The 56,953-nt window shown below is 57.6% G+C and carries 57 protein-coding genes (1 of these 57 cut by a window edge); 26 read left to right on the forward strand and 31 right to left on the reverse strand.

Going from position 1 to position 56,953, the window contains the following annotated elements; all coding sequences use genetic code 11:
• Window positions 1–649: 649 nt before the first annotated feature.
• From hycI to hycA, 9 genes are all read right to left on the reverse strand, one after another.
• On the reverse strand, window positions 650–1,105 hold the full coding sequence (gene hycI / locus BV390_RS08890; protein WP_032690992.1) for a hydrogenase maturation peptidase HycI: 456 nt from the start codon (window positions 1,103–1,105) through the stop codon (window positions 650–652).
• Window positions 1,098–1,508 carry a formate hydrogenlyase maturation HycH family protein gene (locus tag BV390_RS08895; protein ID WP_085396845.1) on the reverse strand — a complete coding sequence of 137 codons (411 nt, stop codon included), beginning with the start codon at window positions 1,506–1,508 and terminating at the stop codon, window positions 1,098–1,100. The genes hycI and BV390_RS08895 overlap by 8 nt, the downstream gene beginning before the upstream one ends.
• Window positions 1,505–2,272, reverse strand: coding sequence for an NADH-quinone oxidoreductase subunit B family protein (locus BV390_RS08900; protein ID WP_032690990.1), 768 nt, complete (start codon window positions 2,270–2,272; stop codon window positions 1,505–1,507). Before BV390_RS08900 ends, BV390_RS08895 begins: the two co-directional genes overlap by 4 nt.
• Entirely contained in the window at window positions 2,272–2,814 is a 543-nt protein-coding gene (locus BV390_RS08905; protein WP_004866880.1) for a formate hydrogenlyase complex iron-sulfur subunit, read from the reverse strand. The genes BV390_RS08900 and BV390_RS08905 overlap by 1 nt, the downstream gene beginning before the upstream one ends.
• A gap of 9 nt (window positions 2,815–2,823) precedes the next feature.
• Window positions 2,824–4,533: a formate hydrogenlyase subunit HycE gene (hycE, locus tag BV390_RS08910; protein WP_032690989.1), complete on the reverse strand. Its 1,710-nt coding sequence runs from the start codon at window positions 4,531–4,533 to the stop codon at window positions 2,824–2,826.
• A gap of 16 nt (window positions 4,534–4,549) precedes the next feature.
• Window positions 4,550–5,473: a respiratory chain complex I subunit 1 family protein gene (locus BV390_RS08915; RefSeq protein ID WP_032690988.1), complete on the reverse strand. Its 924-nt coding sequence runs from the start codon at window positions 5,471–5,473 to the stop codon at window positions 4,550–4,552.
• Window positions 5,474–5,475: 2 nt separating this feature from the next.
• Window positions 5,476–7,302, reverse strand: a complete 1,827-nt coding sequence (gene hycC / locus BV390_RS08920; RefSeq protein ID WP_064384400.1) for a formate hydrogenlyase subunit 3 — start codon at window positions 7,300–7,302, stop codon at window positions 5,476–5,478.
• A complete protein-coding gene (locus BV390_RS08925) occupies window positions 7,299–7,907 on the reverse strand; it encodes a 4Fe-4S dicluster domain-containing protein (protein ID WP_004866887.1) in 609 nt (202 codons plus the stop codon). The genes hycC and BV390_RS08925 overlap by 4 nt, the downstream gene beginning before the upstream one ends.
• Window positions 7,908–7,989: 82 nt before the next feature.
• On the reverse strand, window positions 7,990–8,439 hold the full coding sequence (gene hycA / locus BV390_RS08930) for a formate hydrogenlyase regulator HycA (RefSeq protein ID WP_032691080.1): 450 nt from the start codon (window positions 8,437–8,439) through the stop codon (window positions 7,990–7,992).
• A gap of 211 nt (window positions 8,440–8,650) precedes the next feature.
• Between hycA and hypA the strand changes: the two genes are divergently transcribed.
• From hypA to sitD, 11 genes are all read left to right on the forward strand, one after another.
• Entirely contained in the window at window positions 8,651–9,052 is a 402-nt protein-coding gene (gene hypA / locus BV390_RS08935) for a hydrogenase maturation nickel metallochaperone HypA (RefSeq protein WP_050496815.1), read from the forward strand.
• Window positions 9,053–9,081: 29 nt separating this feature from the next.
• A complete protein-coding gene (hypB, locus tag BV390_RS08940) occupies window positions 9,082–9,954 on the forward strand; it encodes a hydrogenase nickel incorporation protein HypB (RefSeq protein WP_047663412.1) in 873 nt (290 codons plus the stop codon).
• Entirely contained in the window at window positions 9,945–10,217 is a 273-nt protein-coding gene (locus BV390_RS08945; RefSeq protein WP_004866894.1) for a HypC/HybG/HupF family hydrogenase formation chaperone, read from the forward strand. Before hypB ends, BV390_RS08945 begins: the two co-directional genes overlap by 10 nt.
• Window positions 10,217–11,338 carry a hydrogenase formation protein HypD gene (hypD, locus tag BV390_RS08950; RefSeq protein WP_032696773.1) on the forward strand — a complete coding sequence of 374 codons (1,122 nt, stop codon included), beginning with the start codon at window positions 10,217–10,219 and terminating at the stop codon, window positions 11,336–11,338. The genes BV390_RS08945 and hypD overlap by 1 nt, the downstream gene beginning before the upstream one ends.
• Window positions 11,335–12,345, forward strand: a complete 1,011-nt coding sequence (hypE, locus tag BV390_RS08955; RefSeq protein ID WP_032698928.1) for a hydrogenase expression/formation protein HypE — start codon at window positions 11,335–11,337, stop codon at window positions 12,343–12,345. The genes hypD and hypE overlap by 4 nt, the downstream gene beginning before the upstream one ends.
• Window positions 12,346–12,581: 236 nt before the next feature.
• A complete protein-coding gene (flhA, locus tag BV390_RS08960; RefSeq protein ID WP_032690983.1) occupies window positions 12,582–14,654 on the forward strand; it encodes a formate hydrogenlyase transcriptional activator FlhA in 2,073 nt (690 codons plus the stop codon).
• A 38-nt stretch (window positions 14,655–14,692) separates the two neighbouring features.
• Window positions 14,693–15,121: a TOBE domain-containing protein gene (locus BV390_RS08965; RefSeq protein ID WP_032690982.1), complete on the forward strand. Its 429-nt coding sequence runs from the start codon at window positions 14,693–14,695 to the stop codon at window positions 15,119–15,121.
• Between the two features lie 196 nt (window positions 15,122–15,317).
• Complete coding sequence (locus tag BV390_RS08970; RefSeq protein WP_032690981.1) at window positions 15,318–16,235, forward strand: metal ABC transporter substrate-binding protein; 918 nt, start codon at window positions 15,318–15,320, stop codon at window positions 16,233–16,235.
• A complete protein-coding gene (locus BV390_RS08975) occupies window positions 16,232–17,053 on the forward strand; it encodes a manganese/iron ABC transporter ATP-binding protein (protein WP_032690980.1) in 822 nt (273 codons plus the stop codon). The genes BV390_RS08970 and BV390_RS08975 overlap by 4 nt, the downstream gene beginning before the upstream one ends.
• Window positions 17,050–17,901 (forward strand): iron/manganese ABC transporter permease subunit SitC, encoded by an 852-nt coding sequence (sitC, locus tag BV390_RS08980; protein WP_032690979.1) that lies wholly within the window; start codon window positions 17,050–17,052, stop codon window positions 17,899–17,901. The genes BV390_RS08975 and sitC overlap by 4 nt, the downstream gene beginning before the upstream one ends.
• Window positions 17,892–18,749, forward strand: coding sequence for an iron/manganese ABC transporter permease subunit SitD (gene sitD, locus BV390_RS08985; protein ID WP_162180070.1), 858 nt, complete (start codon window positions 17,892–17,894; stop codon window positions 18,747–18,749). Before sitC ends, sitD begins: the two co-directional genes overlap by 10 nt.
• A gap of 80 nt (window positions 18,750–18,829) precedes the next feature.
• Here the strand turns inward: sitD and BV390_RS08990 are convergent, their stop codons facing one another.
• Window positions 18,830–19,174 (reverse strand): nitrous oxide-stimulated promoter family protein, encoded by a 345-nt coding sequence (locus tag BV390_RS08990; RefSeq protein ID WP_032690978.1) that lies wholly within the window; start codon window positions 19,172–19,174, stop codon window positions 18,830–18,832.
• Between the two features lie 75 nt (window positions 19,175–19,249).
• Complete coding sequence (locus BV390_RS08995; protein WP_004866911.1) at window positions 19,250–19,543, reverse strand: Rdx family protein; 294 nt, start codon at window positions 19,541–19,543, stop codon at window positions 19,250–19,252.
• A 217-nt stretch (window positions 19,544–19,760) separates the two neighbouring features.
• Here BV390_RS08995 and BV390_RS09000 point away from each other — a divergent pair, with 217 nt between their 5' ends.
• The 6 genes from BV390_RS09000 (at window position 19,761) to BV390_RS31125 (ending at window position 26,123) form a co-directional block, all read left to right on the forward strand.
• Window positions 19,761–22,130, forward strand: a complete 2,370-nt coding sequence (locus BV390_RS09000; protein ID WP_032696770.1) for a TonB-dependent receptor domain-containing protein — start codon at window positions 19,761–19,763, stop codon at window positions 22,128–22,130.
• A gap of 184 nt (window positions 22,131–22,314) precedes the next feature.
• Window positions 22,315–23,346 carry a hemin-degrading factor gene (locus BV390_RS09005; RefSeq protein ID WP_049266436.1) on the forward strand — a complete coding sequence of 344 codons (1,032 nt, stop codon included), beginning with the start codon at window positions 22,315–22,317 and terminating at the stop codon, window positions 23,344–23,346.
• Window positions 23,343–24,161 (forward strand): heme/hemin ABC transporter substrate-binding protein, encoded by an 819-nt coding sequence (locus BV390_RS09010; RefSeq protein ID WP_032690975.1) that lies wholly within the window; start codon window positions 23,343–23,345, stop codon window positions 24,159–24,161. The genes BV390_RS09005 and BV390_RS09010 overlap by 4 nt, the downstream gene beginning before the upstream one ends.
• Window positions 24,161–25,156, forward strand: a complete 996-nt coding sequence (locus BV390_RS09015; RefSeq protein WP_032690974.1) for a FecCD family ABC transporter permease — start codon at window positions 24,161–24,163, stop codon at window positions 25,154–25,156. Before BV390_RS09010 ends, BV390_RS09015 begins: the two co-directional genes overlap by 1 nt.
• Window positions 25,149–25,937, forward strand: a complete 789-nt coding sequence (locus BV390_RS09020; protein ID WP_032696768.1) for a heme ABC transporter ATP-binding protein — start codon at window positions 25,149–25,151, stop codon at window positions 25,935–25,937. Before BV390_RS09015 ends, BV390_RS09020 begins: the two co-directional genes overlap by 8 nt.
• 15 nt (window positions 25,938–25,952) lie before the next feature.
• Complete coding sequence (locus BV390_RS31125; RefSeq protein ID WP_164673321.1) at window positions 25,953–26,123, forward strand: hypothetical protein; 171 nt, start codon at window positions 25,953–25,955, stop codon at window positions 26,121–26,123.
• Window positions 26,124–26,199: 76 nt separating this feature from the next.
• Here the strand turns inward: BV390_RS31125 and BV390_RS09025 are convergent, their stop codons facing one another.
• A complete protein-coding gene (locus BV390_RS09025) occupies window positions 26,200–27,453 on the reverse strand; it encodes an enolase C-terminal domain-like protein (protein ID WP_032696767.1) in 1,254 nt (417 codons plus the stop codon).
• Window positions 27,454–27,790: 337 nt separating this feature from the next.
• Here BV390_RS09025 and BV390_RS09030 point away from each other — a divergent pair, with 337 nt between their 5' ends.
• The 4 genes from BV390_RS09030 (at window position 27,791) to mutS (ending at window position 33,631) form a co-directional block, all read left to right on the forward strand.
• Window positions 27,791–28,558, forward strand: a complete 768-nt coding sequence (locus tag BV390_RS09030) for an SDR family oxidoreductase (RefSeq protein ID WP_032696766.1) — start codon at window positions 27,791–27,793, stop codon at window positions 28,556–28,558.
• Between the two features lie 54 nt (window positions 28,559–28,612).
• Entirely contained in the window at window positions 28,613–29,899 is a 1,287-nt protein-coding gene (locus tag BV390_RS09035; protein ID WP_077267058.1) for an MFS transporter, read from the forward strand.
• Between the two features lie 79 nt (window positions 29,900–29,978).
• On the forward strand, window positions 29,979–30,695 hold the full coding sequence (locus tag BV390_RS09040; RefSeq protein WP_032696765.1) for a FadR/GntR family transcriptional regulator: 717 nt from the start codon (window positions 29,979–29,981) through the stop codon (window positions 30,693–30,695).
• A gap of 374 nt (window positions 30,696–31,069) precedes the next feature.
• Entirely contained in the window at window positions 31,070–33,631 is a 2,562-nt protein-coding gene (mutS, locus tag BV390_RS09045; RefSeq protein WP_032696764.1) for a DNA mismatch repair protein MutS, read from the forward strand.
• A gap of 633 nt (window positions 33,632–34,264) precedes the next feature.
• On the opposite strand, the gene BV390_RS09055 is transcribed toward mutS, so the two are convergent.
• Complete coding sequence (locus BV390_RS09055) at window positions 34,265–35,122, reverse strand: LysR family transcriptional regulator (RefSeq protein WP_085396847.1); 858 nt, start codon at window positions 35,120–35,122, stop codon at window positions 34,265–34,267.
• 108 nt (window positions 35,123–35,230) lie between these two features.
• On the opposite strand from BV390_RS09055, the gene BV390_RS09060 reads away from it, so the two are divergent.
• Together BV390_RS09060 and BV390_RS09065 are read left to right on the forward strand one after the other, a co-directional pair.
• Complete coding sequence (locus tag BV390_RS09060; protein WP_046853515.1) at window positions 35,231–36,445, forward strand: MFS transporter; 1,215 nt, start codon at window positions 35,231–35,233, stop codon at window positions 36,443–36,445.
• Window positions 36,442–36,819, forward strand: a complete 378-nt coding sequence (locus BV390_RS09065; protein WP_032690969.1) for a DUF4440 domain-containing protein — start codon at window positions 36,442–36,444, stop codon at window positions 36,817–36,819. Before BV390_RS09060 ends, BV390_RS09065 begins: the two co-directional genes overlap by 4 nt.
• Window positions 36,820–36,874: 55 nt before the next feature.
• On the opposite strand, the gene rpoS is transcribed toward BV390_RS09065, so the two are convergent.
• From rpoS to cysG, 13 genes are all read right to left on the reverse strand, one after another.
• On the reverse strand, window positions 36,875–37,867 hold the full coding sequence (rpoS, locus tag BV390_RS09070) for an RNA polymerase sigma factor RpoS (protein WP_004866938.1): 993 nt from the start codon (window positions 37,865–37,867) through the stop codon (window positions 36,875–36,877).
• A 153-nt stretch (window positions 37,868–38,020) separates the two neighbouring features.
• A complete protein-coding gene (gene nlpD, locus BV390_RS09075) occupies window positions 38,021–39,145 on the reverse strand; it encodes a murein hydrolase activator NlpD (RefSeq protein WP_032690968.1) in 1,125 nt (374 codons plus the stop codon).
• A gap of 124 nt (window positions 39,146–39,269) precedes the next feature.
• Complete coding sequence (locus tag BV390_RS09080) at window positions 39,270–39,896, reverse strand: protein-L-isoaspartate(D-aspartate) O-methyltransferase (RefSeq protein WP_004866942.1); 627 nt, start codon at window positions 39,894–39,896, stop codon at window positions 39,270–39,272.
• Window positions 39,890–40,651 (reverse strand): 5'/3'-nucleotidase SurE, encoded by a 762-nt coding sequence (surE, locus tag BV390_RS09085; protein ID WP_032690967.1) that lies wholly within the window; start codon window positions 40,649–40,651, stop codon window positions 39,890–39,892. Before surE ends, BV390_RS09080 begins: the two co-directional genes overlap by 7 nt.
• Window positions 40,632–41,681 carry a tRNA pseudouridine(13) synthase TruD gene (truD, locus tag BV390_RS09090; protein ID WP_032690966.1) on the reverse strand — a complete coding sequence of 350 codons (1,050 nt, stop codon included), beginning with the start codon at window positions 41,679–41,681 and terminating at the stop codon, window positions 40,632–40,634. Before truD ends, surE begins: the two co-directional genes overlap by 20 nt.
• Entirely contained in the window at window positions 41,678–42,157 is a 480-nt protein-coding gene (gene ispF, locus BV390_RS09095) for a 2-C-methyl-D-erythritol 2,4-cyclodiphosphate synthase (RefSeq protein WP_032698907.1), read from the reverse strand. Before ispF ends, truD begins: the two co-directional genes overlap by 4 nt.
• Complete coding sequence (gene ispD / locus BV390_RS09100) at window positions 42,157–42,867, reverse strand: 2-C-methyl-D-erythritol 4-phosphate cytidylyltransferase (protein ID WP_032690964.1); 711 nt, start codon at window positions 42,865–42,867, stop codon at window positions 42,157–42,159. The genes ispF and ispD overlap by 1 nt, the downstream gene beginning before the upstream one ends.
• Window positions 42,868–42,886: 19 nt before the next feature.
• Window positions 42,887–43,198 (reverse strand): cell division protein FtsB, encoded by a 312-nt coding sequence (gene ftsB / locus BV390_RS09105; RefSeq protein WP_032690963.1) that lies wholly within the window; start codon window positions 43,196–43,198, stop codon window positions 42,887–42,889.
• A gap of 140 nt (window positions 43,199–43,338) precedes the next feature.
• Entirely contained in the window at window positions 43,339–43,665 is a 327-nt protein-coding gene (locus tag BV390_RS09110; RefSeq protein WP_032690962.1) for a DUF3561 family protein, read from the reverse strand.
• A 48-nt stretch (window positions 43,666–43,713) separates the two neighbouring features.
• Window positions 43,714–44,319 (reverse strand): adenylyl-sulfate kinase, encoded by a 606-nt coding sequence (cysC, locus tag BV390_RS09115; protein WP_032690961.1) that lies wholly within the window; start codon window positions 44,317–44,319, stop codon window positions 43,714–43,716.
• Window positions 44,319–45,746, reverse strand: coding sequence for a sulfate adenylyltransferase subunit CysN (gene cysN / locus BV390_RS09120; protein WP_032690960.1), 1,428 nt, complete (start codon window positions 45,744–45,746; stop codon window positions 44,319–44,321). Before cysN ends, cysC begins: the two co-directional genes overlap by 1 nt.
• Window positions 45,747–45,755: 9 nt before the next feature.
• Window positions 45,756–46,664 carry a sulfate adenylyltransferase subunit CysD gene (gene cysD / locus BV390_RS09125; RefSeq protein ID WP_004866959.1) on the reverse strand — a complete coding sequence of 303 codons (909 nt, stop codon included), beginning with the start codon at window positions 46,662–46,664 and terminating at the stop codon, window positions 45,756–45,758.
• A 9-nt stretch (window positions 46,665–46,673) separates the two neighbouring features.
• Window positions 46,674–48,080: a siroheme synthase CysG gene (cysG, locus tag BV390_RS09130; RefSeq protein ID WP_168185413.1), complete on the reverse strand. Its 1,407-nt coding sequence runs from the start codon at window positions 48,078–48,080 to the stop codon at window positions 46,674–46,676.
• 247 nt (window positions 48,081–48,327) lie between these two features.
• On the opposite strand from cysG, the gene BV390_RS09135 reads away from it, so the two are divergent.
• Window positions 48,328–49,371, forward strand: a complete 1,044-nt coding sequence (locus tag BV390_RS09135) for an aminopeptidase (RefSeq protein WP_032696759.1) — start codon at window positions 48,328–48,330, stop codon at window positions 49,369–49,371.
• A gap of 77 nt (window positions 49,372–49,448) precedes the next feature.
• Here BV390_RS09135 and cysH read toward each other — a convergent pair whose 3' ends face one another.
• From cysH to cysJ, 3 genes are all read right to left on the reverse strand, one after another.
• A complete protein-coding gene (gene cysH, locus BV390_RS09140; protein ID WP_032690957.1) occupies window positions 49,449–50,183 on the reverse strand; it encodes a phosphoadenosine phosphosulfate reductase in 735 nt (244 codons plus the stop codon).
• Between the two features lie 95 nt (window positions 50,184–50,278).
• Window positions 50,279–51,991, reverse strand: coding sequence for an assimilatory sulfite reductase (NADPH) hemoprotein subunit (gene cysI, locus BV390_RS09145; RefSeq protein WP_085396850.1), 1,713 nt, complete (start codon window positions 51,989–51,991; stop codon window positions 50,279–50,281).
• A complete protein-coding gene (gene cysJ, locus BV390_RS09150) occupies window positions 51,991–53,790 on the reverse strand; it encodes an NADPH-dependent assimilatory sulfite reductase flavoprotein subunit (protein ID WP_032690955.1) in 1,800 nt (599 codons plus the stop codon). Before cysJ ends, cysI begins: the two co-directional genes overlap by 1 nt.
• Window positions 53,791–54,109: 319 nt before the next feature.
• On the opposite strand from cysJ, the gene queD reads away from it, so the two are divergent.
• Window positions 54,110–54,472 carry a 6-carboxytetrahydropterin synthase QueD gene (queD, locus tag BV390_RS09160; RefSeq protein WP_004866969.1) on the forward strand — a complete coding sequence of 121 codons (363 nt, stop codon included), beginning with the start codon at window positions 54,110–54,112 and terminating at the stop codon, window positions 54,470–54,472.
• Between the two features lie 77 nt (window positions 54,473–54,549).
• Here queD and queE read toward each other — a convergent pair whose 3' ends face one another.
• A complete protein-coding gene (queE, locus tag BV390_RS09165) occupies window positions 54,550–55,221 on the reverse strand; it encodes a 7-carboxy-7-deazaguanine synthase QueE (RefSeq protein ID WP_032690954.1) in 672 nt (223 codons plus the stop codon).
• A gap of 512 nt (window positions 55,222–55,733) precedes the next feature.
• On the opposite strand from queE, the gene BV390_RS09170 reads away from it, so the two are divergent.
• Window positions 55,734–56,843 carry an SDR family oxidoreductase gene (locus BV390_RS09170; protein WP_032696756.1) on the forward strand — a complete coding sequence of 370 codons (1,110 nt, stop codon included), beginning with the start codon at window positions 55,734–55,736 and terminating at the stop codon, window positions 56,841–56,843.
• A gap of 81 nt (window positions 56,844–56,924) precedes the next feature.
• Here the strand turns inward: BV390_RS09170 and eno are convergent, their stop codons facing one another.
• Window positions 56,925–56,953, reverse strand: partial view of a phosphopyruvate hydratase gene (eno, locus tag BV390_RS09175; RefSeq protein ID WP_004124327.1) — the 3' portion only. Its footprint extends 1,270 nt past the window's final position; only the last 29 of its 1,299 coding nucleotides appear in the window; the start codon falls outside the window, past its right edge; its stop codon occupies window positions 56,925–56,927.

Here is a 56,953-nt window from a genome sequence, read left to right on the forward strand (position 1 = left end):
GCACGGCACCGCCTGCGGGAACTCGCCGGGCGGCGCTGCGCTTGCACCGGCCTACAAGACCGTAGGCCCGGTAAGCCAGTGCCCGGGCAGATGCGCGCCACCGCCTGCGGGAACTCGCCGGGCGGCGCTGCGCTTGCAGCGGCCTATAAGACCGTAGACCCGGTAAGCCAGGAGCCTGGACAGGTGCGCGGCACCGCCTGCGGAAATTCGCCGGGCGGCGCTGCGCTTGCAGCGGCCTACAAGACCGTAGGCCCGGTAAGCCAGGAGCCCGGACAGGTGTGCTGCACCGCCTGCGGAAATTCGCCGGGCGGCGCTGCGCTTGCTCCGGCCTACAAGACCGTAGGCCCGGTAAGCCAGGAGCCCGGACAGGTGCGCGGCACCACCTCCGGGAATTCGCCGGGCGGCGCTGCGCTTGCAGCGGCCTACAAGACCATAGGCCCGGTAAGCCAGTGCCCGGGCAGGTGCGCGGCACCGCCTGCGGAAATTCGCCGGGCGGCGCTGCGCTTGCACCGGCCTACAAGACCGTAGGCCCGGTAAGCCAGTGCCCGGGCAGGTGTGCTGCACCGTCTGCGGGAACTCGCCGGGGCGCTGCGCTTGCAGCAGCCTACAAGACCGTAGGCCCGGTAAGCGCAGCGCCACCGGGCATGGCTCAGAGCGCGGAAAATCCGCCGTCGCCAGCCCACCCATCCAGCCGCGCATACACCGTCGCTACCGCATCCTTAATGGGCTGGGTCATCGGGTAATAAAAGCCGACGATATCCGGCTGAATCCCAAGAAAAATCACCTCTCCCACGTCCTCTTGCAACTGATCAATCAGATAGTTAAGCGGCATATTGTGGGTGGTCATCATAAACATTTCGGCAATATCGTCCGGGTCAACGAGGCGGATTTCTCCGGGGTTGAGTCCCATATCGGTGGCATCGACGATCAGCAGGCGCTCGGGACGCAGTTCGCGAATGGCGACGATGTCGTTTTCCGGGGCGCTGCCGCCATCAATCACCACCCATTCACCGACCGGGTTGGCGGCGCACATCTCCGCCAACAGCGGGCCTGCGCCATCATCGCCCATCATGCTGTTGCCAACACAAAGTAAAACGTCAGTCACGGAGTCTCCTCACCATCAGATAGATGGCGCTTTCCTGGTGAATATCGTGCAGCATGCTGAGCATCGTTTTGCTCCACGCCTGCTGTTCGGGGGTCTGCCGGACCTGCGCTTTATCGAAGGCGTTGGCGAGCATCGTGACATGATTGCTGTCGATCACTATCTCGCCGTACTTCGGCACGCCCTCCATTTTACGCCGCGCGGTGCTGCCCTCTTCGAGAGTGGAAATCCACGCCAGATATGCCTGCCACGGGCAGCTTAGCGCCGCCTCCAGACAGTCGATGACGCCGAGGTGGTGGCCAATCGCCAGGCTGTAATAGACCACCTGCTGCGCCTGATCGGGCGTCGCGTCGTTCTCATCAATAAATTTACGGCTCAGCTGACTGAACACCACCGTCTCGCTCATCGGATACGCGCCCCCTCGACCACCTGGTTCAGATGGGTGACTATCTCGGTCAGACGCGGATCTTTTTCCGCCTCCAGCCAGCGCACCACCTGACTATCGCCCTGCGCCAGCAGGCGCATATAGTCATCGGCAATCTGGCGGCCATAGCGATAGCCCGCCAGGCGACGCGCTTCGCGGTCGATACGCACGCGCAGCGGCTGCACCATGCCGGGGTGGAGAATTTCCGCCGCTTTGTCATCCTGCTCGCCCGGTAGACGGGCATGAATTTTCTGTTCCAGCAGACCCAGCGCCATCGCAAAGCCGTATAGCGTGGCGGCAGGAGTCGGCGGACAGCCCGGAATATAGACGTCCACCGGAACAATTTTGTCGGTTCCGCCCCACACGCAGTAAAGGTCGTGGAAAATACCGCCGCTGTTGCCGCAGGCGCCGTAGGAGATGCAGATTTTCGGATCCGGCGCCGACTGCCAGGCACGCAGCGCCGGCGAACGCATGGCGCGAGTCACCGCGCCGGTAAACAGCAGAATATCGGCATGGCGCGGTGACGGCACCACTTTGATCCCGAAGCGTTCGGCATCAAACAGCGGTGACAGGGTGGCGAAAATCTCGATTTCGCAGCCGTTGCAGCCGCCGCAGTCCACGCGATAGACGTAGGCGGAACGCTTAATTTTCTTCAGCAGCGATGCCTTCATGCTGGCGATGGACTCCTCCACCGTCATCGGCAGCGGAATGCCGTTTTCATCGCGCGGGCCTAGTAAGTTGCTCATCAGCTGGCCTCTCTCATATGGCGAGTCAGTTCAATACGGTCGGACGGCACCAGGCACTTCTGGCGTTTACACTCCGGGCAGGTCTCGAAGCTTTCGCGATGCAGCTCGGCGCGGGTATCGCCGTTGTGCCCGAGCAGCGCAATGGCGTAGTCAATCTCTTTTTGTACGGCGAACGGGCGTTCGCACACCCGGCAATGGCAGATGGCAAAGCGCGACTGCTGCAGGAAATCCTCTTTCTTCCACACCGCCAGTTCATACTCCTGCGATAGCTTGATGGCCGCCGTCGGACACACCTCTTCGCAGCGACCGCAGAAGATGCAGCGCCCGAGGTTGAACTGCCAGGCAAGCTCGCGCGTCACCAGATCCGTTTCCACCGTCAGCGCGTTCGACGGGCAGGCGTTCACGCAGGCCGCGCAGCCGATACACTGCTGCGGCGTATGTTCCGGTTTGCCGCGAAAGTTTTTATCTACCGGCATCGGCTCCAGCGGATAAGCGTGCGTCGCGTTGCCGGTTTTGATCACTTTTTTGATAAAGGTAAACATGGCGATTCCTTATTTCAGCGGCGAGTTTTTACGCTCGATGCTGTAGCGCTCCAGCTCTTTGTACGGCACCACTTTGCTTTTTTTCTTCCGCACATCGACCACGGTCATGCGGTCGGTACAGGAGTAGCAAGGATCGAGGCTACCGATAATCAGCGGAGCGTCGGAGACGGTGTTGCCGCGCAGCATATAGCGCAGGGTCGGCCAGTTGGCGTAGGTAGCCGCCCGGCAGCGCCAGCGGTACAGTTTCTGGTTGTCGCCGGTCATGCTCCAGTGGATATCATCCCCGCGCGGCGCTTCCGAGAAGCCCAGCGCAAAACGGTGCGGGATATAGGTAAAGCCTTCCACCGCCAGCGGGCCGCCCGGCAGATTATCGAGGCCGAAGTCGATCATATTCAGCGCAGTGTAGACTTCGTTGATACGTACCTTCAGACGCGAAATCACGTCGCAGCCCTGTTCGCTGTGCACCTCCATCGGCAGCAGGCCGTAACCGACAAACGGGTGGTCGGCGCGGGTGTCGCGGGCGTGACCGCTGGCGCGCACCATCGGGCCGACGTTGCTGAAATCACGGGCGATTTGCGGGTCGAGGCGGCCAATCCCCACGGTACGCTGCTCCATATTCGGCGTGCTGAGCAGCATATCGACCAGCTCCTGCACGTCGCGGCGCATCTGCTGCGCCAGCGCTCTTGTCTGGATCATGTCCTCTTTCAGCAGGTCGCGGCGGATGCCACCAATCAGGTTCATCCCGTAGGTTTTACGCGCCCCGGTGAGAATCTCCGCCATCTTCATTGACGTCTCACGCACGCGGAAGAACTGCATAAACCCGGAGTCAAAACCGGTGAAGTGGCAGGCGAGGCCGAGGTTCAGCAGGTGCGAGTGCAGGCGTTCCACTTCCAGCAGGATGGCGCGGATCATCTGCGCACGTTCCGGGACGACGATCCCCATCGCATTCTCGACGGAGGTGGTATAGGCCGTACTGTGGGCAAAGCCGCAGATACCGCACACCCTGTCCGACAGGAAGGTCACTTCGTTATAACCCATGCGGGTTTCCGCCAGCTTTTCCATGCCCCGATGGACATAGAACAGGCGGTAATCGGCGTCGATAATATTCTCGCCGTCGACAAACAGGCGGAAATGGCCGGGTTCATCGGAGGTGACGTGCAGCGGGCCAATCGGCACCACGTTATTTTTCTTACTGCCCAGCTCGTTGATGAACTCGTAGGTTTCCGCATCGGTGGTCGGCGCCGGACGCTGACGATAATCCATGCTGTCTTTACGCAGCGGATAAAGTTCATCAGGCCAGTCGTCCGGCAGCACCAGCCGGCGCTCATCCGGCAGTCCCACCGGTATCAGACCGTACATATCGCGCACTTCGCGCTCGCCCCAGACGGCGGCAGGCACCCGCGGCGTCACCGACGGATATTCCGGCTTGTCGGCATCCACTTCGACGCGCACGGTGATCCAGCACCGGGTCCCCTGCTCCATCGACAGCACGTAATACACGGCATAGTGGCCGTTAAGCTTACGTTCGTCGTTACCGAACAGCACCGACAGCCAGCCGCCCTGCTGGTAGTAGAGGAACTCCACGACTTCCGGGAGATAGTTGACCTTCACCGTCACGGTGAGCTGATCTTTGGTCTGCCAGGCTTCGTCGAGCACCACGCCCGGGAAGGCCTGATGCAGCGCGGCGAGATAGTGTTGACCGATTTTTTCTTCAGACATGCTCAAACTCTCTTAATCACGCCGCCAGCAAGGAGACGAAAGCTAAAAACGCAAAGCCAAAACCGGCCCAGGTAACGCGGGAAGTGGCACAAAAACGCAGACGCGCCATGCTGTTTTCAAACAGCGCGATAACCAGCACGCCTGCCACCAGCTTGACGATGGCAGCAACCAGCGCCAGCAGCAGGCCGCCGAGGCTAAAACTGGTCATCGCTCCCCACGGAATAAAGACGCCGACAAACATCTGCAGCACGACCAGCTGTTTGAGGCTGATGCCCCATTTCAGTACCGCAAAGCCGCTGCCGCTGTATTCGGTCAGCGGCCCTTCCTGCAGCTCCTGCTCCGCTTCCGCCAGGTCGAACGGCAGCTTGCCCATTTCGATAAAGGTGGCGAACGCGCAGGCGCACAGCGCCAGGACCAGCGGTACCGAGTGGGCTGCGGGCCAGTGATAAATGGTGGCGGCGATCCGGCTGATGTGCGTGGAGCCGGCAACCTGCGCCGCAACCCATAGGCCCAGCAGCAGAATCGGCTCCACCAGCACGCCGAGCATCGCTTCGCGGCTGGCGCCGATCGCGGTAAACGGGCTACCGGTATCCAGACCGGCAATCGCAAAGAAGAAACGGGCAATCGCGAACAGGTAGATCAGCGTAATCAGATCGCCCAGTCCCGCCAGCGGCGACGAGACGGTCACCACCGGCAGCGCGCTGGCAATGGTCAACATCACGCCGACCATCACGAAGGGGGTCAGGCGAAAGACCCAGCCGGAAACATCCGGCCCGACGCTCTGGCGGCCCAGCAGCTTGAAGATATCCCGGTACTCCTGCAGCACGCCCGGACCGCGGCGATTATGCAAGCGAGCGCGGGCTACGCGGGTGATGCCGGACAGCAGAGGCGCGGCGGCAAACAGCAGCAGCGCCTGTAATAGTGCAATTAAAACGCTCATTCTCAGGCTCCTCGCGAAATGACAATGACCACCAGCGCCGCCAGCTCGACTAACGCCACGCCGCGGAACAGCGCGGGCGCCGAGGCGGACTGCCAGCCGGGAACCAGACGTACCGGATTCAGCCAGTGACGCAATTTCAGCAGCGGCGCGAAGGCCTCTTTAACCGGCATGGCAAAACCATGAGCGGTGATGACCATCGATTTTTCATGGTCGTAGCCGCAGACCCATGCCGCACCGCGGGAGCGCGCAGGCAGACGGTCGCCTTTAAAGAAGATCATCAGCAGGAACGGCAGCAGCGGACAGGCCAGCAGCAGAATGGCGATCAGCGGCTGCGACACCACGCTTGAGACCTGCGCCTGAACCGGTAGTACCCCGCCGACCAGCGTCAACAGCCACGGCGCGGCGACCCCGCCCGCCACGCAGCAGAGCGCGGCGAGTACCACGCTGACCGTCATCAGCAGCGGGGCGCGGGTGGCGTTCTCCGCTTCCGGAGTCCGCGGTGCGCCGAGGAAGGTCACGCCGTACACTTTCGCCATACACATCACCGCCAGCGCGCCGGTAATCGCCAGGCCAACGGCAAGCAGCGGCCCAAGCAGACGGCCGATAAAGGCGTCGCTGGTGCTCAGTTTGAAGAAGGACTGGTAGATAACCCACTCGCCGGCAAAGCCGTTCAGCGGCGGCAGCGCAGCCATCGCCATCAGGCCGACCAACATAGAGAGCGAAATCAGCGGCATTCTTTTGCCCATCCCGCCCAGTTTTTCGATATCGCGGTGGCCGGTACGGAACCACACGGCGCCGGCGCCAAGGAACAGCGTCGTTTTGAACACATTGTGGTTGATCAGGTGGTACATGCCGCCGATGAAACCCAGCACCATCAGGCTACTGCTGTTGAGCGCCAGACCGGTGACGAAGGCGCCAAGCCCCAGCAAAATAATGCCGATATTTTCGAGGGTGTGATATGCCAGCAGACGCTGAATATTGTGCTCCATCAGGGCATACAGTCCGCCGATAAACGCGGTTATCATCCCCACGACCAGCAGCAACACGCCCCACCACAGCGGCGGCGCGCTCCCGGCAAGCGAGACCGTTAAGATGCCGAACAGACCGACTTTCATCACCACTGTGGAGAACAGCGCGGCGGCCGGCGCGCTGGCCCCGGCGTGCGCCTGCGGCGCCCAGCCGTGCAGCGGGATAACGCCCGCCAGCAGCGCGAAACCGACGAGCGCCGGCAGCCACAGCAGCATATTTTGCGGGGCATGGGCGGCGAGCAGGCTAATCTGCCCCAGGTCGAGGGTGCCGTAGAACGACCACACCAGCCAGCAGCTCCACGCCATCAGCAGCGTTCCCAGACGTCCCAACGCAAACCACAGCTTTGCGGATTGCGCGCAGCCGGTCAGAAATGCCCCGCACAGGGCCATCATCTCCGCCATCACCACCAGCGTGCCGAAGTTGGTTGCCACCACGGCACAAGTTGCCGAAGCCAGCAGCAGATTGACCAACAGACCGTTGGCTTTCACCTGCGAATGACGGTGCCAGACGATATTAAACAGGGCGATGGGCAGTGCGCTGAGGCCAATGGCGAGCAGCCATAGCGCATTGATGCCGTTCACCCGAACCGGTAAAGAGAGCATCTGCAGCATGCCGTCGCTCACCTGCTCAGGGGTTATCAGCGTCGCGAGGGCGGCGACGATCAGCATCGCGCTGGCCACCGCGCCGCCGATCCCGGCAATCGCACCGCTTAACGGTTTTCTCAGGGTAAAGATAAATGCCAGCACGCCGCTGGCGGCATACCACAGCACCGCCTGATTCACTAAAGAGATCACGCTCATTTCACGCCCTCCTGTTGCGACTGAAACAGCGACAAATCGCCGAGGTCGGTATTAAAGGTCAGCTCACGCTTGCGCTTGCTGGCCTGGGCGATATCGCGGATATCCACCAGCAGCAGCGCTTTCGTCGGACAGGTACGCACACAGGCGGGTCCCTGCTCATCGAAATGGCACAGGTCGCATTTCACGGCGATAGCGCGCACGCCGGGCACCCAGTCGAGCAGCGAACTGACGCGGGCTGGCGCCGGCGGCGCAGCGGGCGCCATAGGGGTATTGGCGTTGGCCGGAATATCCAGCGGACGACTGCCGGAAAATTCAATCGCCCCGAACGGGCAGGCAATCGCGCACAGCTTGCAGCTTACGCACAGGCTTTCATTCAGCTGAACCGCGCCATCGACGCGATTGATAGCATTAACCGGACACACCGCGGCGCAGGGGGCGTCTTCGCAGTGGTGGCACATTTGCGGCGCCGATTCTTTTTCATTACGCATGACCTGTAGTCGCGGCATGGCCTGCAGGCCGTACTGGCGATGCGTCTCTGAGCAGGCGGCTTCGCAGGTGCGGCAGCCGATACAGACGGTGGAGTCAGCAATTACAAAACGGTTCACCGGGCAATCCTCGGGTGAAAGTCATTTTTGACGAAATCAGGGAGTTCAGATGTCATTTTCGACACGTGTCGACACCTTACGATTAATGGGCCAGCGCCAGATGGCTTAAATCCACCGGCTGGTCGTGTTCCATGGCGTCATACAGACGGTCATAGACGCTGGCAATAATGGCCAGGTAATGTTCCAGCACCTGTTCGCGCGAACGGTTGCTGATCCGGCCGTCAACGGTACCGTCGGATGCCAGCGTTGCCTGAGCAATCAAGCGCTTATCATCACCATTGCGCGTTTCGACGTAGTACTCGATGGTGTGGTTGTTGAACCCTTCCGCCAGCGCGACATACACCTGAAAATGTTCAAACAGGACGAAGCACAGCTCTTTGTCCGGCGCGCAGCTCATCGCATGATGCAAACGCGCTTTTGACAGGGTGATGCCCTGAACCAGCGAATTGCAGTACTGGCGCCACTGATCCTGATAGCGGCGGTGACGGTCGGCGATGTAGTCCGCCTTTTCACTTATTTCCCAAATAGTCATCTCGGTCTCCCCGGTTGCATGAGATGCACCGTACAAGCATTTTCCATGCCAAATTTTAATTTATTGATATTTAATGATTTTAATAAAAATACGGCGTGGTGCTGACATGTCGATGACATCCGTCAGCTGTCGTCATCGACAGTTGTTCCGACAGTAGCGATGACCTGGCATCGTTATTGCATATATGGCCCATCGCGATACGGAGGCGACCATGCACGAAATCACTCTTAGCCAGCGGGCGCTGGAAATTATTGAACAGCAGGCGCAGCAGGCCGGCGCGCATCGGGTTACCGGCGTGTGGCTGAAGGTCGGCGCATTTTCCTGCGTGGAAGCCAGCGCATTGACCTTCTGTTTTGAGCTGGTGTGCCGCGGCACGCTGGCGGAAGGCTGCGAACTGCATATTGCCGAACAACAGGCCGAATGCTGGTGCGAATCATGCCAGCAGTACGTGCAACTCATCTCGCAGCACGTGCGGCGCTGTCCGCAGTGCCACAGCGACACGCTGCAGATTGTGGCGGACGACGGCCTACAGATTCAGCGAATAGAAGTGATCCCCGTTAATTCGGATTATCTCGCGGCGGCCAGCGAGCCAGCCGGCAAAGAGACAACGTGAGGATAACGGGACAGACCAGGAGTAAAACTATGTGTACAACTTGCGGCTGTGGGGAAGGCAACCTTTATATCGAAGGTGATGAGCATAACCCCCACTCGGCGTTTCGCAGCGCCCCCTTCGCGCCAGCCCCGCGCCAGACCATGACGATTACCGGCGTCAAAAGCGATAGCTTCTCCCCCACCCGTTCAGAGAGCGGCGACCTGCACTACGGCCACGGCGAAGCGGGTACCCATGCACCGGGTCAAAGCCAGCGCCGGATGCTGGAAGTCGAAATCGACGTGCTGGATAAAAACAATCGTCTGGCGGCCCGCAACCGCGCGCGCTTTGCCGCACGCGGCCAGCTGGTGCTGAACCTGGTCTCCAGCCCGGGCTCCGGCAAAACCACGTTGCTCAGTGAAACCTTGCTGCGTCTGAAAGGAAAAATCGCCTGCGCGGTCATCGAAGGCGACCAGCAGACGGTCAATGATGCGGCACGCATTCGCGCTACCGGCACGCCGGCCATTCAGGTCAATACCGGAAAGGGCTGCCACCTTGATGCGCAGATGATTGCCGATGCCGCCCCACGTCTGCCGTTGGCGGATAACGGTATGCTGTTTATTGAAAACGTCGGCAACCTGGTATGCCCGGCGGGCTTCGACCTCGGCGAACGTCACAAGGTGGCGGTGCTGTCGGTCACAGAAGGCGAAGATAAGCCGCTGAAGTATCCGCATATGTTCGCCGCCGCCAGCCTGATGCTGCTGAATAAAATCGACCTGCTGCCGTACCTCAACTTTGATGTAGAGAAGTGCCTCGCCTGCGCGCGGGAGGTCAATCCCCATATTGAAATCATTATGCTGTCCGCCACCAGCGGCGAAGGCATGGATAAGTGGCTCAGCTGGCTGGAGGCGCAGACATGTGCATAGGCATTCCGGGGCAAATCTGCGCCATTGACGGTAACCTGGCGAAGGTCGAAGTGTGCGGCATCCAACGCGAAGTCGATCTGACGCTGGTAGGAAGCGTTGATGAACAGGGGCAGCCGCGACTCGGCCAGTGGGTTCTGGTCCACGTGGGCTTCGCCATGAGCATTATTAATGAAGCGGAAGCCCGCGATACCCTTGAGGCGCTGCAAAATATGTTTGAAGTCGAGCCTGACGTGGGCGCGCTGCTGTACGGCGAGGAGCGATAATGCGTTTTGTTGATGAATATCGCGCGCCGGAGCAGGTGATGCAGCTGGTTGAACATCTTCAGGCGCGCGCGCATCTGCTGCCTCATACCGCCGGGCATCCGCTGCGTATTATGGAAGTGTGCGGCGGCCATACGCACGCCATCTTTAAATTCGGTCTCGACCAGCTGCTGCCGGAGAATATCGAATTTATTCACGGCCCCGGCTGCCCGGTCTGCGTTCTGCCGATGGGGCGCATCGACACCTGTATCGATATCGCCAGCCGCCCGGGGGTGATGTTCTGCACCTTCGGCGATGCCATGCGCGTCCCCGGTAAAAACGGCTCCCTGCTGCAGGCGAAATCTCGCGGCGCCGATGTGCGTATCGTCTATTCACCGATGGATGCGCTGAAGCTGGCGCAGCAGAACCCGCAGCGGGAGGTGGTCTTCTTTGGCCTCGGTTTTGAAACCACCATGCCCGCTACCGCGCTGACGCTGCGTCAGGCTCGCGAGCGCAACGTGGATAACTTCTTCTTTTTTTGCCAGCACATCACCCTGCTCCCGACCCTGCGCAGTCTGCTCGACCAGCCTGATAACAGCATCGATGCCTTTCTTGCCCCGGGTCATGTCAGTATGGTCATCGGTACCGAAGCCTACGGATTTATCGCCAGCGACTACCGACGTCCTTTAGTGGTGGCTGGTTTCGAACCTCTTGATCTACTGCAAGGCGCGGTGATGCTGGTTGAGCAGACAATAGCGCAGTGCAGCCAGGTCGAAAATCAGTACCGCCGCGTGGTGCCTGATGAAGGCAACCCGCTGGCGCAAGCGGCGATTGCCGACGTTTTCTGCCTGTCCGGCGATAGCGAATGGCGCGGGCTGGGGGTCATCAACAACTCCGGCGTAGGCCTGACGCCCGCCTATCAGCGCTTTGACGCTGAAGCCCATTTTCAGCCGGCGCCGCAGCGCGTCTGCGACGATCCGCGCGCCCGCTGTGGCGATGTGCTGACCGGCCGCTGTAAGCCGCATCAGTGTCCGCTGTTCGGGCAAGTGTGTAACCCGCAAAGCGCGTTTGGCGCGCTGATGGTCTCATCAGAAGGCGCATGCGCCGCCTGGTATCAATATCGCAGTCAGGAAAATGAAGCATGAAAAGCGTCCAGTTAGCTCACGGTAGCGGGGGTCAGGCGATGCAGCAGCTGATCGCCTCCCTGTTTATGCAGGCGTTCGCCAACCCGTGGCTGGCAGAGCAGGAAGATCAGGCGCGTCTCGATCTGGCGCAGCTTACCGCTCAGGGCGATCGTCTCGCCTTTTCCACCGACAGCTACGTTATCGATCCGCTGTTTTTCCCCGGCGGCGACATCGGCAAGCTGGCAGTATGCGGCACCGCCAACGACGTGGCGGTCAGCGGTGCTCTGCCGCGCTATCTCTCCTGCGGATTTATTCTCGAAGAGGGGCTGGAGATGGCTACCCTGGAACGGGTGGTCAGCAGCATGGCCCGTACCGCGCAGGCCGCTGAGATTGCCATCGTCACCGGCGATACCAAAGTCGTCCCGCGCGGCGCGGCGGATAAACTGTTTATCAATACCGCCGGGATCGGCGCCATTCCGGCGGATATTCGCTGGGGGGCACAACAGATCGCTCCCGGCGACGTCCTGCTGGTCAGCGGCACGCTGGGCGACCACGGCGCCACCATTCTCAACCTCCGCGAACAGCTGGGTCTGGACGGCGCGCTGGCCAGCGACTGTGCGGTGCTGACGCCGCTTATTCAGACGCTGCGCGCTGTTCCCGGCATCAAAGCGCTACGCGATGCGACCCGCGGCGGAGTGAACGCGGTGGCTCATGAGTTCGCCGCCGCCAGCGGCTGCGGCATTGAGCTACATGAACAGAAGCTGCCGGTGAACGAGACCGTACGCGGGGTGTGCGAACTGTTAGGCCTGGAGGCGCTAAACTTCGCCAATGAAGGCAAGCTGGTGATAGCCGTCGCCCGGGAAGCGGCGGAGGCCGCGCTGGCGCAGCTGCAAAGCCACCCGCTTGGCCGCCACGCCGCGATTATCGGCGACGTGGTTGAGCGTACCGGCGTGCGCACGATCGGCCTGTATGGCGTGAAGCGGACGCTGGACCTTCCCCATGCCGAGCCGCTGCCGCGAATTTGTTAACGGAAAACGGCTCCCCGGATTGCGGCTAACGCCTTATCCGGGCTACCGGCTACGCACGGACCTGTAGCCCGGCTAAACGCAGCGCGAGCCGGGAAAAGCCAGCATCATTATCCGGCCCAAATCCGCGGGCGACCTCGGATGGGTTGGCGGCGGCAACAACCGCTTTATTAACATACTATTATTTGTGTCACCACTTTCTTACGTGCCGCTTTGCGGGTGCGTTTTGGACTTCAGTAATGTCGTATACACCATTGGGCGATTTCGGGCAGCAAGGGCTGTTCGATATCACCCGTATTTTATTACAGCAGCCTGACCTGGCGGCGCTGAGTGAAACGCTAACCCGTCTGGTTCAGCAATCCGCGCTGGCGGATCGTGCGGCGATTATTCTGTGGAACGCCGGAAACCATCGTGCGGCAAGGTACGGTTGTGACGAAGCGGGTCTGCCGGTCAGCTATGAAGATGAGACCGTACTGGCACACGGGCCGGTGCGTCGCCTGCTGTCGCGTCCCGATGCGCTGCACTGTGACAAGGCGACCTTTGTCGAGGCCTGGCCTCAGCTGGCCAGTAGCGGACTCTATCCACCGTTTGGCTATTACGGCCTGCTGCCGCTGGCGGCGGAAGGTCGCATCTTTGGCGGCTGCGAGTTTATCCGCGACGACGCCCGACCGTGGACCGAGAAAGAGTTCCAGCGGCTGCATACCTTTACCCAGCTGGTTGCGGTGGTGACCGAGCAGATCCAGAGCCGGGTCAGCAACAACGTCGATTACGATCTGTTGTGCCACGAGCGCGACAACTTTCGCATTCTGGTTGCTATCACTAACGCCGTGCTCTCCCGGCTGGATATCGATGAGCTGGTTAGCGAAGTCGCCAAAGAGATTCACCACTATTTCCGTATCGACGCTATCAGCGTGGTGCTACGCAGCAACCGCAAAGGCAAACTGAATATCTACTCGACCCATTATCTCGACGCCAGCCATCCGGTTCACGATCAGAGCGAGGTGAATGAAGCCGGTACGCTGACCGAACGGGTGTTCAAAAGCAAAGAGATGCTGCTGCTCAATTTACACGAGCACGACTCGCTGGCCCCGTACGAGAAAATGCTTTTTGAGATGTGGGGCAACCAGATTCAGACGCTGTGCCTGCTGCCGCTGATGTCTGGCAATACGCTGCTGGGCGTGCTGAAACTGGCGCAGTGCGATGAGAAGGTGTTCACCACCACCAACCTCAAGCTGCTGCGACAAATTGCCGAACGGGTGTCGATCGCCGTCGATAATGCCCTCGCCTATCGCGAAATTCAGCGGCTTAAGGAGCGGCTGGTGGATGAAAATCTGGCGCTCACCGAACAGCTGAATAATGTCGAGAGCGAGTTTGGCGAAATCATCGGCCGCAGCGAAGCGATGCACAGCGTACTCAAGCAGGTCGAAATGGTGGCGCAGAGCGACAGCACCGTGCTGATCCTCGGCGAAACCGGCACCGGCAAAGAGCTGATTGCCCGCGCCATTCATAATCTCAGCGGCCGCAACGCGCGGCGAATGGTCAAGATGAACTGTGCCGCGATGCCCGCCGGGCTGCTGGAAAGCGATCTCTTCGGCCATGAGCGCGGCGCGTTTACCGGCGCCAGCGCTCAGCGCATCGGCCGTTTCGAACTGGCGGATAAAAGCTCATTATTTCTCGATGAAGTGGGCGACATGCCGCTGGAGCTGCAGCCGAAGCTGCTGCGGGTTCTGCAGGAACAGGAGTTTGAACGTCTCGGCAGCAACAAGCTGATCCGCACCGATGTCCGGCTGATCGCCGCCACCAACCGCGATCTCAGGCAGATGGTCGCCGATCGCGAATTCCGCAGCGATCTCTACTATCGTCTGAACGTCTTTCCGATCCATCTGCCGCCGCTGCGCGAGCGTCCGGACGATATCCCGCTGCTGGTCAAGGCGTTTACCTTTAAAATCGCCCGCCGCCTCGGGCGTAACATCGACAGCATTCCGGCAGAAACCCTGCGTACGCTGAGCCACATGGAGTGGCCGGGTAACGTTCGTGAGCTGGAAAACGTGATTGAACGCGCGGTGCTGTTAACCCGCGGCAGCGTGCTGCAGCTGTCGCTGCCGGAGATGAATATCGAGGCGGAGACGATGACGGCCGAAGTGCTGCCGCAAGAGGGCGAGGATGAATATCAGCTGATCGTCCGCGTATTGAAAGAGAGCAACGGCGTGGTCGCCGGGCCGAAAGGAGCGGCGCAGCGGCTGGGATTAAAGCGTACAACGCTGCTTTCCCGCATGAAACGCCTGGGCATTAACAAAGATGAGCTAGTATAAGTCCTGTACTCACTTAATCAGCCACACAAGGAGATTTTATGGCGGTATCAGCACGTAACCAGTTGACCGGCACGGTCAGCGCAGTTGCCGCCGGCGCGGTCAACGATGAAGTGGAATTGACCCTCGCCGGCGGCGCAAAACTGGTGGCGATCGTCACCCACAGCAGCAAAGAGGCGCTGGGTCTGGTTGCCGGTAAAGAAGCCATCGCGCTGATTAAAGCGCCGTGGGTCACCCTGGCCACCGAGGATTGCGGCCTGAAGTTCTCCGCGCGTAATCAGTTTGCCGGGAGCGTCACCCGCATCACTGAAGGGGCGGTCAACGCGACGGTGCACATCAAAACCGACGCGGGCTTCGCTATCATCGCCGTCGTCACCAATGAAAGTCAGGAAGAGATGAAGCTGGTCGAGGGCAGCCGCGTGATTGCGCTAATCAAAGCCTCGGCCATTCTCCTCGCCACCCGCGCGTAATCCGCACTCCAACGCCGCTTCACACGAAACGGCGTTCTTTGATACGTCTTGCCATTTTCCCCGCGACAGCCGGTTTGTACGGCTTTCCTCTCAGCATTTAAATAATAATCATTTTCATTTATAAATAGCCTGTGCTATATAACATAGCAATGGCTATAACAGATGATTAATTAACCACAATGATGTGAGGGATCCTATGCTGCACCTGCCGCCTCTGAAGCACCTGATCTTTACCGCTCTGCTCGGCCTGTTGGCGATCGCCCCGGCTCAGGCCAGCGAAAAATTCAAAGTGATCACCACCTTTACGGTGATTGCCGATATGGCGCAAAACGTCGCCGGAGAGGCGGCCCAGGTCAGCTCGATTACCAAACCCGGCGCCGAGATCCATGAATACCAGCCGACGCCCGGCGATATTAAACGCGCCCAGGGGGCACAGCTGATCCTCACCAACGGTCTGAACCTCGAACTGTGGTTCGCCCGCTTTTATCAGCACCTGAAAGGGGTCCCGGAAGTGGTCGTCAGCGAGGGGATTCAGCCAATGGGGATCAGCGAAGGTCCCTATAACGGTAAGCCCAACCCCCATGCGTGGATGTCGGCGGATAACGCGCTGATCTACGTCGATAACATCCGTGATGCGCTGAGCAAATACGACCCTGCGAATGCGCAGACCTATCGTCAGAATGCCGCCATCTATAAAGAGAAAATCCGCCAGACTATGGCGCCGCTGAAGGCGGAGCTGGCGAAACTGCCGGTAGAGAAGCGTTGGCTGGTGACCAGCGAAGGCGCGTTCTCCTATCTGGCCCGCGACAACGGGCTGAAAGAGCGCTACCTGTGGCCAATCAATGCCGACCAGCAGGGCACGCCGCAGCAGGTGCGTAAAACCATCGACACCATGAAGAAAGAGCATATCCCGACCATCTTCAGCGAAAGCACTATTTCAGATAAACCGGCGCGCCAGGTGGCGCGGGAAGCCGGCGCCCATTATGGCGGCGTGCTTTATGTTGACTCCCTGAGCGCCGCCGATGGCCCGGTACCCACCTACCTGGATCTGCTGCGCGTTACGACGCAAACCATCGTCCAGGGCATCAACGATGGGATGAGGAAACAGCCATGACCGCCGATCTGCCTGGCCTCTCGGTCAACCGGGTCAGCGTAACCTATCGCAACGGCCACACCGCGCTGCGCGATGCCACCTTCAGCGTACCACGCGGCTCCATTGCCGCGCTGGTGGGCATCAACGGTTCGGGAAAATCGACGCTGTTTAAAGCGCTGATGGGCTTTGTTCGTCTGTCCCATGGCGAGATTGCCATACTTGGCCAGCCGGTTCATCGCGCGCTGCGCCAGAACCTGGTGGCCTATGTCCCGCAATCAGAGGACGTTGACTGGACCTTCCCGGTACTGGTGGAGGATGTCGTCATGATGGGCCGCTACGGACATATGGGCTGGCTGCGACGGGCCAAAGCCCATGACCGGGAAGTGGTTGATGCGGCGCTGGCCCGCGTCGGGATGAGCGACTATCGCCACCGGCAAATCGGCGAGCTGTCCGGCGGACAGAAAAAACGGGTGTTCCTTGCCCGCGCCATCGCTCAGCAGGGCAAGGTCATTCTGCTGGATGAGCCGTTTACCGGCGTTGACGTCCAGACCGAAACCCAGATCATCACCCTGCTGCGCGAGCTGCGCGACGACGGCTGTACCCTGCTGGTTTCGACCCACAATCTCGGTTCGGTCAGCGAGTTTTGCGATTACACGGTGATGGTCAAAGGCACCGTGTTGGCCAGCGGACCGACGGAAACAACCTTTACCGCTGCCAACCTCGAACTCGCTTTCAGCGGCGCGCTGCGCCACGTGGTGCTCAGCGGCGGAGAAGAGCAGATTATCACCGACGATGAACGGCCGTTTATCAGCCGTCGGACGACGGGAGGAGAAGGATGAACTGGCTAATCGAGCCCTTCGGCTATCAGTATATGCTGAATGCGATGTGGGTATCGGCGCTGGTGGGCGGCGTGTGCGCCTTTCTCTCCTGCTACCTGATGCTGAAAGGCTGGTCGCTGATTGGCGATGCCCTCTCCCACTCCATCGTACCGGGCGTGGCGGGAGCGTATATGCTCGGCCTGCCCTTCGCCGTCGGCGCTTTTCTCTCCGGAGGACTGGCGGCGGGCAGCATGCTGTTTCTCAACCAGCGTTCGAAGCTCAAAGAGGATGCCATTATCGGTCTGATTTTTTCGTCGTTCTTCGGTATCGGGCTGTTTATGGTGTCGCTCAACCCAACCTCGGTAAATATCCAGACCATTATTCTCGGCAATATCCTGGCGATCGCCCCGGAAGATATTATTCAGCTGGCGGCCATCGGCTCGATTTCAATGGTGATTCTGCTGCTGAAATGGAAAGACCTGATGGTGACCTTTTTCGATGAGAGCCACGCCCGATCCATTGGCCTGAACACCACCGGGCTCAAGCTGTTGTTCTTCACGCTGCTGGCCGCCTGTACCGTGGCGGCATTACAAACCGTGGGCGCCTTCCTGGTCATTTGCCTGGTAGTCACTCCGGGAGCGACCGCCTGGCTGCTGACCGACCGCTTTCCACGCCTGCTGGCGATTGCCGTCGCTATTGGCAGCCTGACCAGTTTTTTCGGCGCCTGGCTGAGCTACTATCTGGATGGCGCAACCGGCGGCATTATCGTCGTGGCCCAGACCTTGCTCTTTCTGGTGACCTTTGTCTTTGCTCCCAAACACGGCCTGCTGGCCAACCGCCGTCGCGCCAGGGAGGGATCATGCTGCTGACCACGCTTCTCGAACCGTTCCAGTTTTCGTTTATGGTCAACGCCATGCTGGTGGCAGCCATCGTCGCCATTCCCTGTGCGCTGCTGTCGGTTTTTCTGGTGCTGAAAGGCTGGGCGTTGATGGGGGATGCCATGAGCCATGCGGTCTTTCCCGGCGTGGTGGTGGCCTATATTGTCGGGATCCCGTTCGCCATTGGCGCCTTTGTTGCCGGGCTATTCTGCGCCATCGCGACCGGCTATCTCGACGATAACAGTCGCATCAAGCGCGATACCATTATGGGTATTGTCTTTTCCGGGATGTTTGGCGCCGGGCTGGTGCTGTATGTCGCTATTCAGTCCGAAGTCCATCTCGACCATATTCTGTTTGGCGATATGTTGGGGATTTCCGCCAGCGATATTGGGCAAACGTCGACGATTGCCCTGGTGATTGCGCTGATTATCGGGCTAAAGTGGCGCGACTTTCTGCTACACGCCTTCGATCCGCATCAGGCTAAAGCCAGCGGATTACGCTGCGGCCTGTTGCACTACGGACTGCTGTGCATGATTGCCCTGACCATCGTGGCGACGCTCAAAGCGGTGGGGATTATTTTGTCAATCTCGCTGCTGATTGCTCCCGGGGCCATTGCTCTGCTGCTGACCCGGCGTTTTATCAGCGCGCTGCTGCTGGCGGTGGCGATTGCCGTAAGCTGTTCGCTGGGCGGCGTGTGGCTATCGTTTTACCTTGACAGTGCCCCGGCGCCGACCATCGTGGTGTTGTTTACCGCGCTGTTTATTATCACCTTTGTCTGGACGTCGGTTCGCGACAATCAAACCCAGGCGACGTCCGCAGAGACCCCGGGTAGCGGCTGACGCCTTACCCGGGCGACCGAACCGCCAGACCGCACGCATTGTCGCCCGGCTAAGCGCTGCGCAAGCCGGGGAAGCCACCGCTACTTTTTAGGCCGGTATTTTTCCGGAAGCTCCGGCACGGGACGCCGGTCATCAATCAGGTGGCGAATCGTCAGAATCGGGTGACGCCAGAGCATTCGCGGCCCCGCCCAGCGCATGATCTGCTTCATTTCTTCGCGTTTTGCCGGCTGGTAGCAGTGGACCGGGCACTGCTTACAGGCCGGCTTCTCTTCGCCAAACACGCATTTATCCAGCCGCTTATCGGCATAGGCGTTCAGCGCCTGATAATGCTCCACGTCAGCCTGCGCGTCCGGGCAGCGGCGCTGATAGAGCGAAATCATGCTGCGGATAGTCTTTTTTTCCCGGTCGATGCGTTGACCCGCCATTGCGCTTCCCCATCAATAAAGATGCAAAAATAATACACCTTTATGACCTCTGGCGCAGCCGTTTTCCCCTCTCGCTTACGCCGGATCGGCAGACTTATCGAGGTGGCCCAGCGACTTCTCCGGGAAACAGACATCCCGTACCCGGCGCTTGAGTTCAGCCGCATCCGGGAAACCCTCATCCTGCTTGCGGTCCCAGATTTGTACGTCGTCGACGGTAATGGTGAAGATGCCGCCGGTGCCCGGGACCAGCGTGACCGAGCCGATATCGGTACTGAACGTATGCAGCAGCTCCTGAGCCATCCAGCTGGCGCGCAGCATCCAGTTGCATTGAGAGCAGTAGTTGATCGTAATCGCGGCTTTGTGACTCATGACTTTCTCGCTGTATCTAAAAGGGCTGATTGTAAACAAATTGCAGATTAAATGGGGAATACATGATTATTTTGTTGCAAACGATAATACCTATCATTACCATTCGCAATCAATAATCATGGAGAAACAGAGTCCGCTAACGGAAGCAACGGGACTCACCTGCAAATCTGGAAGTAACGCGTGAGCCGATACTAATAATTATCAAGGCGTGGCTACTATGTACAAATCCACTCAATCACCGGCCTGGTTTAAGAAAAGCCTGCTGGTGACTTCGTTGCTTGCAGCAATCTATCAGACGACCGCCGGGGCAGCTGATACCACCGCACACACCACCACCAGCGACACCTCATCGGATAGCTCCGAGCAGATGACCGTCACCGCACCCGCTCCCCTGCTCAAAGCCGGCAGCGAACATTCGGTCAGCGCGCAGGAGCTACAGGACAAAGGGGCCAAAGATTTTGGTTCCGTCATGCGTTACGAACCGCTGATCGGCGCGACCGGCGCCAGCGGCGGCTCGGGTAATGGTAAAAGCGGCTTCGACCGCGGCGGCTATACCGGTTATAACATTCGCGGGCTGGAAAGCAACCGCGTCGGGATTGATGTCGACGGCATCGCGCAGCCGGATGCGACCGGGCGCGGCTACGTCGGCCGTGCCGGCCTGAATACGTTTGGCATCGGTCGCGATTACATCGACCCGTATATGTACGGCAGCATCGATATTCAGTCCGGTGCCACCTCGACTGAAACCGCCAACACCTCTATCGGCGGCAACGTCTCCTTCCAGCCGAAATCTGCCGATGATTATCTGCGCCCGGGAAAAACCAGCGCCTTCGGCTACCGGAGCGGCTACGACTCTGCCGACCGCAGCTGGCATAACGGCGTGACGGTGGCCGGCGGAGATGAAACCCTACGCGGCATTTTCGTCTACAGCCGCCGCGACGGCCAGGAAACCCAAAATAACAGCGATAAGATTGACGCCTATCCGGCCAACTGGCACTCCGATGCCTTTATGGCCTCCGGCATCTGGCAGCCAAATGATGAACACAAGCTGACCAGCACGCTCGACTACTACCATAAAACCAACCACACCCACTTTGACAGCTGGGATAGCAGCGGCAACAGCATCATTGGCGATGCCAACCAGACCAGCCAGACTCGTCGCTGGGGCATCAGTCTGAAAGACGACTGGACGCCAATGAATGACTATCTCGACAGTATGTCGACCAAAGTCTACTACCAGCACACCGAGGCCCATGACTGGACCTGGATGCCGGACAGCACCACCGGATCGATGGAAACGGTCAACTCTGACTACGATACCGACACCTGGGGTATTCAGACCGCGCTGGCGAAATCCATTGGTCGCCACGACCTGAGCGCCGGGCTCAACGCCAGCACCACCAAAACCCAGCGCCCGTTCAGCCAGTCGCCGGTCCCGAGTATCTACAGCGAGATCATGCAGCCGGAAGCCGACAGCCGGGGCTACACCCTTGGCGGCTTCGTTCAGGATAAGATCAACTTCGATCTCGACAGCCACAACTTTGCGGTGATCCCGGGCGTGCGCGTGGTGCATCAATCCACCAAACCGGAGAATCTCGGCGATCTGACCACCAACAGCAGCGTGCTGACGGAGTCCTCCGTCGCCAGCCTGTACGGTAAAAACTCCGATACTCAGGTGCTGCCGTCCCTGACCTTCCAGTACGATATCACTCCGCGTACCATGACCTACCTGCAGTATAAACGCGGCGCCGAGTTCCCCAACGCCAGCCAGCTGTACGGCTCCTGGAACCTCGGCTCCAGCTACGCCGGACGAGCGCAGTATGCGCTGATTGGTAACACCGATCTGAACACGGAAACCAGCGACAATTTCGAATGGGGCTTAAAAGGCGAAGTGGTCGAAGGGATCACGATGCGTACCGCCCTGTTCTACAACAGCTATAAGAACTTCATCGCCTATAGCCGCTACACCCGTTCCGGCAATCCGGACCACTTCACCAACGTCCCGTCGAATATCTATACGATTTATCAGGCGGAAAACCGCGATAAAGCCTATATCTACGGCGGCGAAATCAGCGCCAAATTCAACTTTGGCACCTGGTTTGAAGAGGTTAACGGCCTGAGCGCGACGCTGGCCTACGGCTATAGTGAAGGGAAATCGAAATCCAGCTATCTCGGCGACAAATACATCGACCTCGACAGCGTGGCGCCGATGAAGGCTATCGTCGGCGTAGCCTGGGACGATCCGGCGAAACGCTACGGGACCGCGTTGACCGCCACCTTCGTGAAAGGTAAGCAGGCCAGCGCCACCAACCGCGAAAGCTATACCAACACGGGTTCCGCCATTACCGACTCCTCCAGCGAATACATGCGCGTGCCTGGCTACGGCATGCTGGACCTGACGGCCTGGTGGCAGGTGGCGAAAAACGTGCGTATTAACGGCGGCGTTTACAACATTACCGATCGACAATACTGGGATTACCTGAGCAGCCGCAATATTGAGACGTCGACGAATCAGGACGCCTACGATAAAGCGCTGGCGACAATGCCGGGCCGGACCTGGCAACTGGGCGTCAACGTCGATTTCTGATAGCCCGGAGAATAATAAACCCCATGGATTTCAGCATACCGACCGGCAACAGCAGCGTGGGTCGCGATACGCAGACTCAGGCCGGCAGTGCAACGTCCCGTTCGCAACATGCTGAAAGACAGTGGGGATGAACCTGCTCCCCGGCCACGGCCGGGGATATTCATCGTAGAGAAGGATGTGAATCATGCAACACAACGCAAACGAACTGTGGCAGCGCTATCAGGCCGCCAAAGCGCAGGCTTCCGTTAAATATGCCCGTGATATCGCCGCTGAAATGGGCATTAGCGAAGCGGAATTAACCGCCGCTCGCGTTGGCCACGATGCCGTTCGCCTGCAGGACGACATGCGGGCAATCATCGCTGGACTGGAAAGCGTCGGCGAGACCAAATGCATCTGCCGTAATGAATATGCGGTGCATGAGCAGGTGGGCCAGTTTACCCACCAGCACCTTAGCGGCCATGCCGGGCTGGTGCTGAACCCGCGCGCACTCGATCTGCGCCTGTTCCTCAGCCAGTGGGCCTGCGCCTTCCACCTGAGTGATAACGGCCGCCAGAGTATTCAGTTCTTCGACCATCACGGCGACGCGCTGTTGAAAGTCTATGCGACGGCTCAAACCGATATGACGGCGTGGGAAGCGCTGATTGCGGGGCAGACCCATGCCGCCCCGACACCGTTGGCTATCCGCCCCGTTGATGCCCCCCGCTATGCCGCTTCCGCCGACGGCGCGGCGCTGGAAAATGAATGGCGCGCCATGACCGACGTCCATCAGTTCTTCGGGCTGTTGCGAAAATATAACCTCTCTCGCCAGCAGGCTTTCCGTCTGGTCAGCGATGACCTGGCCTGCCGCATTGACCACGATGCCCTGCCGCACCTGCTGGAAACCATTCGCGAAGAGGGCAATGAGATCATGATTTTTGTTGGCAACCGCGGCTGCGTGCAAATCTTTACCGGCGCCCTGGAAAAGCTGGCCCCGATGCGCGGCTGGCTCAACATCTTCAATACCACCTTCACCCTGCACCTGCGCGAAGACAGTGTTGATGAAGTCTGGGTAACGCGTAAGCCAACCTCGGATGGCCACGTCACCAGCGTGGAGCTGTTTGCCCATGACGGTACGCAAATCGCCCAGCTATACGGCCAGCGTAGCGAAGGCCATCCGGAGCAGGCGACGTGGCGTAGCCAGGTTGACCGTCTGACGACGGAAGGGCAGAGCGCATGAAACGCTGGCTGATGTTATTTGCCGCTCTTCCCCTGTTTGCGCATGCCGCCGCAGAACGCATCATCTCTCTGGGCGGCGATGTCACAGAAATCGTCTATGCCCTGGATGCACAGCAGCAGTTGGTCGCTAAGGACAGTACCAGCACCTGGCCTGCCGCCGCGCGATCGCTGCCGGACGTCGGCTATATACGCCAGCTGAACGCCGAGGGGATCCTGTCGTTACGCCCGACGATCGTCCTGGCGAGCGCGCAGGCCCAGCCTTCGCTGGTCCTGCAAAAGGTAGAGGACAGTCGGGTAAGAGTGGTTAATATCCCGGGCGGTAACGATCTGTCGGCAATTGATAAAAAAATCGTCGCGGTTGCCGACGCGCTGGGTAAGCAGGCTGAAGGTGACGCCCTGCGCCACACCGTTGCCGCACAGATAGCGCAGATCCCCACGCAACCGGTCGGCAAACGGGTGCTGTTTATTCTCAGCCACGGCGGAATGAACACGATGGTCGCCGGGCAAAAGACTGCTGCCGATGGTGCTATTCAGGCCGCCGGGCTGCAGAACGCGATGCAGGGATTTGACCATTATCGCAGCATGTCTCAGGAAGGCGTGATCGCCAGCCTGCCGGACCTGGTGGTGATCTCCGCCGACGGGCTTAAAGGTATGGGCGGTGAAGCCGGCTTATGGAAACTGCCGGGGCTGGCGCAAACGCCTGCCGGTCGCCATAAACAGGTGCTGGTGATTGACGATATGGCCCTGCTCGGCTTTGGACCGCGGACGCCGCAGGCGGTCAGCGAGCTGAGGAAAAAAGCGGAGCAGCTCCCCTGATGCGCTCCACTCTCTCTCGCCATCTGTGGTTAATGACGCTGCTGCTGGTGAGCCTGACGCTGTTCGCGACTACCCTCGGCGCAATGCCTCTGCCGCTCGCCAGTCTGTGGCCGCCGGGGGATGAGGTGCTGCGCCATATCTGGCTCACCATTCGTCTGCCGCGCGTCCTGCTGGCGCTGCTGGTCGGCGCCGCGCTGGCGCTCTCCGGCTGCGTCATGCAAGGGCTGTTCCGCAACCCATTAGCCGATCCCGGCCTGCTGGGTGTCAGTAGCGGTGCAGCGCTGGCGGTGGCCTGCTGGCTGGTTCTGCCGCTGTCCGTTCCGGCGCTGGTGGCGCTGTATGCTCCCATGCTGGCGGCGTTTATCGGCAGTATCGCAGTCATGGTGGTCATTTTTATCCTCAGCCAGGCGAATGAGGGTTCGCTATCGCGCCTGCTGCTGGTCGGGATCGCCATCAACGCGCTGTGCGGCGCGCTGGTGGGGGTGCTGGCCTGGATAAGTAACGACACCCAGCTGCGCCAGCTGTCGCTGTGGGGGATGGGCAGTCTCGGCCAGGCAGAGTGGTCCACGCTGCTGGTCGCGGCCACCTTAATCTTTCCTGCTTCGCTGATCATCTGGCTAATGGCTTCCCGCCTCAACCTGCTACAGCTTGGCGATGAAGAAGCCCACTACCTGGGGATTAACGTCCGGGCCGTGCAGCGTCTGCTGCTACTGTGCAGCGCGCTGCTGGTGGCCTCTTCGGTGGCAATCAGCGGCGTGATTGGCTTTATTGGCCTTGTGGTACCGCACCTGATACGAATGTGGCTGGGGCCGGACCACCGCGCGCTGGTGCCAGGATCGCTGCTGGCCGGGGCGATCTTACTGCTGCTGGCCGATACCCTTGCCCGCACCGTCGCCGCACCAGCTGAAATGCCGGTGGGTCTGCTGACCAGCATGCTCGGCGCACCGTGGTTTTTGTGGTTAATTTTCCGCCAGCAAAGGACGACATATGGATAATCGTGATAGCACCTGGCGCGCCACCTCACTCTCTCTGCTGCTGGGCAAACGCCGGATCATCGATGATGTGTCGGTCCGGCTGTCCGGTGGAGAGATGACCGCGCTGATTGGCCCAAACGGCGCCGGTAAATCAACGCTGCTGCGGCTGTTGACCGGTTTCTTATCCCCAAACGACGGCGAACGTCATGTAGAAGGACGTTCGCTGGAACACTGGTCGTCGGAAGCGCTCTCTCGCCGCCGGGCGGTGATGTTGCAACGTACGCAGCTCCATGCCGACTGGCCGGTGGAAACGGTCATCGCCATGGGACGCTCGCCATGGGGTAAAAATCCAGACCCACAGATGATTCAGCAGGTGATGGCGGAAACCGGCTGCGACCACCTGGCGGGCAGGCGCTATCCTTCGCTTTCCGGCGGCGAACAGCAGCGGGTGCAATTGGCCCGTTGCCTCGCTCAGCTGTGGCATGACGACGCTCCACGGGGCTGGCTGTTTCTCGACGAACCGACCTCGGCGCTGGATCTTTACTATCAACAGCATCTGCTGCGTCTGCTAAAACGGCTGACCCGCAGCGGCCAGCTGCACGTCTGCGTCGTACTGCACGACCTCAATCTCGCCGCGCTTTGGGCAGACCGCATTCTGCTCCTCCATCAGGGAAAGCTGGTGGCCGAGGGAACCCCGCAGGAGGTCATTCGCCAGTCGGTTATCAGCCGCTGGTACGGGGCTGAAGTGCGAATGGCTGAGCATCCCGATATTGCCGTCCCGCAGGTATATCTGGCGCCGTGAGTTGATGACACTATTGTGCCTGTTTTCTGCCGGGCGGCGGCGAACGCCTGGCCCGGCCGACAAAAAACGGTCAATCGTCCGGCGCCAGCCAGCAACGCTTTCCCGGTTCGCGCTGCGCTTTGCCGGGCGGCAATGGTGCTGGTGGGTCAGGCAGAATACCCGGTATGTAGCCGGGTAAGCCGCTAGCCGCGACCCGGCGATGCCAGGGAGGGCGCACGTTGTCAGCCGGACATTGACGCCCTTTCCGTTGGTGATTAGCCTTTTACGGTCTTGAAGCCGTGCCATCCGGCGTCCGCGCCATCGTCCATGAAGGAATGCCGCCTTCGCACGGATACTTCGCCGCTTTGGCTTCATCAATATCAATTCCCAGACCTGGCTTGTCGTTCGGGTAGGCATAACCGTGATCTATCTCCGGGCATCCCGGGAAGACATCGCGTAGTGCATCATTCATCGGCGTGTACTCCTGAATACCAAAGTTAGGCGAGCTCAGATCAAGGTGCATGTTCGCGCAGACGCCGACCGGTGAGATATCGCCAGGCCCATGCCATGCAGTGCGCACACCGTTAAGCTCGCTATACACCGCCAGTTTCTTCGCCGGCGTAATACCGCCGATAGTGCTGACGTGGCAGCGAATATAATCGATCAGCTTATTGTCAATTAAGGGTTTCCACTCATTCACATTCACAAACAGTTCCCCCATGGAGATCGGTGTGGAGGACTGCTGGCGGAGCATTTTAAGCCAGTCGATATTTTCCGGAGCGACCGGATCTTCAAGGTAGAAGAGCTGATATTGTTCAAGCGTTTTGGCAAGATGAATCGCGGTCACCGGCGTCACGCGCTCATGCACGTCATGAATAAACTCAATACCAAATCCCAGCTTGTTGCGCAGATGGTCAAACAGGCGAGGAACACTTTTAGCGTAAGCGTCCGGGTCAAAATAGATTCCCGGCGTTTTGCTGCGCGGGGAACGCTTCGGTTGGATATTTTTCGCCCGCGCCAGCTGGGTCGCAATCAGCTTGAGATCGTCGGTACCCGCGCCGCCATACATGCCCATCTGACAGCGTACATACTGGTATCCCTCTTCCATTCTGGCGCGGATATTGTCTTCGACTTCCACTTCGTCACCGCCATCGGTATGGCAATACAGCGGAATGCCGTCGCGGCATTTACCGCCTAACAAATCATAAACCGGCATGCCCGCGAGCTTACCTTTGATATCCCACAGCGCCATATCCACGCCCGATAGCGCGTTGTTCATAATCGGTCCGTTGCGCCAGTAACCGCTGACCGCGCCAGACTGCCAGATATCTTCAATTCGCGTTGGATCTTTGCCAATGAGAAAAGGCGCCATGTACTCATCGATAGCGCTTTTCACGGCGAAGATTCGCTGGGTAAACGTCGCGCAACCCAGACCATACAGGCCTGGCTCGTTGGTTTCGACCTTCACAACCGCCAGATCAATGCCACCGGGTGCCGTCAGAATCGTTTTCACGTTAGTGATTTTCAGGTTACTCACTTTAACTCCTCAGTTCAGAGAATTAACTGCCTGTCATGCTGCAAGAGAATGCCATCGCTAAATATGTAGGTTGTCCTACAACTTTGCGTTGTTATAACACGCCAGCCAGGCGATCGTTCCCTGAACATTTAATTCTGTGATCGCGATCATGCCATAATCACAAATATAAATATAAATCAATTAGTTACGATAAATAATCGCAATAGAGATGATGGTTAATGCGAGGTGTTTGTGATCCATATTGCAAATTTATTTTTAGCGTATTGCTTTTGCCTCGCCAAAAAACCAATCTTAAATAAGACAGTCGTCATACAAGTAAATTCAACGAGGAAATAAAATGAGCGCATTATTCGATTTAACGGGAAAAACGGCTCTGGTCACCGGATCGGCGCGCGGTCTGGGGTTTGCCTATGCGGAAGGACTCGCCGCTGCGGGCGCCAGAGTGATACTGAACGATATTCGCGAAACGCTGCTGGCGGAGTCGGTCGATGCGCTGGCAAGTAAAGGTTACAGCGCGCACGGCGCGGCGTTCGACGTCACCAGCGAAGAAGCGATTGAGAAAGCGTTTGCCGAACTGGATGCGCAGGACATCCACGTGGATATTTTGATAAACAACGCCGGGATTCAATACCGCAAACCGATGGTAGAGCTGGAGCTGGAAAACTGGCAAAAAGTGATTGATACCAACCTGACCAGCGCTTTCCTGGTCTCGCGCACCGCGGCAAAACGAATGATCGCCCGTCGTTCCGGCGGGAAAATTGTCAATATTGGTTCGCTGACCAGCCAGGCTGCACGGCCCACCGTCGCGCCCTATACGGCCGCGAAAGGTGGGATCAAAATGCTGACCTGCTCCATGGCTGCAGAGTGGGCGCAATTCAATATACAGAGCAACGCCATTGGCCCAGGCTATATTTTGACCGATATGAATACCGCCCTTATCGAAGATAAGCAGTTCGACAACTGGGTGAAAGACAGTAACCCATCGCAGCGCTGGGGTCGCCCGGAAGAATTGATTGGGACTGCGGTCTTCCTGTCCTCAAAAGCCTCTGACTATATCAACGGACAGATTATTTACGTCGACGGCGGCTGGTTGGCGGTACTGTAATCATTTCGCCAATCATCAACCTCCGTGCGTAAATCCTATTTTGGAATAGAGATCATGATAGATAAAATACAAACAAAACTAGCTCCTTTACGTTGGAAAAAGCTAATACCGCTGGCATTTATCACTTATAGCCTGGCCTATCTGGATCGTGCTAACTATGGATTTGGTGCCGCATCCGGTTTAGCGGAAGACCTCAATATCACTCCCGGAATATCATCATTATTAGGTGCTTTATTCTTTCTTGGGTATTTTTTCTTTCAGGTTCCCGGGGGGATTTACGCTGAAAAACGTAGTGCTAAAAAACTGATATTCTGGAGCCTTATTCTGTGGGGAATCCTGGCAACCGCGACAGGTATGGTGCATGATGTAAAAGTCCTTGCGGTGATTCGCTTCCTTCTTGGCGTGGCTGAAAGTGTGGTGATGCCCGCAATGCTTGTTTTCTTAAGCCACTGGTTTACAAAGAAAGAGCGTTCAAAAGCCAATACTTTCCTTTTCCTTGGCAACCCTATTACCGTGCTGTGGATGTCCGTTCTTTCGGGCTATCTTGTTGATGCCTTTGGCTGGCGAGGAATGTTTATTATTGAAGGCGTCCCGGCAATTATTTGGGCGGCGATATGGTGGTTTATTTTTGTTGACCGTCCCGCGGATGCCAAATGGCTAACACAACAAGAAAAAAATGATATTGAAGCCGCGCTGGCCGCTGAGCAAACTAACATCAAAGAAATAAAAAACTACAGTGAAGCTTTTCGTTCAGGAAAAGTCCTTTCCCTTTCCTTCATTCATTTTTTCTGGAATATAGGAATGTATGGTTTCATTATGTGGCTTCCGTCTATACTGAAATCAGCATCAGGTTTGAGTATTGTCGCGACGGGTTGGTTATCGGCAGCCCCTTATCTGCTGGCCGTGCCTCTTATGCTAGCCGCCTCCTGGTATTCAGATAAATTTCTGAATCGCAAAATTATTGTTCTGCTCTTTTTAGGTCTGGGCGCGGTCTGCTTTATCGCTTCCTTCACCATCGGCGCCGCCAATTTTTGGTTATCCTATGTGCTGCTGATGATTGCGGGTGGGGCGATGTACACGCCATATGGTCCATTTTTTGCGGCAATACCTGACATGATCTCAAGGAATGTTATGGCTGGAGCGATGGCCTTCATCGTCAGTTTTGGGGCACTTGGCTCATTCGTTGGCTCATGGATTGTGGGCTATCTGAATGGTTTAACCGGTGGGCCAGGCGCTTCGTATATATTCATGGGGAGTTCGCTTGTCCTCGCCGTCTTACTGACTTCAATGACCGCTTTTACCAGTAAAGAGTCCAGCAGTACGAAAGTACAGACTTGTTAATATTCGGCGCCCTAACGGGCGCTTTGTTTTGAAAAATGATATATTACCCGACTGTTTATCACTCACACGGACAGCGATCTTGAGCATAAAATCCATTCAAAAACAGAATGTTGTAAATGAAATTTATGATCAGATAAGCGCAAAGCTGCTGGATGGTAGCTGGCCGCCGGGTAGCCGCCTCCCTTCTGAAGCGGAGCTTACCACTTCCTTTAACGTCAGCAGGGTCAGCGTGCGCAGCGCGGTCCAGCGCTTTCGCGATCTCGGCATCGTCGTCACTCGCCAGGGGAGCGGTAGCTTCGTGAGCGATCACTTTACGCCGCAGATGCTGAGCAACGATCCTCGTCCAATCATGCATCTCAGCCGCGAAGAGTTTCACGACATGATGATCTTCCGCCAGACCGTGGAGTTCAAATGCGTGGAGCTGGCCGTCACCCATGCCACCGAGGAAGATATTCTCCAGCTTGAGCAAGCGCTCAATAATATGCTGATCAACAAAGGCGACTACAAAAAGTATTCTGAGGCAGACTACGCTTTTCACCTGGCTATCGTCAGGGCTTCACACAACAGTGTCTTTTATAATGTGATGAATTCCATTAAAGACATCTATTATTACTACCTTGAAGAGCTTAATCGTGCGCTAGGTATCACCCTTGAGAGCGTTGAAGCCCATATCAAAGTCTATATGTCTATCAAAAATCGCGATGCCAGCACGGCGGTGAAAGTGCTTAACGAAGCCATGTCGGAAAACGTTACCGCGATCGATAAGATTAAGTCTTCGACGAACAGCAACGATTGAGTGACCGTCTTCCCCCCTTCCTGCATCATTTCGTTGCCGGTATGGTTACCGGCAACAGCGGATTTTTATTGCGTTAGAAAATTTCCCGATACCGCGATTTAATCTCTTCCAGCTTCGTGTCGCGCGGGTTGCCGCCGGTCGCAGCCTTCAGGTTGGCTGCCCCATTTCAGCATCGATGATCGTCACTGCCGGGATACTTACAGTCCCACCGCCTCCTTCTTGTTTTCCTGCTATAAAGACTCCGTTATCATGCTGTCTATATGTAAATGAGCAGAAATGCAGAATGTCACGGGAACCAATGAGCACAGTACGGCGTAACGAGAACAATAAACTCCGCTAACTCATTAAAACTTAAAAATGGACATCATAACCTGATGAGCACACTAGAGAATCTTGACGCCCATACCCCGATGATGCAGCAGTATCTGAAGCTGAAGGCTCAGCACCCGGAGATCCTGCTGTTCTATCGTATGGGGGACTTTTACGAGCTGTTTTATGACGATGCCAAACGGGCTTCACAGCTGCTCGATATCTCGCTAACCAAACGCGGCGCCTCGGCGGGCGAGCCCATTCCTATGGCCGGGATCCCGCACCATGCGGTGGAAAACTACCTCGCCAAACTGGTCAACCAGGGTGAATCGGTAGCCATTTGCGAACAGATTGGCGACCCGGCCACCACCAAAGGTCCGGTCGAACGCAAAGTGGTGCGTATCGTCACGCCTGGCACCATCAGCGATGAAGCGCTGCTGCAGGAGCGTCAGGATAACCTGCTGGCCGCTATCTGGCAGGACAGCAAAGGCTTTGGCTATGCGACGCTGGATATCAGCTCCGGTCGTTTTCGCCTGAGCGAACCCGCCGACCGCGAAACCATGGCCGCCGAGCTGCAGCGTACCAACCCGGCGGAACTGCTGTATGCCGAAGATTTTGCCGAATCGGCGTTGATTGAAGGCCGCCGCGGCCTGCGCCGTCGTCCGCTGTGGGAATTTGAAATCGACACCGCACGCCAGCAGCTGAATTTACAGTTTGGCACCCGCGACCTGGTCGGTTTCGGCGTCGAAAATGCGCCGCGCGGTCTCTGTGCCGCAGGCTGCCTGTTGCAATATGTCAAAGATACCCAGCGCACCTCCCTGCCGCATATTCGCTCCATCACCATGGAGCGCCAGCAGGACAGTATTATTATGGACGCGGCAACCCGCCGTAACCTGGAGATTACCCAGAACCTGGCCGGTGGTTTCGACAATACGCTGGCGTCGGTGCTCGACTGCACCGTGACGCCGATGGGCAGCCGGATGCTCAAACGCTGGCTGCATATGCCGGTGCGCGACACGGCGGTGCTGGTCGAACGTCAGCAAACCATAGGCGCGCTGCAGGAGCGTTATACCGAACTGCAGCCGGTGCTGCGTCAGGTGGGCGATCTGGAACGTATTCTGGCGCGACTGGCGCTGCGCACCGCGCGTCCGCGCGACCTCGCCCGTATGCGTCATGCGTTCCAGCAGCTGCCGATCCTGCGCGAAATGCTGGCCGACGTCAGCTGCGCGCCGGTCCAGCAGCTGCGCGATAAAATGGGCGAGTTCAGCGAACTGCGTGAACTGCTCGAACGCGCAATTATCGACGCACCGCCGGTACTGGTGCGCGACGGCGGCGTTATTGCCCCGGGTTACCATGAGGAGCTCGATGAATGGCGCGCGCTGGCGGATGGTGCCACCGACTATCTCGATAAGCTGGAGATTCGCGAACGCGAACGCCTGGGGCTGGACACGCTGAAAGTCGGTTACAATGCCGTGCACGGTTACTACATTCAGATCAGCCGCGGCCAGAGCCAACATGCCCCGATTCACTACGTCCGCCGCCAGACGCTGAAAAACGCCGAACGCTACATTATTCCGGAACTGAAGGAGTATGAGGATAAGGTACTGACGTCGAAAGGGAAAGCGCTGGCGCTGGAGAAACAGCTCTACGAGCAGCTGTTCGATATGCTGCTGCCGCACCTTGCCGACCTTCAGCAAAGCGCCAGCGCGCTGGCGGAGCTGGATGTGTTGGTTAACCTCGCCGAACGCGCGGAAACCCTGAACTACTGCTGCCCGACCTTCAGCGACAAACCGGGTATTCGCATCAGCGAAGGCCGTCACCCGGTGGTCGAACAGGTGCTGAAGGAGCCGTTCATCGCCAACCCGTTGAGCCTGGCGCCGCAGCGCCGGATGCTGATTATTACCGGCCCGAATATGGGCGGTAAAAGTACCTATATGCGGCAGACAGCGCTGATTGCCCTGCTGGCCTATATCGGCAGCTACGTCCCGGCAGAGAAGGTTGAAATCGGCCCTGTCGATCGCATCTTTACCCGCGTCGGCGCGGCAGATGACCTGGCAAGCGGCCGTTCCACCTTCATGGTAGAAATGACCGAAACCGCCAATATTCTGCATAATGCCACCGAACACAGCCTGGTGCTGATGGATGAAATCGGCCGCGGGACCTCCACCTACGACGGTCTGTCGCTGGCGTGGGCCTGTGCGGAAAGTCTGGCCAATAAGATTAAGGCGCTGACCCTTTTTGCCACCCACTACTTCGAACTGACCCAGTTGCCGGAGAAAATGGAAGGCGTGGCGAACGTCCATCTTGATGCGCTGGAGCATGGCGATACCATCGCCTTCATGCACAGCGTCCAGGATGGCGCCGCCAGCAAAAGCTACGGTCTGGCGGTTGCCGCACTGGCGGGCGTGCCTAAAGAGGTGATTAAGCGCGCGCGGCAGAAATTGCGCGAACTGGAGAGTATTGCCCCAGGCGTTGCCGCCACGCAGGTCGACGGTACGCAGATGTCACTGCTCTCCGCCCCGGAAGAGACCTCGCCAGCGGTAGAAGCGCTGGAAAATCTCGATCCGGATTCTCTGACCCCGCGTCAGGCGCTGGAGTGGATTTACCGGCTGAAAAGCCTGGTGTAACGCCTGCTTGTTCAGCTGAAGTGACAAAAGGGCAGCCCGTTAAGCGCTGCCCTTTTAGCAAAATAAATGGCTGCGAGAAGCCGTGACCTGACAAGCCATACGCGGGGTTCTCCCCGCGCCGTTGCTTCTTGTGCGATTGGTAAGCGAGAACAGCGTTCAACCCCATACTACGCGCGTTGATATTCAGCACGCATAATGAGCCGCCTGCCATTAGCATAAATCCCGGCAGCGTAGTCCACGGTATAATGATTGCCGCAGGGGCATATCTTGCCTCCCTGCAAAGAACAGACTGGCATCTGAATTGTTCAGATTCATACGCCTGCCTCAGTGGATAGACATCTCTCCTGGGACTTTCGCCTGTCCGGGCCCTGTCAATGCTCAAAGCCAGCCTCAAGCACCCGCCGCTATGCTCTCCCCACCGGCTGGCAAAAATTATCAGACGGAAATAAAACGGGATGGTTTTATTAGCGATTGCGAGAAGGCTCGCAAATACTCAGATGCTATTAATCCTTCCCGTCATGTTAATGAAGAAATAGTTTTCATTGATGAGAAAATATAAAAACAGTCCGGTTGTGCGATAAAAAGCGCCATCCGCGTTCCCCCTTCATCCACAAGCTCATGATGCAAAAAAAGTTAGCCCTGGCGCTCGCGTAGAAAATCAATAAAGGCCCGGACCCGGGTCGGGATATGCTGCGCATCGGGATAAACCGCATACACGCCCTGCGGGGGAAAGGTAAACCCGGGCATCACCTGAATCAGTCTATGCTCCGCCAGTGCCGGCGCCACCAGCCACTCGGGCAACAGCGCGACCCCGCAGCCCGCCAGCGCGAACGCCAGCAGCGCGCTGGCGCTATCCGCCGACAGTCGCGGCACCGCTTTAATGTCAAAAGCCACGCTCTCGTCGCGCGGTCCTGTGAGCTGCCAATGGCGTGGCGCGGACAACCGTTCATGAATAATCCATGCCGCCCGGGCCAAATCTTCAAGCGTCTCCAGAGGATGTTCCGCCAGCCATGACGGCGCGGCAACCGGGACAATCGCAAAACGGGAGATCAGCGCCGCGCGGTAGCGCGAATCCGCCAGCGTTCCGAGGCGGATCGCCACATCAAAACGCTCAGAGATTAAGTCCGCATGGTGCGAGGAGGAGACGTGACGCACCCGCAGCGCCGGAATAATCACCTGGGTGCCGTACTCCGGTGTGGTGGTGATACGGAGTTCGCCGCTCAATCCGCTATGGCTGGCCCGCACTTCATCCTGCAGGTTTTCCGCCGTTTTCAGTAACGCCAGGCCGCGATGATAGAACAGCGAACCGGCCTCAGTAAGCGTGAGTCGTCGCGTGGATCGTAACAACAGCGTGACGCCAAGTTCACTCTCCAGCTGGCGCACGTTAAAACTGACCACCGCCTTGGTTTGCCCCAGGGCCGCCGCAGCCGCGGTAAAACTCCCGCTTTCCACCACCGCGACAAACATGGTCATACGTTGCAGATTCAGCATATTCACTTCACTTATTGTCAAAAACTTTCAGACAGTATATCCCCGGATGTCCTGTTTATCCGCCTGTCCCGGCGGCTTAGAGTAGCGGCCTTCTGATGAGGAATAAAAATGACAGTACGCAGCAAGGTCGCCACCGTTTTTTTACTGGGTTTCTTTCTCGATTTAATCAATATGTTTATCGCCAGCGTCGCCTTCCCCGGCATGAGCCGGGCGCTCAACGCCTCCGTCAGTGAACTGGCCTGGGTGAGTAACGGCTATATCGCCGGCCTGACGCTGGTCGTGCCATTCAGCGCCTGGTTGACGCAGCGCTGCGGGGCTCGCCGGCTCTTTATGCTTTCGCTCACGCTATTCAGTGCGGCAGCGCTGGCCTGCGGACTGAGCGACTCGCTGGGCAGCCTGATTTTCTGGCGCGCCCTGCAAGGGATGGGCGGGGGATTGCTTATCCCCGTCGGACAGTCTCTGACCTGGCAGCTTTTCCAGCCGCACGAGCGGGCGAAACTGTCGGCCGCCGTGATGCTGGTCGGTCTGCTGGCCCCCGCCTGTTCTCCAGCAGCAGGTGGACTGCTGGTTGAAACATTCAGCTGGCGCGGGGTCTTCTTTGCCAGCCTGCCCGTAGCGCTGATCACTCTGGCGTTAGCCGGCGTATGGCTAAAAAATGACGACGGCCCGGCACGGCCTTCCCGTTTCTTACATCTGCCGCTGCTGGCCGATCCGCTGTTGCGTTTCGCCATGTTGATTTATCTCTGCGTACCCGGGGTCTTTATTGGAATTAACGTGGTTGGCCTATTTTACCTGCAGACAATAACCGGCATGTCGCCTTCGGCAACGGGCGCTCTGATGCTTCCCTGGTCGCTGGCGTCATTTGTGGCTATCTCTCTGAGCGGCCGTTTTTTCAATCGCCTCGGCCCTCGCCCCTTTATTCTCTCCGGCTGCCTGCTTCAGGCCGCCGGGATCCTGCTGCTGACCGGCGTCACGCCGCAAAGCTCAATGGCGTCGCTGGTTTTCGCCTTTATCCTGATGGGCGCCGGCGGCAGCCTGTGCAGCAGCACCGCCCAAAGCTGTGCATTTCTCAACATCGCCAATGGCGACATGCCGGATGCCAGCGCACTGTGGAACATCAACCGTCAGCTCAGCTTTTTGGCCGGAGCCGCATTGCTGTCCGCATTGCTGGCGGTCCTGCAGGTTTATTATCCGGCAACACAGGCCTGGCACGGGGTGTTTATCATCGCCGCGTGCCTGACGCTTATCCCGCTTCTGGGCTGCCTGTACCTTAATAACCAGGCGATAGTCACGCGCCTGCATCAAAAAATGGAGATCCCATGAACCCGTATATTCAGGAAACGATCGACGCCCATGTGGCTATTGAACACTGGCTGAGTCACAAACAAGGTGCGGTAGAGGCCTTAATGGCACGCTTTTCCCCTGATTTTTCAATGGTTGGTATCGGTGGAAACGTCATGGACCACCGGGCGCTCAGCGCTTTCTTTACGACCGCGGGCGGCAGTCGTCCAGGCTTGAGCATCATCATTGATAGCACGACCACGCTCGCCGAATGGCACGATGGCGCGGTGATATGCTATCGGGAAAGGCAGCGTGTACCCGAACAGAGCGAGACTTTCCGCTGGTCAACGGTCCTGTTCAGGAAAAGTGGAGGGCGCATTTTGTGGCGTCATTTACATGAGACCCGACAGGCCTAGCATGCAAAGAAAAAGGCCCGATCGTCCGATCGGGCCTTTTTGAGAGGAAAATTGCTTATTCGCGGAATAGCGCTTCGATGTTCAGCCCTTGTCCTTGCAGGATTTCCCGCAGGCGGCGCAGGCCTTCGACCTGGATCTGACGTACGCGTTCGCGGGTCAGACCAATTTCACGGCCAACATCTTCAAGCGTAGCGGCTTCGTAGCCCAACAGGCCAAAACGACGCGCCAGGACTTCACGCTGCTTGGCGTTCAGTTCGAACAGCCATTTAACGATGCTTTGTTTCATATCATCGTCCTGCGTGGTGTCTTCCGGACCGTTGTCTTTCTCATCGGCCAGAATATCCAGCAGCGCTTTTTCCGAGTCGCCGCCCAGCGGCGTGTCCACTGAGGTAATGCGCTCATTGAGACGCAGCATACGGCTCACGTCATCAACCGGCTTATCCAGCTGCTCGGCAATCTCTTCCGCACTCGGCTCGTGGTCCAGCTTATGGGACAACTCACGTGCGGTACGCAGATAGACGTTCAGCTCTTTGACAATATGGATAGGTAAACGGATGGTACGGGTTTGGTTCATGATCGCCCGTTCAATCGTTTGACGAATCCACCAGGTGGCATAAGTCGAAAAACGGAACCCACGTTCCGGGTCAAACTTCTCAACCGCGCGGATCAGCCCCAGATTGCCCTCTTCAATCAGATCCAGCAGCGCCAGACCACGATTGCTATAACGACGAGCAATTTTCACCACCAGACGCAGGTTACTTTCAATCATCCGGCGGCGTGAAGCCACATCACCACGCAATGCGCGACGGGCGAAATAGACCTCTTCTTCGGCCGTCAGCAGTGGGGAATAACCAATCTCTCCCAGGTAGAGTTGCGTCGCATCAAGCACACGTTGTGTTGCGCCTTGCGACAGAAGATCTTCCTCGGCCAGATCGCTATCACTGGGTTCCTCTTCTACTAAGGCTTTCTCATCGAAAACCTCGACTCCGTTCTCATCAAATTCCGCGTCTTCATTTAAATCATGAACTTTCAGCGTATTCTGACTCATAAAGATGGCTCCTACCCGTGATCCCTGAGCAAAGCACCTTCGCTATACATCATTCAACGACGCCGGACGGAGACTTTTTGCCCCGGTTAAGGGGCTGTTGCGACCGGCCTGGCGTCTGCTAACTGATGTGACGCTTATCCGTACTTCGCCAAATTATCGCTGCGGTAAATACTGCAGCGGGTTGACGGATTTCCCCTTGTAACGAATTTCAAAATGCAATCTTGTAGAGCTGGTGCCGGTGCTACCCATGGTAGCGATTTTCTGCCCCGCTTTGACTTCCTGTTGCTCCCGGACCAGCATTGTATCGTTATGAGCGTAGGCACTCAGGTAATCATCGTTGTGTTTGATGATAATAAGATTACCGTAACCGCGCAGCGCGTTACCGGCATAGACGACGCGTCCGTCAGCGGTCGCGACAATAGCCTGTCCCTTACTGCCTGCAATATCAATACCTTTATTGCCGCCTTCTGCGCCACTAAAGTTCTCAATAACCTTGCCATCAGTCGGCCAGCGCCATGTGGAGATAGGCGAACTGGTTGACGTACTGCTTGCAGTCGGTTGGTTTGTGCTAACAGCGGGAGCCGTCACTGGCGCGACGGTAGTCGTCGTCGCTGGCTTATTGTTCGGCAACATCTTATTAGCATTCTGTTCACCTGAGGATTCAGAATACGTAATAGTTGGTTGTGACGCAACCACTGCGGTCGATTTTTGTGCAGTATTTGAGGCCGCCGTCGCACCTCCGCTTGCCCGTACGCTTGCCGCAGCAACGGCGTTATCACCGGTGATTGGCTGGCCAGCAGAGTTGCCAACCTGCAGCGTCTGACCAACGTTCAGACCGTATGGCGCAGGGATGTTGTTGCGTTGCGCGAGGTCACGGAAATCGTTACCCGTTACCCATGCAATATAGAACAGCGTATCGCCGCGTTTCACGGTATAGGTGCTGCCACCCGTATAGCTGCCTTTCGGAATATCGCCATATTTACGGTTATAGACTATCTTGCCGTTCACGGTCTGCACCGGCTGTTGAGCCATCGGCTGAATCTGCGTCGCAGGGGTCTGAACCGGCTGTACCTGAGGTGTATGCGGAACAATGGCGGATCCTGTTGTCGACGGCGGAGTGATCAGCATCCCGGAATTCGTACCCGAGGATGAGGCTCCACCCGCCGAGCTAACCGGCGCAGGCGGATTATTGGTATTGGTACAACCTGCCAGCCAGAGTGAAACCAGTGATAACGCCGCAATACGGCTTAAGGTAAATTTTGGGCTTCCCGCGCTCATTTATCCCCCAGGAATATGTTAACTGCCAATATCTTGCTTACCGGACAACACCCGGCCAGGACACTGAAAATGTGTCCACCCTACGCCTAAAGTCAGGCAAAAAAAACCTGGATAAATCCGGGTCTCACGCCAGCTCCCCTTGCACCAAGGGAACAAAGCGCACGGCTTCGACGGTATCCATCACAAACTCATTACCGCGACGACGGATCCGTTTCAGAAACTGATGCTCCTCGCCCACCGGTAATACCAGCACACCTCCCTCATCCAGCTGCGCCAGCAGCGCTGGCGGCACTTCCGGCGGCGCGGCGGTGACGATAATCGCATCAAAGGGAGCGCGTGCCTTCCAACCCTGCCATCCATCGCCATGACGGGTTGAAACATTATGTAAATCAAGTTGTTTCAGGCGACGACGCGCCTGCCACTGTAAACTCTTAATCCGTTCGACCGAACACACATGATGAACGAGGTGCGCCAGTATCGCCGTCTGGTAGCCTGAGCCGGTGCCAATCTCCAGCACCCGCGATTCCGGCGTCAGCGTCAGCAGCTCCGTCATCCGCGCCACCATGTAGGGTTGCGAGATGGTTTGCCCCTGGCCGATAGGGAGTGCGGTGTTCTCCCACGCCTTGTGTTCGAAGGCTTCATCAACGAATTTCTCACGCGGTACCAGGGTTATCGCCTCGAGCACGCGCTCGTCAACAATGCCCTGAGTACGCAGCTGATTCAGCAGGCTTTCAACACGTTTGCTTACCATTGTGTTTCCACTCCGACGCGATCCAGCCAGTCGGCCACCATCCCGTGAGCCTGGTGGGCGGTTAAATCAACGTGCAGCGGCGTCACGGAGACATAGCCTTCATCGACGGCCGCAAAATCGGTATCCGGCCCGGCATCGTGCTTCTCTCCCGGCGGGCCAATCCAGTACAGCGTATTGCCGCGCGGATCTTTTTGCGGAATAACCTGATCGGCGGGATGTCTGCTGCCGCAGCGGGTCACGCGAATGCCTTTAATCTGCTCAAGAGGCAGATCGGGCACATTGATATTGAGGATGCGACCGGTACGCAGCGGCTCGCGGCCTAAAGCACGCAGGATAGAGCAGGTAATTGCCGCCGCGGTGTCGTAGTGTTGATGACCATTCAAGGAGACGGCCAGGGCCGGAAAGCCGAGATGACGGCCTTCCATTGCGGCAGCGACGGTGCCGGAGTAGATGACGTCATCGCCGAGATTGGGGCCGGCGTTAATGCCGGAAACCACGATATCCGGACGGGGACGCATCAGGGCGTTGACGCCGAGATAGACACAGTCCGTTGGCGTCCCCATCTGGACGGCAATATCGCCGTTATCGAAAGTGAAAGTGCGTAGCGAAGACTCAAGAGTCAGGGAGTTCGATGCGCCGCTGCGGTTACGATCGGGTGCAACTACCTGGACCTCAGCAAACTCCCGTAAGGCCTTCGCCAGGGTCTGAATACCCGGCGCATGAATCCCGTCATCGTTACTCAGCAATATTCGCATAGTCACCCGTTGTATTGATAAGTTCCCTTACCACGCTGGTGGCGAAGCTGCCCGCCGGCAGCCAGAAACGCAGTTCAACGGTTACGTCATCCCACCAGTTCCAGCTCATCTGCTGCGGATAGAGCAGCATCGCCCGGCGCGCCGCTTCCACTTTTTCCCGCACCAGCAGAGCCTGGAGCTGCGTCTCTTCTGCAACGGCCGCCTGCTCGGCGGCCAGCGCCTCGCGTTGGCTGCCCCACTCGCCGCTTCCCGGTAACGCCGCCGTAATCATCAGTTCACGGTTATCAACCCGCTCCTGCAGCTGCGCACGTTCCTCAGGCGTGGCGACAAACCAGCTCCCGCGCCCCGCTAATTGTAGCGCATCGCCATCAACAACCTGATTAAATTCCGGTTTTTTTAATCTAATACTGACCTGTTGATTAAACAAGCCGCTACGCGCCGCCGACAGCCAAAAACTGCGTTTATTGCGATCGCGAACCGGTGCGCCGCTCTCCGCCCAGCGCAGCGCGCCCAGCAGATTGCTGCCGCCGATACCAAAGCGCTGGGCGCCGAAATAGTTCGGCACACCCTGCGCGGCAATGGCCTGCAGACGCCGCTCGACATCCTCGCGATCGCTAATTTCCCGCAGGATCAGGGTAAACTGGTTGCCCTTCAGCGCGCCGAGGCGCAGCTTGCGTTTATGCCGCGCGTACTCCAGCACCTGGCAACCTTCCAGCTGAAACTGACTCAGATCGGGCATCTCTTTGCCCGGAAGCCGGGCACACAGCCACTGCTCGGTCACGGCATGTTTATCTTTCTGCCCGGCAAAACTCACTTCACGCGCATGGATTTTAAGGAACTTAGCCAGCGCATCAGCCACAAACCGCGTATTGCAGTCCGTTTTCAGAATCCGTACCAGCAGATGCTCGCCTTCGCCATCCGGCGCAAAGCCAAGATCTTCGACCACCACGAAATCTTCCGGGTTGGCTTTCAGTATCCCCTGCCCCTGCGGTTTACCGTGCAGCCAGGTGAGGTCATTGAAAGCGATCATGGCTGCACCTTATGCAGCAGCGCTACCGCTTCGCAGGCGATACCTTCACCGCGGCCGGTGAAACCCAGCTTCTCGGTAGTGGTGGCTTTCACGTTGACGTCATCCATATGGCAGCCGAGGTCTTCGGCGATAAAGACACGCATCTGCGGAATATGCGGCAACATTTTCGGCGCCTGAGCGATGATGGTGACATCCACGTTTCCGAGGGCATAGCCTTTGGCCTGGATCCGCCGCCAGGCTTCGCGCAGCAGCTCACGGCTGTCGGCTCCCTTGAAGGCCGGGTCGGTATCCGGGAACAGCTTGCCGATATCCCCCAGCGCCGCCGCCCCAAGCAGGGCATCGGTCAGCGCATGCAGCGCCACATCGCCGTCGGAGTGGGCCAGCAGCCCTTTTTCATAGGGAACGCGTACCCCGCCAATGATGATTGGGCCTTCACCGCCAAAAGCGTGTACGTCAAAACCGTGTCCAATTCGCATTAAGCCTTCTCCTGGTGTCGGGAACGGGTAAGGTAAAATTCTGCCAGCGCCAGGTCTTCCGGGCGCGTCACTTTAATATTATCAGCTCGGCCAGCGACCAGTTCGGGATGGAAGCCACAGTACTCCAGCGCCGAGGCTTCATCGGTAATGATCGCGCTTTCATTGAGCGCGCGCGTCAGGCAGTCGAGGAGGAGCTCACGAGGGAAAAATTGCGGCGTCAGCGCATGCCACAGATCGTTACGGTCGACCGTGTGCGCAATGGCTACCTTGCCGGGTTCCGCACGTTTCATCGTGTCGCGTACCGGCGCGGCGAGAATGCCCCCCACGCGACTGGTTTCGCGCAGCGCCAACAGGCGCTGAAGGTCGTCCTGGTGCAGGCACGGGCGCGCGGCATCGTGCACCAGCACCCATTCAGCTTCAGGCAGCGCCTGTAGACCAGCCAGTACGGAGTCAGCGCGCTCGGCCCCGCCGTCGACGACGGTAATCTGCGGATGAGTGGCCAGCGGCAGCTGGCTAAAGCGGATATCGCCGGGACTGACGGCAATCACCACGCGCTGCACGCACGCGTTCGCCAACAGCGCGGCGACCGCGTGTTCGAGAATCGTTTTGTTACCGATTGAGAGATATTGTTTCGGGCATTCCGTTTGCATGCGGCGGCCAAAACCGGCTGCCGGTACCACGGCGCAAACACCCGGAAAAGTGGCTGCCATGTCGTAATCCTGGGCTTGTTTATCGATTGTTCTGCGCCGACCCCTGGTTGCGCTTAGACGCATCCGGGACCAGACGATAAAATGTTTCGCCCGGGCGGGTCATGCTTAGTTCATTGCGTGCGCGCTCTTCGATCGCTTCCTGACCGCCGTTAAGGTCATCGATTTCCGCAAAGAGTTGATCGTTGCGCGCCTTTAATTTGCTGTTAGTGGCTTGCTGCGCGGTGACGTCGTCATTCACCCGGCTATAGTCATGCAGACCATTTTTACCGAACCACAGCGAGTACTGTAGCCAGACCAGCAAAGCCAATAGTAGCAGCGTTAATTTACCCATTCTGCCCCCTGAAAAACGGCATCATCATCCCATAACTCGCCCGAGTATTTCACTCCGACGCGCGGACGACGCCGCGTAACGCGGGGACTGTAACACATTTCTGTCGCCGATACCCAGGCTTGATTCATACGCAGAAAGGACTATCCCAACAACCAGAGGAACAGCAGACCAAACATCAGCCCCACGGTCAAAATCGTCGCGCAGACGCTGTACAGGAGCTTACCGTTCAACAGCGAGTGCAGCGCAATCCCAACAACCACGGCAACCGGCATTAAGGCGAGAAAAAAGGGCCAGGTATAGAGGAGGAAAAAAAGCGTATTACTGCCATACATGAGGAAGGGAATACCCAGCGCCAGCAGCCATGAAATAAAGCCCACGGCAGCGCCTGACAAAGACCATGTGGTCTCGTCATGGGCCACCGGTGGTGGTTCTGAACGAATAATACTGATGTTCTGGGTATTGCGCATATCGAATCCTGTTGACCGGGCGACCGGCATCTCAATGCCGCCGCCGTTTCAGGATCTGATAATATCGCTCTGTCTGAGGAGGTCTAATAGTTGGTGCACCAAATTTGTTACCAATTGTTCACCATCCAGATGAATTTCCGCCTTTTCCGGCGATTCATACACTGAATCAATCCCGGTAAAATTACGCAATTCACCTGCACGCGCCTTCTTGTATAACCCCTTTGGATCCCGCGCCTCACAGATAGCCAGCGGCGTATCGACAAACACTTCGATAAAGCGCCCTTCGCCTAAGCGCTCGCGCACCATCTGCCGTTCGGCACGGTGCGGAGAGATAAACGCCGTCAATACCACCAGCCCGGCATCCACCATCAGTTTCGCCACTTCCCCGACGCGACGAATATTCTCTTTACGATCGCTATCGCTAAAACCGAGATCGCTACACAGACCGTGCCGCACGTTATCGCCATCCAGCAGATAGGTGCTGACGCCCAGCTGATGCAGCGCCTCTTCCAGCGCGCCGGCAACGGTGGATTTACCGGAGCCGGAGAGCCCGGTAAACCACAGCACCACGCCGCGATGGCCGTGGTGCTGTTCGCGCTGCTGCTGGGTAACCGGATGGGCGTGCCAGACGACGTTTTCGTCATGCAGGGCCATTACTTGCCTCCCAGCAGGTCACGCGCGTCCCAGTGCGGGAAGTGTTTACGGATCAGCTGATTCAGCTCCAGCTCAAACGCGCTGAACGCTGATGCTGACGCCTGGCGCTGTTCCAGCGGTTCGCGCACCATACCGGCGCCTACCGTGACGTTGGTCAGCCGGTCGATGAAGATCAACCCGCCGGTTACCGGGTTATGCTGATATTTGTCCAGCACCAGCGGCTCGTCGAAGGTCAAATCGACAAGGCCAATCCCGTTCAGCGGCAGCGACTCGACTTCACGCTGGGTCAAATTGTTGATATCAACCTGATAGCGAATGCCGTCGACGCGAGCGCGGGTTTTCTTGCCGGCAATTTTAATGTCATAGCTCTGGCCCGGGGCTAACGCCTGTTCGGCCATCCAGACCACGTCCACGCTGGCGCTCTGTACCGCAGGCAGCGTCACCTGAGCATCCACCAGCAGATCGCCGCGGCTGATATCAATTTCGTCTTTCAGTACGATGGTAATCGCTTCACCGGCGCCAGCTTCCTGCAGGTCGCCGTCAAAGGTCACGATCCGCGCCACGCTGGATTCCACGCCCGACGGCAGCACCTTCAGACGCTGTCCGACCTTGACGCTACCAGAGGCCACGGTCCCGGAGAAACCGCGGAAGTCGAGGTTGGGCCGGTTAACGAACTGGACCGGGAAGCGCAGCGGCTGATTTTCCACCACGCGACGAATTTCAACAGTTTCCAGCACTTCCAGCAGCGTCGGGCCGCTGTACCACGGCATGCTGGCACTCTGGGTCGCGACGTTGTCCCCCTCGAGGGCAGAAAGCGGAACAAAGCGAATATCGACATCGCCCGGCAGCTGCTCAGCAAACGAGAGATACTCTTCGCGAATGCGATTAAACGTCTCTTCGCTAAAATCCACCAGGTCCATTTTGTTCACCGCCACCACCAGGTTTTTAATCCCCAGCAGCGTCGAGATAAAGCTGTGACGACGGGTCTGATCGAGCACGCCTTTGCGCGCATCCATCAGCAGAATCGCCAGATCGCAGGTGGAAGCGCCGGTGGCCATATTGCGGGTGTACTGCTCGTGCCCCGGGGTGTCGGCGATAATAAATTTGCGTTTCTCGGTAGAGAAATAGCGATAGGCGACATCGATGGTGATGCCCTGCTCGCGCTCAGCCTGCAGGCCATCCACCAGCAGCGCCAGATCCAGTTTTTCACCCTGCGTACCGTGACGCTTACTGTCGTTATGCAGCGATGAGAGCTGATCTTCGTAAATCTGCCGGGTATCGTGCAGCAGGCGGCCAATCAGGGTACTTTTCCCGTCATCGACGCTGCCGCAGGTCAGGAAGCGCAGCAGGCTTTTGTGCTGTTGCGCGTGCAGATAAGCTTCTACGCCGCCTTCATTAGCAATTTGTTGGGCAATGGTCGTGTTCATGGCGGCTCCTTAGAAATACCCCTGACGTTTCTTCAGCTCCATGGAGCCGGCCTGGTCGCGGTCAATCATACGACCCTGACGCTCGCTGGTGGTGGAAACCAGCATCTCTTCAATAATCTCCGGCAGCGTTTGCGCATTGGATTCCACCGCGCCGGTCAGCGGCCAGCAGCCTAAAGTACGGAAGCGCACCATCTGCTTTTTGATCATCTCGCCCGGCTGCAGATCGATACGATCGTCATCAATCATCATCAGCATACCGTCGCGCTCAAGCACCGGACGTTCGGCCGCCAGATACAGCGGAACGATTTCGATATTTTCCAGATAGATATACTGCCAGATATCCAGCTCGGTCCAGTTGGAGAGCGGGAAGACGCGGATGCTTTCGCCCTTGTTAATCTGGCCGTTGTAGTTGTGCCACAGCTCCGGACGCTGGTTTTTCGGATCCCAGCGGTGGAAACGGTCGCGGAAAGAGTAGATACGCTCTTTGGCGCGGGATTTTTCTTCGTCGCGACGGGCGCCGCCAAACGCAGCATCAAAGCCGTATTTGTCCAGCGCCTGCTTCAGACCCTCGGTCTTCATGATGTCGGTGTGCTTGGCGCTGCCGTGAACAAACGGGTTAATCCCCATCGCCACCCCTTCCGGGTTTTTGTGCACCAGCAGCTCGCAGCCGTAGGCTTTGGCAGTACGGTCGCGGAATTCATACATCTCGCGGAATTTCCAGCCGGTATCAACGTGCAGCAGCGGAAAAGGCAGGGTTCCCGGATAAAACGCTTTACGCGCCAGATGCAGCATGACGCTGGAATCTTTACCGATGGAGTACATCATCACCGGGTTAGAGAATTCGGCGGCCACCTCGCGAATAATGTGGATGCTTTCAGCCTCCAGTTGCCGCAGGTGAGTGAGTCGTTTTTGGTCCATAACCGTTCCTTAAGCCAGATTCACCACAGAGGCGTTAAACGCATCTGCTTGAGTTGTTTGTTGAAACCAGGCGAGCTGATGGTGTAATTGCACCACTTCGCCCACGACCAGCAGAGCGGGCATCGGGGCATCTTTCGCCAGCTCTTCGAGCTGCTGTAATGTGCCCGTTATCGTTTGCTGATCGGCGCGGGTACCGCGAGAAATCACCGCCACCGGCGTATTACTATCGCGACCGTGGGCGATCAGCTGTGCGCTGATTTCCACCGCTTTCATCGTGCCCATGTAGATAGCCAGCGTCTGACGGCTTTGCGCCAGCAGCGACCAGTCGTGCGCGGCGCTGTCGGCCTTGTAATGACCGGTGACGAAGGTGACGCTCTGGGCGTAATCGCGATGGGTCAGCGGAATGCCGGCATAGGCCGTCGCCCCGGCAGCAGCCGTTACGCCCGGAACCACCTGAAATGGAATTCCTGCGGCCGCCGCCGCCTGTAGCTCTTCGCCGCCGCGTCCGAAAATAAACGGATCGCCGCCTTTCAGGCGCACCACCGTTTTGCCTTCTCGCGCCGCTTCGACCAGCATCTGGTTCGTTTCATGCTGCGGCACCGAGTGTTCGCCCGCGCGCTTACCCACGCAGATCATCTCGGCATCGCGGCGCACCAGCTCGCGGATCTCCGGCGTCACCAGATGGTCATAAAACACCACGTCCGCCTTCTGCACCGCCTGCAGGCCGCGCAGCGTCAGCAGCCCGGCATCGCCCGGCCCGGCGCCGACAAGAATAATTTCACCCAGCCGTTTTTCCGGATGATGCAGTTCTTCTTCCAGCACCTTATCGGCGGCGGCTTTATTTCCGGCAATCATCAGACTGGCAAAGCGGCCATTGAAGACCCGCTCCCAGAAGCGCCGACGTGCTGCCGTCGTCGTCAGATGCGTTTTGATATGATGCCGCCAGTAGCTGGCCGCCTCGGCGACGCGTCCCAGGTTGGTGGGCAGCAGCGCTTCAATTTTTTCGCGAATCAGCCGCGACAATACCGGTGCCGAACCGCCGGAGAATATCGCTATCAGCAGCGGAGAACGGTCCACGATGGAGGGAAACACCACCGAACAGAGCGGCTGATTATCGACAACGTTCACCAACCGGTAACGGGCGTTGGCGGCAGCGGAAACTCGCTGATTGAGCGCGTCATCGTCAGTCGCGGCAATCACTAAAAAGACGTCGTCCAGCTGTGGTTCTTCAAACGCGTGGGCCCGCCACTGAATCTCCTGGCGTTCAACCAGAGCGGCAACCTCTGCAGATAATGCTGCCGCCACGACCTGTACGTTGGCTCCTGCCCGGCGCAAGAACATAATTTTGCGCGCCGCAATGTCCCCGCCGCCAATAACCAGCACCGGTTTTTCTTTCAGTTCGGCAAACAGGGGCAAATAGTCCACGTTGCAACAACTCGCTTACAATCAGTCATAGAGCGACTATAGGGTGCTGTTTAGAGCAAATGAAATTACTAAATGGAATGAGTAGTTACCCAAAAGAATAACGACCTGAAAAAGCAAATATCAAAAAGTGCTTAACGCGCGATTTTTCCGCTATTTAAGAGCAAATGAAATTGTTTAACCGCAGTCACAGTTTCATACTATGAGCGTTAAATTTTTCCCTCGAGAAAGGACCCCCGCTATGTTTTCCGCGTTGTGCCGCCGCCTCCTTCCCCTGGCGCTTGGCGCAGGTTTTGTCTTCTCCGCCCCGGCTTTCAGCGCCATGGGCGAAACCGCAAATACCCAGGCTCGTCATATCGCGACTGTTTTTCCCGGAAGAATGACCGGTTCGCCCGCTGAAATGCTGTCGGCGGACTATGTGCGTCAGCAGTTTGCCCAAATGGGCTATCAAAGCGATATCCGCAGCTTCCATGCGCGCTATATCTACAGCAATACGGATAAACGGAAAAACTGGCAAAACGTTACCGGCAGCACCGTCATTGCCGCCCACGAAGGTGCGGCACGCCAGCAGATCATCGTGATGGCACATCTCGATACCTATGCGCCGATGAGTGATGCTGACGTCGAACGCAACCTTGGCGGCCTGACCCTGCAGGGCATCGACGATAATGCCGTCGGCGTGGGCGTATTGCTGGAGCTGGCCGAGCGGTTGAAAAATGTGTCCACTCACTATGGCATTCGCTTTATCGCTTCAAGCGGTGAAGAAGAAGGGAATCTCGGCGCGCAAAATATACTGAAGCGAATGAGCGATGCAGAGAAGAAAAATACGCTGCTGGTGATCAATCTCGATAATCTGGTGGTTGGCGATAAGCTCTATTTCAATAGCGGGCGCAGCACTCCCGCCTCGATTCGCAAACTCACCCGAGACCGCGCTCTGGCTATTGCGCGCAGCAAAGGGATTGCCGCCTATACCAATCCTGGCCTCAATCATGATTATCCGCAGGGCACCGGCTGCTGTAATGACGCCAGCATATTTGATGGCGCAGGGATCCCGGTCCTGTCCGTGGAGGCCACGAACTGGTCCCTGGGTAAGAAAGATGGCTCTCAGCAACGCAACAAATCCGCCTCCTTCCCGCGAGGAACCAGCTGGCATGACGTACAGCTGGATAACCAGCAGCATATTGATAAAGCGCTGCCGGGTCGTATCGAACACCGCAGCCGCGATGTCGTCAAGGTGATGCTGCCGCTGATAAAAGAGCTGGCGAAGGCAGAAAAGCAGAGCTAATCCGCTGCCCGGCGATATGAAAAAGCCCTCGTCGTTCAGACTGAGGGCTTTGTCTTAGCACAACCGTCGTCGGTGATTTAGCCTTCGTGCAGCCCGCACTCGCGCTTCAGGCCGAAGAAACGGGTCTCTTCTTCTGCCATCCCCGGTTCCCATTTGCGGGTGGTGTGGGTATCCCCTACCGAAAGATAGCCCTGTTCCCACAGCGGATGGTATGTGAGGCCGTGCTTTTGCAGGTACTGATAGACGGTACGGTTATCCCAGTCGATGATCGGCAGCACTTTAAAGACCCCGCGCTGAATGGCCAGCACCGGGAGCGTGGCGCGGCTGCCGGACTGTTCCCGGCGGAGCCCCGCAAACCAGGTTTGCGCGTTCAGCTCTTCCAGGGCCCGGTTCATCGGTTCGACTTTGTTGATCTCATTGTATTTCTCAATGCCTTCAACGCCCTGCTCCCACAGCTTACCGTAGCGTGCCTCCTGCCAGGCGGCGCTCTCCTTCGCCCGATAGACCTTCAGGTTCAGCTTGAGCTTATCCGTTAACTCGTCGATAAACCGGTAGGTTTCCGGGAACAGATAGCCGGTATCGGTCAGAATGACCGGAATATCCGGCCGTACCTGATTGACCAGATGCAGGCTCACCGCCGCCTGAATACCAAAGCTCGAAGAGAGCACGTATTCGCCCGGAAGGTTTTCCAACGCCCACGCCACGCGCTCTTCCGCGCTCAGCTTTTCCAGCTGGCTATTGGTTTCCGCCAGTTGCAAAATGCGATCGACCTTCGGTAATTCGTTAAGGACATTTAGATCGAGTACGGACATAAAGACCTCATTTGCCTGTTTTGCCGGGCGTACTGCGTGTGCCCGGCCTACAAAACCAGTACCCGATAAGCTTAGCGCTACCGGGCGATGCCGGGCTATTCCCAGAAATCACGGGCTGGGTCGAGCACCGGGCGAATGATGCCCGCACGCACCGTAAAGTCGCCGAAGCCTTCACCCGCTTCGCGCTCTTTCGCCCAGCGCCCTACCAGTTCGTCGATCGAGTCGAGAATCTCCGACTCGGTAATGTTCTCGCGATACATCCGTGGAATACGCGTCCCGCAGCGGTTACCGCCGAGATGCAGGTTGTAGCGACCCGGCGCTTTGCCCACCAGCCCGACTTCTGCCAGCATCGCACGACCGCAGCCGTTCGGGCAGCCGGTCACGCGCGTCACGATATGCTCATCGCTCACGCCGTGCTTGCCCATGATCCCGTCGACCTTATCAATAAACGACGGCAGGAAGCGTTCTGCTTCGGCCATCGCCAGCGGACAGGTCGGGAAGGAGACGCAGGCCATCGAGTTTTCACGCTGCGGGGTGACCGCATTCATCAGACCGTGGTCGCGCGCCAGTTTTTCGATCCGCGCTTTTTCCGTCTCCGGTACGCCGGCAATAATCAGGTTCTGGTTCGCCGTAATACGGAACTCGCCCTGATGGATCTTCGCGATCTCCAGCAGACCGGTTTTCAGCGGACGGCCGGGATAATCAAGAATACGTCCGTTTTCAATAAACAGCGTCAGATGCCATTTTTTGTCGATCCCTTTGACCCAGCCGATGCGATCGCCGCGACCGGTGAACTCATACGGACGGATCGGTTCAAACTTGATCCCCGCCCGACGCTCCACTTCGGCCTTGAAGGTCTCGACGCCGACGCGCTCAAGAGTATATTTGGTTTTCGCATTTTTACGGTCGGTACGGTTGCCCCAGTCGCGCTGGGTGGTGACGACCGCTTCCGCGACCGCCAGCGTGTGCTCCAGCGGCAGATAGCCAAACTCGCTCGCCGTACGGGCGTAGGTTTTCTTGTTGCCGTGTTCAATCGACAACCCGCCGCCCACCAGCAGGTTAAAGCCCACCAGCTTGCCGTTTTCGGCAATCGCTACAAAGTTCATGTCGTTGGCGTGCAGATCGATGTCGTTCTGCGGCGGGATCACCACGGTGGTTTTGAACTTACGCGGCAGGTAGGTCTGGCCGAGGATCGGTTCTTCATCGGTGGTGGCGACCTTCTTCTGATCGAGCCAGATCTCCGCATAGGCGCGGGTACGCGGCAGCAGATGTTCGGAGATCTTTTTCGCCCACTCGTAGGCTTCGGTATGGAGCTGAGACTCGTTCGGGTTAGACGTGCACAGCACGTTACGGTTCACGTCGTTGGCGGTCGCCAGCGCGTCCAGCCCCACGTCGTGCAGCATTTCATGGGCCGGTTTCACGTTCTTTTTCAGAATACCGTGAAACTGGAAGGTCTGTCGGTTAGTCAGACGGATGCTGCCGTAAATGGTGTTCTCACCGGCAAATTTATCAATCGCCTGCCACTGTTTAGTGGTGATGACCCCGCCCGGCAGGCGGCAGCGCAGCATCATCGCATGGCGCGGTTCGAGTTTCTGCGCCGCGCGCTCGGCGCGGATATCACGGTCATCCTGCTGATACATGCCGTGGAAGCGGATCAGCAAAAAGTTATCGCCGTTGAAACCGCCAGTCAGGCCATCCTGCAAATCTTCTTTAATGGTGCCGCGCAGGAAATTGCTCTCAAGCTTCAGCCGTTCGGCATCAACCAGTTTGCCTTCGACCACCAGAGGGCCGGGGTGTTTTTCGCTCATTAGTAGACATCTCGCTGATAACGGCGCTCAACGCGCAGCTCACTTAAAAATTCGTCCGCCGCTTCGGCGTCCATCGCGCCGAATTCGGCAATCACGTCCAGTAACGTCTGCTCAACGTCTTTCGCCATACGATTGGCATCGCCGCAGACATAAATATGGGCACCGTCATTAATCCAGCGCCACAGTTCGGCCCCCTGCTCGCGCAGCTTGTCCTGAACATAGACTTTTTGTTGTTGATCGCGGGACCAGGCCAGGTCGATACGGCTCAGCACGCCTTCTTTGATATAGCGCTGCCACTCCACCTGATAGAGAAAATCTTCCGTAAAGTGCGGGTTGCCGAAGAACAGCCAGTTCTTGCCTTCCGCGCCGTCCGCCGCACGCTGCTGCATGAAGGCACGGAACGGCGCGATGCCGGTACCGGGGCCAATCATGATCACCGGCGTCTGCGGATTAGCAGGCAGGCGGAAGTTGTCGTTGTGTTCAATAAAGACGCGAACTTCGCCATCTTCTTCGACGCGGTCAGCCAGGAAGCTGGACGCACCGCCGGCGCGGGCGCGGCCTTCGATGTCGTAGCGAACGGCGCCCACGGTGATATGGACTTCGCTTTCTACTTCCGCCTGCGATGAAGCAATGGAGTAGAGACGCGGGGTCAGCGGACGCAGCAGGCCAATTAACGCGTCGGCATCCAGCTGCGCCGGAGAGAAACGCACCATATCGACAATCGGCGTGGTCGCGGCGTATTGCTGGAGCTGCGCTTTATCGCCGACCAGCGGCAGCAGGGTTTCGCTGCGGGTTAAGGTGGCGTAATTCTCAACGATGTTAGCGGTATTAACCGTTAACTCGAAATGCCATTCCAGCGCTTCCGCCAGCGGCAGGGTTTTGCCGTCAACCGTGACCGGCTCATCACCCTTCAGCCACAGCAGCTCAACCAGCTCTTTCACCAGAGCCGGATCGTTCTGATACCAGACGCCCAGCGCATCGCCCGGCTGATAACGCAGCCCGGAGTCAGCGAGGTCGATTTCAATATGACGCACATCTTTTTCAGAATCGCGGCCGGTAATTTTCTGATTCACCGCCAGTGTCGCCGTCAGCGGCGCTTCTTTGGTATACGGGCTGGAGTGAATGTCATTCACCGCCCCGCTCGTCGCTCCCTGGGCCGGAGCCGCAACGGGGGCACGGGATTTCAATACTTCAACAACCCGCGCGCGCCATTCCGCCGCCGCAGGCTGGTACTCGACGTCTGCATCAACGCGATCCAGCAGACGCTCCCCGCCCAGTTCAGCCAGACGACTGTCAAAGTCTTTCCCGGACTGGCAGAAGAATTCGTAAGAGGTATCGCCTAAGCCAAATACCGCAAAGGCGGTACCCTCAAGCTTCGGCGCTTTTTTGGAAAACAGGAATTTATGCAGCGCAACGGCCTCTTCCGGCGACTCGCCCTCACCTTGCGTCGACGTCACGATAACCAGCAGCTTTTCGGAGGCAATTTGTTTGAATTTATAGTCGCCTGCGTTCACCAGTTTCACGTTCAGCTGCGCGGCGATCAGATCGTCACGCAGCGCTTCAGCCACGCGGCGTGCGTTGCCGGTTTGCGATGCTGAAATCAGCGTAATGCCCGGCATTTCTGCAGCCTGAGCAGGAACCGCTGTTACCGCGCCGGAGTGCTGATTCAGCACGCCCCAAAAGTAACCCGAAACCCAGGCAAGCTGAGTCGGGGTGAAGTCTGTCGTGGCCGCCTGAAGGCGCGCCAGTTGCTCCGGGTTCAGCGGGAGCAAATTGGAAGGTGGGGCCTGTGTCGTCATGCGTCGTTATGTTCCAGTAAGCAAAGCTGTTATTCGCACCCTGTCAGCGCGGCAAAAACAGAAGAGAATGTAAGGTTAACGGCGCTGATAGTAACAATTAAAGAAGGGATGGAAATAACAAATAACCAAATGGACTAACCTGTTTTAGTTATAGTTATTAACAACAAAAACGATTAATCAACTCTATGAAATTAAAAAGGATATTACGTTACCCGTGGGCAAATACGTCGATATTTCGCTCAGGGCCGTTTTAGTTAATGATAAAAAAACCGCTTTCCGGTACCCTACGGCGGTTTTTTTGTCTTATTGAGAGTAAAAGATGTCCACCACCCTGTTTAAAGATTTCACCTTCGAAGCCGCCCATCACCTGCCTCACGTACCGGAAGGTCATAAGTGCGGTCGCCTGCACGGCCACTCTTTTATGGTGCGCCTGGAGATTACCGGTGAAGTCGATCCCCACACGGGCTGGATCATGGATTTTGCCGAGCTCAAGGCCGCGTTTAAACCGACCTACGATCGCCTGGATCACTACTATCTGAACGATATTCCTGGTCTGGAAAACCCAACCAGCGAAGTGCTGGCGAAGTGGATTTGGCAGCAGATGAAACCGCTGGTGCCGCTGCTGAGCGCCGTGATGATCAAAGAGACCTGTACCGCAGGCTGTATCTATCGCGGCGAATGATGCGCTGGCCGGGAGCGGACGTGTCCTGGCCGCAGAACAGAAAGGCCCGGTGCGCAGCCTGCGACCGGACCTTTTTATCAGGCAATGTTCAGATATTTATGCGTCTGCATCGATAACCGCCAGTTACGGGCAATACAGGTCTCGATACACAGACGCGTGGCGTCGTCTTTCTGACTGATGGGCTGCAGGGCGATGATGCGCGGTTTTTCATCGCTCAGCGTTTCCAGCAGTTCATCCAGCGCTTCGATATCCCGCACGCGCCCTACCGGATGCTTAATTTCATCCGCACGCAGCAGGGCTTGCGACAGCACATCATAGCCACCGCGCATATTGACCTTTGGCGATACCGTCACCCAGGTATTGGGGCTGCAGCGCACTTCATGGGTACCGCTGGTTTCAATCTGGCAGCTGAATCCGTTCTGCTCCAGCAGCGTGGTCAGCGGGGTTAAATCGTGGATGCAGGGTTCGCCGCCGGTGATGACCACGTGACGTGCGGTCCAGTCCTGACGCCCGATAATCGCCAGCAGGTCTTCGCCGCTTGCCGGGCCCCATTTATCACTCTCTTTGGTTTTCGCCAGAATACTAAACAGCGACACTTCCCGATCCGCAAGCTTATCCCAGGTATGTTTGGTATCGCACCAGGCGCAACCAACCGGGCATCCCTGCAGACGAATAAAAATGGCAGGCACGCCGGTGAAGTAACCCTCGCCTTGCAAGGTCTGGAACATCTCGTTAATCGGGTACTGCATAATCATCTCTGTTTAGGTTCGAAACGCGCATTATCGCAGATTTAGCGGCCGAGGTCTTGTCCTCAGCGGCGATTATCAACGCGCTGTTGTTGCTGAAATCAGACTAAGATTATAGCCTGTTGAGCAATACCAAACGATCTCTTCCGCTTTATTTCCCGCTGCCTTTAAAGACCTTCAGCGACGGGAGAAATAAATCACCTCGACTTATTTCTGCATGTATTACGTTTTTTATACGGCGACTTTTGATGTAACTAAATATGTTTAAAATTACCTTTAAACAACGATGACAACACCATTCAGAATATAACAATAACTATAAAAATCATATATGTACAAATGGAAACATGAAAAACAGAATCTTCTTCACTCCGCAGATGTCCAATGCTATTCACGCCCGTTCGTAACCTTAATTCTGGCTTAAGAAAGCCTTCCGGCTCGCCATTTTCCATTGACTCACCGTTTAGTTTCAGCCGCCTAGAATCCAGCCGACCAACCATGATGAGACGGCGTTCATGAATACATTATTAATTACAGGCGTTACCGGTTTTCTGGGGGGAGCGGTTTTAGAGAATATCCTGAACCAAAATAACGGGATGAATCTGCTGCTTTTAGTTCGAGCCGATAATGATGACGCGGCGCTTGCCCGGGTCAAAGAAAACATGCGCAAGTTCAATGTCTCTGAGGAGAAACTGGCGGCGCTGGGCACGCAACATATTCTCGCGGGCGATTTGGCTAACCCCGCAGAATTCCTCTGCGACCCACGTCTGGAGCAGGTGACTCACGTGCTCAACTGCGCGGCTGTCGCCTCCTTTGGCAATAACCCGCTCATCTGGAAGGTGAACGTGGAAGGCACTCTGCAGTTTGCCCAGCGTATGTCCCGGGTTGCCGGACTACAGCGCTTCCTGCATGTGGGTACGGCCATGTCATGTTCCCCTGAGCCCGATTCTCTGGTCGCGGAAAGCGCCGAGTTTCGCGAGCGTGCCGAACACCTTGTCGAATACACCCACTCTAAATCAACAATCGAGCAGCTGATGCAGCAGACCTGCCCGACGCTTCCGTTGACGATTGCCCGTCCCTCGATTGTGGTGGGCCATACTCATCACGGCTGTCAGCCCTCCAGCAGTATCTTCTGGGTATTCAGCATGGGCTTAATGCTGCAGAAATTCCTCTGCTCCATGGAAGACCGGATCGATGTGATTCCGGTCGACTATTGCGCCGATGCGCTGATGATGCTGCTTGATAACCAGCTTGCGCAGGGGGAAGTCGTGCATATTTCGGCAGGTGAAGAAAATAGCGTGAAATTCGCGGAGATCGATCGCGCCATGGCCTCTGCGCTGGAGCAGGTGCCCGTCGGCGACAGGTATGCGCAGGTCAGCTATGAGACGCTGGTCAAGATGCGTCGCGAACTGAAGGATATCTTCGGCCCCTGCAATGAACGTCTGATGCTCAAAGCCATGCGCCTCTATGGCGCCTTCGCTACCCTTAACGTACGCTTCAGCAACGATAAGCTGCTCAGCATGGGCATGCCGAAGCCGCCGCGCTTTACCGATTATATCGATCGCTGCGTGCAGACCACCCGCGGGCTTTCGATTCCGCAGCAGATGGCGGTCGACTTTAAGTAATTATCGGCGCGAAGGTAAAAAGCGAAGGTAAAAAAAATGCCAGTCCGAAGACTGGCATTTTCATATCAGAGAAAGACGGGCTTATGCCTGACCTTTGATCTCTTTACGAC

It is taken from the genome of Klebsiella sp. YJ (genome assembly GCF_002108615.1).
GTDB lineage: Bacteria > Pseudomonadota > Gammaproteobacteria > Enterobacterales > Enterobacteriaceae > Klebsiella > Klebsiella planticola.

Bases quoted from the DNA above. Each gene is read 5' to 3' on its own strand.
- BV390_RS09005 (WP_049266436.1), top strand. From the start codon at position 22,315: ATGCAACACAACGCAAACGAACTGTGGCAGCGCTATCAGGCCGCCAAA.
- hypB (WP_047663412.1), top strand. From the start codon at position 9,082: ATGTGTACAACTTGCGGCTGTGGGGAAGGCAACCTTTATATCGAAGGT.
- sitC (WP_032690979.1), top strand. From the start codon at position 17,050: ATGAACTGGCTAATCGAGCCCTTCGGCTATCAGTATATGCTGAATGCG.
- BV390_RS09020 (WP_032696768.1), top strand. From the start codon at position 25,149: ATGGATAATCGTGATAGCACCTGGCGCGCCACCTCACTCTCTCTGCTG.
- cysD (WP_004866959.1), bottom strand. From the start codon at position 46,664: ATGGACCAAAAACGACTCACTCACCTGCGGCAACTGGAGGCTGAAAGC.
- BV390_RS09010 (WP_032690975.1), top strand. From the start codon at position 23,343: ATGAAACGCTGGCTGATGTTATTTGCCGCTCTTCCCCTGTTTGCGCAT.
- BV390_RS08995 (WP_004866911.1), bottom strand. From the start codon at position 19,543: ATGAGTCACAAAGCCGCGATTACGATCAACTACTGCTCTCAATGCAAC.
- hycA (WP_032691080.1), bottom strand. From the start codon at position 8,439: ATGACTATTTGGGAAATAAGTGAAAAGGCGGACTACATCGCCGACCGT.
- BV390_RS09065 (WP_032690969.1), top strand. From the start codon at position 36,442: ATGAACCCGTATATTCAGGAAACGATCGACGCCCATGTGGCTATTGAA.
- ispF (WP_032698907.1), bottom strand. From the start codon at position 42,157: ATGCGAATTGGACACGGTTTTGACGTACACGCTTTTGGCGGTGAAGGC.
- BV390_RS08915 (WP_032690988.1), bottom strand. From the start codon at position 5,473: ATGAGCGTTTTAATTGCACTATTACAGGCGCTGCTGCTGTTTGCCGCC.
- BV390_RS08970 (WP_032690981.1), top strand. From the start codon at position 15,318: ATGCTGCACCTGCCGCCTCTGAAGCACCTGATCTTTACCGCTCTGCTC.
- hypA (WP_050496815.1), top strand. From the start codon at position 8,651: ATGCACGAAATCACTCTTAGCCAGCGGGCGCTGGAAATTATTGAACAG.
- cysC (WP_032690961.1), bottom strand. From the start codon at position 44,319: ATGGCCCTGCATGACGAAAACGTCGTCTGGCACGCCCATCCGGTTACC.
- queD (WP_004866969.1), top strand. From the start codon at position 54,110: ATGTCCACCACCCTGTTTAAAGATTTCACCTTCGAAGCCGCCCATCAC.
- BV390_RS09055 (WP_085396847.1), bottom strand. From the start codon at position 35,122: ATGCTGAATCTGCAACGTATGACCATGTTTGTCGCGGTGGTGGAAAGC.
- BV390_RS08975 (WP_032690980.1), top strand. From the start codon at position 16,232: ATGACCGCCGATCTGCCTGGCCTCTCGGTCAACCGGGTCAGCGTAACC.
- mutS (WP_032696764.1), top strand. From the start codon at position 31,070: ATGAGCACACTAGAGAATCTTGACGCCCATACCCCGATGATGCAGCAG.
- hycE (WP_032690989.1), bottom strand. From the start codon at position 4,533: ATGTCTGAAGAAAAAATCGGTCAACACTATCTCGCCGCGCTGCATCAG.
- sitD (WP_162180070.1), top strand. From the start codon at position 17,892: ATGCTGCTGACCACGCTTCTCGAACCGTTCCAGTTTTCGTTTATGGTC.
- nlpD (WP_032690968.1), bottom strand. From the start codon at position 39,145: ATGAGCGCGGGAAGCCCAAAATTTACCTTAAGCCGTATTGCGGCGTTA.
- BV390_RS09170 (WP_032696756.1), top strand. From the start codon at position 55,734: ATGAATACATTATTAATTACAGGCGTTACCGGTTTTCTGGGGGGAGCG.
- cysN (WP_032690960.1), bottom strand. From the start codon at position 45,746: ATGAACACGACCATTGCCCAACAAATTGCTAATGAAGGCGGCGTAGAA.
- BV390_RS08965 (WP_032690982.1), top strand. From the start codon at position 14,693: ATGGCGGTATCAGCACGTAACCAGTTGACCGGCACGGTCAGCGCAGTT.
- BV390_RS09080 (WP_004866942.1), bottom strand. From the start codon at position 39,896: ATGGTAAGCAAACGTGTTGAAAGCCTGCTGAATCAGCTGCGTACTCAG.
- BV390_RS09110 (WP_032690962.1), bottom strand. From the start codon at position 43,665: ATGCGCAATACCCAGAACATCAGTATTATTCGTTCAGAACCACCACCG.
- BV390_RS08900 (WP_032690990.1), bottom strand. From the start codon at position 2,272: ATGAGCAACTTACTAGGCCCGCGCGATGAAAACGGCATTCCGCTGCCG.
- hypD (WP_032696773.1), top strand. From the start codon at position 10,217: ATGCGTTTTGTTGATGAATATCGCGCGCCGGAGCAGGTGATGCAGCTG.
- BV390_RS09135 (WP_032696759.1), top strand. From the start codon at position 48,328: ATGTTTTCCGCGTTGTGCCGCCGCCTCCTTCCCCTGGCGCTTGGCGCA.
- BV390_RS08895 (WP_085396845.1), bottom strand. From the start codon at position 1,508: ATGAGCGAGACGGTGGTGTTCAGTCAGCTGAGCCGTAAATTTATTGAT.
- surE (WP_032690967.1), bottom strand. From the start codon at position 40,651: ATGCGAATATTGCTGAGTAACGATGACGGGATTCATGCGCCGGGTATT.
- BV390_RS08905 (WP_004866880.1), bottom strand. From the start codon at position 2,814: ATGTTTACCTTTATCAAAAAAGTGATCAAAACCGGCAACGCGACGCAC.
- cysH (WP_032690957.1), bottom strand. From the start codon at position 50,183: ATGTCCGTACTCGATCTAAATGTCCTTAACGAATTACCGAAGGTCGAT.
- BV390_RS09060 (WP_046853515.1), top strand. From the start codon at position 35,231: ATGACAGTACGCAGCAAGGTCGCCACCGTTTTTTTACTGGGTTTCTTT.
- queE (WP_032690954.1), bottom strand. From the start codon at position 55,221: ATGCAGTACCCGATTAACGAGATGTTCCAGACCTTGCAAGGCGAGGGT.
- BV390_RS09035 (WP_077267058.1), top strand. From the start codon at position 28,613: ATGATAGATAAAATACAAACAAAACTAGCTCCTTTACGTTGGAAAAAG.
- BV390_RS08990 (WP_032690978.1), bottom strand. From the start codon at position 19,174: ATGGCGGGTCAACGCATCGACCGGGAAAAAAAGACTATCCGCAGCATG.
- cysI (WP_085396850.1), bottom strand. From the start codon at position 51,991: ATGAGCGAAAAACACCCCGGCCCTCTGGTGGTCGAAGGCAAACTGGTT.
- cysJ (WP_032690955.1), bottom strand. From the start codon at position 53,790: ATGACGACACAGGCCCCACCTTCCAATTTGCTCCCGCTGAACCCGGAG.
- BV390_RS09015 (WP_032690974.1), top strand. From the start codon at position 24,161: ATGCGCTCCACTCTCTCTCGCCATCTGTGGTTAATGACGCTGCTGCTG.
- rpoS (WP_004866938.1), bottom strand. From the start codon at position 37,867: ATGAGTCAGAATACGCTGAAAGTTCATGATTTAAATGAAGACGCGGAA.
- BV390_RS09030 (WP_032696766.1), top strand. From the start codon at position 27,791: ATGAGCGCATTATTCGATTTAACGGGAAAAACGGCTCTGGTCACCGGA.
- hycC (WP_064384400.1), bottom strand. From the start codon at position 7,302: ATGAGCGTGATCTCTTTAGTGAATCAGGCGGTGCTGTGGTATGCCGCC.
- BV390_RS08945 (WP_004866894.1), top strand. From the start codon at position 9,945: ATGTGCATAGGCATTCCGGGGCAAATCTGCGCCATTGACGGTAACCTG.
- flhA (WP_032690983.1), top strand. From the start codon at position 12,582: ATGTCGTATACACCATTGGGCGATTTCGGGCAGCAAGGGCTGTTCGAT.
- truD (WP_032690966.1), bottom strand. From the start codon at position 41,681: ATGATCGCTTTCAATGACCTCACCTGGCTGCACGGTAAACCGCAGGGG.
- ispD (WP_032690964.1), bottom strand. From the start codon at position 42,867: ATGGCAGCCACTTTTCCGGGTGTTTGCGCCGTGGTACCGGCAGCCGGT.
- hypE (WP_032698928.1), top strand. From the start codon at position 11,335: ATGAAAAGCGTCCAGTTAGCTCACGGTAGCGGGGGTCAGGCGATGCAG.
- ftsB (WP_032690963.1), bottom strand. From the start codon at position 43,198: ATGGGTAAATTAACGCTGCTACTATTGGCTTTGCTGGTCTGGCTACAG.
- BV390_RS09000 (WP_032696770.1), top strand. From the start codon at position 19,761: ATGTACAAATCCACTCAATCACCGGCCTGGTTTAAGAAAAGCCTGCTG.